This is a genomic window from Mesorhizobium sp. B2-4-12, assembly GCF_006441575.1.
Lineage (GTDB): Bacteria > Pseudomonadota > Alphaproteobacteria > Rhizobiales > Rhizobiaceae > Mesorhizobium.
This window is the reverse complement of record NZ_VFVC01000026.1, coordinates 1-56,797: the sequence shown is the minus strand read 5'-3', so window position 1 is coordinate 56,797 and position 56,797 is coordinate 1. Positions and strand designations below refer to the sequence as shown.

Sequence of the window (56,797 nt, the reverse complement as noted above, 5' to 3'; positions counted from 1 at the left end):
GAATTCCAGCAGTTGCTCGCCATCCCCCTCGCCCGCGATGAGTTGAGAGCGTGCCTTGACGCCGTGAACGCTGAGGAAGGCGATGACATCGTCCAGGCTGTTGCGGATACTGCCGTCATGATCCGTATCCATGTTCGCGACGACCACGTCATCCGCCTTCGCCATCATAGGCAATGCATCCGAAACCGCCCGCCGGGCTTCCCTCGTGTCCTTCCAGGCGAGGAGCACGGCCTTTATCGGCACGACTTCGACATTGTTCGCGCAGACAAGGACGGGCCGGCCGGCACCAAGTGCAAGGCTGCCGAAATCCACGGCCCGATACACATTGCCCTTCTGCTCGCTTCCGACGATGAGCAGATCGGCGGCGCGGGCCGAGACCGTGAGGAAACGCGTCGGGCTGCAGACCGCTTGGCCCCATTCGCTGTTGATCGACGCTGGAACCAGTCTCGCGAACGCGGACTTGAGTTCGCCCAGTCGCCTTTCGATTTCCTCTCGTTGGATCTGCATGATCTCGCCTTCGAAGACCAAACCGTCGCCGGTGGTTACGAGAGGCGGCACATCAGCCGCGGCCAGGCCGATGAGGCGGGCGCCAAATCGATCGGCAAGGTCAACGGCAACCTTCAGGATTGGATCGGGCGCCGTATCCACGGCAAGATTCACGGCGATTGACTTATAGGACATTGTGGCGACCTCGCGAGGGGATTGAGCGCAGCATCCAGTGCATTCATCCGCGCTCGGCGCCTTGATGCGCATCAAACCCGGAATCGGCCTGCGACAGACATTCCGTTGCTGGTTTTGCGTGATTACCAAGCGATTGAATGATAGATCAGCCTCCGAGCTGTTCTGCGCGTCGGGAACTTCATGTGAACACCGAAGGAGTACCAATCTCGTCCGACGGCATGGCAATGCTGAGATCTGCATTGTCACTTGGAGACAGCGAGATCGGCAGGTTGATCATGTCCCATGACTGGTCGAAGTCGCCGATCGGTCCAATCGTGTCATGGTCCCGGACGCTCACAACCACAGTATGCACGATGCTGCCGGCAAAGGTCCCGATCGTACTGTTCTGGGGGCCGGAGTATGTCGCACTGTACAATGACGCCCACATCTCTTCGCTCGGCGAAAAACACCCACGAGCGTACGGCAGGCCCGCGGTGGAAAGCCGCGCGGAGTTGTGGGCGGACCTCGAACCACTGCTTCGCAAGGTCCGCGAAAGCGGAGAAACCGTCGTCGCAAAGGCTCGCCCGTTCCACCTGGAGCGACATGGTTATGGCGAGGAAGCCTATTTCGATATTTCGTATTCGCCGGTCGTCGACGACGATGGCACGATCGGCGGCGTTCTCTGTTTTGTGAATGAGGTCACCGATCGCGTCGGCGCCGATCGGCGGACCCAGGCCGAACTCGAGCAGTTGGCGCTGATGTTCGACCAGGCTCCCGGTTTCATGACGCTGCTGCGCGAGCCAGGTCACATCTTCGAACTGACCAATACAGCCTACCAACGCCTTATCGGGCAACGACAAGTCATCGGCAAATCGGTTCGCGACGCCCTGCCGGAACTGGAGGGGCAAGGCTTCTACGAGCAGCTCGACCAGGTATTTCAGACCGGCGAACCGTTCCGGGGCCGCGGGGTCAAGATCATCTTGCAAAACAAGAATGACGAGGCCGTCGAAGAGCGCATCCTGGATTTCGTTTACCAACCGATCAGGGCCGACAATGGCCGCATCACAGCCATCTTTGTCGAAGGCAATGACGTCAGCGAACTTTCGTTTGCCAATGCCGCCCTGCAGCTTCGCGAAGACCATTTGCGCTCGATCCTGGCAACGGTGCCCGATGCGATGGTCGTCATCGATGAACAAGGCCGCATTCAGTCCTTCAGCACCGCGGCCGAAACATTGTTCGGTTTTCGGGCAAGTGAAGTCATCGGCCAGAACGTCAATATTTTGATGCCGTCTCCCTATCGCGGCGAGCACGACGCCTACCTGCACCGCTACCTCACGACGGGAGAACGCCGGATCATTGGGCTCGGCCGCACCGTCACCGGTATGCGCAAGGATGGCTCCACCTTCCCGATGGAGCTTGCCGTGGGCGAAATGAACCCTGGGACCGGACGGTTCTTTACCGGCTTCTGCCGCGATCTGACGGAGCGTCACCGGGCAGAAGCGAGAATACAGGAACAGCAGATGGAACTGCTCCATATGGCGCGGTTTACCGCGCTTGGAGAGATGGCCTCCACCTTGGCGCACGAGATCAACCAGCCGCTCACCGCCATTACCAATTACCTGAAAGGCAGCCGCAGGCTGCTCGAGAAGAGCACGGAAGAGAACGCCCCGATGTTTCGCGACGCTGTCGAGAAGGCGGCCGAACAAGCTCTTCGGGCCGGTGAAGTCATTCGACACCTTCGCGACTTCGTTGCGAGGGGCGAGAGCGAGCGCCAGGTCGAACGGTTGCCCGCGTTGATCGATGAGGCCTCATCCCTGGCACTCGTGGGCGCGAGGGAAATGGACCTGAAAGTCTCTTTCAAACTTGATCCTGCAGCCGAACTCGTGCTGACCGATCGCATCCAGATCCAGCAGGTCCTGCTGAACCTGATGCGCAACGCGGTGGAGGCCATGCAAAGCACGCCGCGGCGCGAGTTGCACGTTACGACCGTCGCACGAGCGGACGGCATGGCGGAGGTCAGTGTGATCGATACGGGGAGCGGACTTTCGCCGGAGGTTTCCGCCCAACTTTTCCAGCCATTTGTAACGACCAAGAAGCAGGGTATGGGTGTCGGGCTGTCCATTTGCCGCACCATCGTGGAGTCGCACGGTGGGCACATCTGGGCCGAGCCTATGCCCGACGGGGGAACAGCCTTTCGATTCACCTTGCGCATCATCGAAAAAGAAGAGGTCGCCAGTGGCCGCCATTGATCTCGTGCATGTTGTTGACGACGATGTGGATGTTCGCAAGTCGCTCGGTTTTTTGCTGGCGACTGCCCATTTTGCCGTTCGCCTGCATGAATCGGCAACGGCATTCTTGACTGCCGCCACCGAACGCCTGGAAGGCTGCGTCGTGACCGATGTACGCATGCCCGGCATCGATGGGATTGACCTGCTGCGGGAACTCAGGAAGCGAGGTTACAAAGTGCCGGTCATTGTCATGACCGGGCACGCGGATGTGGCGCTTGCGGTTCAGGCAATGAAGGAAGGCGCTGCCGATTTTATCGAAAAACCCTTCGACGACGAAGCCCTGCTCGGCGCGATCCGCTCCGCCTTGGATAACAGCAATCAGCTGAACGCCACGCATCCCCAGTCCGCCGACATACAACGACGTCGGTCGACGCTGTCGGAACGGGAGCGGCAGGTTCTCGATGGGCTTGTCTCCGGCATGCCCAACAAGACCATCGCCTATGATCTGGGCATCAGCCCCCGCACGGTTGAAATTCATCGCGCCAATGTCATGAGCAAAATGGGCGCCGGCAGCCTTTCGCATCTCGTGCGCATGGCCTTGATCGTCGAATCGAAGAACTAGAGCAATTGCAGGAAAAGCGCATAGCGGTTTTCCGTCCGGAATTTCGCGGAGCAGAGAATTGGAACGGATCATCGACCCTATCGAACGCTGAACCGCTCTAAGGCTGGCTCGCCGTCCGGTCGGTCATTGCCCTGTCGGCTCTCTGCCAGTTACGCCAGTGCGTAGGCCGGATTTCGACACGCACGCCGCTTGCGGCGTTCTTCCAGCCCCCAAGGATCTTCTTGCACGGAAAGACAAGCGCATGCTCGCCGTCTTCGTCCAAGACGGCCAGTTCAAGCTCCCGGTCAAACGGAGCGCTTTGGATCGGTTCCCACATTTTCATATGATCCGTACGCGCACCAAGCGCCGCCTTGATCTGAATCATTTTTGTGAGCCACCGCATCATTGTTTGGACGCCACCGGCGCGGCTGAGCCGAAGCCGGTCACCGCCGGCACACCCGACAGCCGCGAGATGCGGCGCGCAGTGGCCAACGGCTTGCCCTATCTCACCAAAGCCGAAGTGGTCGGCGTCGCGGTAGTTTGTCCAGGGTCATTTCATCGGTCATTTCGAACTGATCGCGTTTGTGCAGCCGAGTCCAGGCATCGCCGCCGCGGATAACACGACTTGATCCAACGCAATGCGTGGACAGGGAAGAAATTGAAAACTGGCGGGAGATCTTCGAGGAGCACGCGCGATGACCCATTTGTCCCATTTTTCCTTTGGCGGATTTAGTCACGCTTCGCAGCAGGCGGAGCATTGGGTCAAGGAGCTCGCCAAGGATCTCAACTGGAGCGAGCCGAGTGCCTATCGGTTGATGCGATCTGTCCTGCACACGCTGCGGGACTGGCTGCCGGCGGCAGAAATGGCCGACCTTTCGGCACAACTGCCCATGTTGATCCGCGGCGTTTACTTCGACGGCTGGAAGCCATCCTCGACGCCTGTGTGCGAAAGAAAGAAGCGCGACTTCATCACCAGCGTCAGAGCAAGCTTCGGCTATGATGACGATGTCGATTTCGACGTCGCCCTCAATGCCGTCTTCGCGCTTCTCGAACGCCACATATCGCACGGAGAGATCGTCCAGGTGAGAAACTCCCTGAAGAAGTCGCTTCGTCAACTTTGGCCGGCGGACTGAGCGATGTTTCGTGACCGAAAGGATGCCGGAGAGAAGCTCGGCGCCGAGTTGGCAAAGCTTCAATTGCACAAACCGGTCGTGCTGGCAGTCCCGCTTGGCGGCGTTCCGGTCGCGGTGGAGGTGGCTGGGGCACGTAATGCTCCTCTCGACCTGCTCATCGTCTGCAAGGTTGGCGCACCAGGCATCCCGCAAGTCGCAGTCGCGGCCCTTGTGGATGGCGAGCCGCCAGACGTCGTTCTCAACCGGGAAACCATAGAAACCTACGCACTCGACGATGCGGCTCTCGCTGCCTTGATCAGTGCTGAACGCCCGGAACTGGAACGTCGGCGCCTGGTCTATCGGGGCAATCGAAAGCCCTTGTCGGTTGCCGGAAAGCGCGCGTTTCGGACGAAGGGGCCGTGGCTGGCCTGACCGAGGCAGCCAGCCGGCACGTCATACGATAGGTAGGCGAAAATCTGCCGGCGCCCGCGCCGACGTGACGAATTTCGATAATCATGAAGATAGGAGATCGCACCGATGCTCATTCGAACTCTTTCCGCCCTGGAGTGTACGAAGCTGCTGACCGCCAATCGTGTGGGCCATCTGGCGTGCTCGAAAGATGGGCAACCTTATGTCGTGCCAGTCCACTACGCGCACGCCGACAACCATCTTTATGCGTTTTCCATGCCGGGCAGGAAGATCGTCTACATGCGCGCGAACCCGCTGGTTTGCGTTCAAATCGGCGAACGCGGCGAAGGAAGAAACTGGAAAAGCGTGGTTGTCGAGGGTCGTTTCCAGGAACTGCCGGACCGCCTCGGCCACAAGCTGGAGCGGGATCATGCCTGGACGATGCTGAGCAAGCACACCGACTGGTGGGAGCCTGGCGGCCTTAAGCCGGTCTCGCCGCCGGTATCGGATAGCGCCCCTCACGTATTCTTCAGAATTTCCGTGGAGCGAGTGTCCGGTCGAGAGGCCAAGGACTAAGGCGGGCAGGCGGGAGCAGCGGCACATTGCGGGTATCCTGGTATTTCCGCTCAGGACCGTCAATGCTGCGCCCTTGCCAGCCCATGCGGGAGGCGCGATGCCATCGAAATCGTCCGGGGCGGTCATGGCCCAGGGTTCGAGGCCGCCCGCGCGGCGCACGCGTCGAGGGGAGTGACGCTGCCAACCAGTCTAGGTAATATCCCGTAGGGACATAACCGAATTTCGCGACAGGTGGATTCGCGCGATTGCTGTGACACGGATCAACCGGGAAAACAGCCATGCACGCCTACACCGCCTCCCGAATTGCACCGCCTTCGCAGTCCGCACGGATGAGCCCGCCTGCGGCATTCGACAATGCGCCGCAGCCGGTCAGTTTCCATACCGCCGGCTCGGAAATCTATGCCCAGGGCGAGAAGGCCGGAGCCTTCTACCAGATCGAGTTCGGGGCTGTCCGTATCTATCGTCTGCTTGCCGACGGCCGCCGGCAGATCAGTGCCTTTCACCTTGCCGGCGAGACGTTCGGCTTCGAAGCGGACACGACGCATCATTTCTTTGCCGAAGCCATCAAGGCGACCGGCGTCCGCGCCATCCGGCTCGCGGCTGACGCGGACGTCTCCCGTCAACTGCTCCCCCTTGCGCTGAAGGGTCTGACCCGGGCACAGGAGCATCTGCTGGTTCTCGGGCGCCAGACTGCTGTCGAACGCGTAGCGGCGTTCCTCCTGGACATGGCGGAGCGCCAGGGTGGGCTGCAGCCGGTCGAACTGCCAATGTCGCGGATGGATATCGGCGACTATCTGGGCCTCACCATCGAGACCGTGTCGCGCGTGTTCACCAAGCTGAAGGACAAGGGCATGATCCGACTGCATGGCCTGCGCAATGTCGAGATCGTCAGATACGAGGCCCTGCGCAACATCAGCGAATGACATTTGATCCATCTCACCGCCGACCGCTCAACTGCGCGTGAAAGGCTCTGCCCTTGATGGAAATCAAAGCGGCATGAGAATCGTCGTCTAATTTATAGCCCGGACCAGCCGAAAACTTTGCGATCAGGGGACGAACTCATGAATTACCAGCGGTTCTTCGAAGAAGCGATCGACCAGCTCCATGCCGAGCGTCGCTACCGCGTCTTCGCCGACCTCGAGCGTATCGCGGGCAAGTTTCCGCGCGCCATCTGGCGTTCCAACGGCCGCGCCGAGGAAATCACCGTCTGGTGTTCCAATGACTATCTCGGTATGGGGCAGCACGCCGACGTCATCGCCGCGTTCCAGAACGCGGCCGGCAAGATGGGCTCCGGCGCCGGCGGCACCCGTAACATTTCGGGCACCTCCAACCCGCTGGTCGAGCTCGAGCACGAGCTTGCCGACCTGCACGGCAAGGAAGCGGCCCTGGTATTCACCTCCGGCTTCGTCTCCAACGAAGCGTCGATCTCGACCATCGCGCGGCTCTTGCCCAATTGCCTGATCATCTCGGACGAGTTGAACCATGCCTCGATGATCGAGGGCGTGCGGCGCTCGGGCGCCGAGAAGAAAATCTTCCGCCACAATGACGTCGCGCATCTGGAAAGCCTGCTGCAGGCGGCGGGGCGCGAACGCGCCAAGCTGATCGTTTTCGAAAGCGTCTATTCGATGGATGGCGACATCGCGCCGATCAGAGAGATCGTCGAGCTCGCCGAGCGCTACAACGCCATGACCTATATCGACGAGGTCCATGCTGTCGGCATGTACGGACCGCGCGGCGGCGGCATCACCGAGCGTGAAGGCCTGGCCGACCGCATCGACATCATCGAAGGCACGCTCGCCAAGGCGTTCGGCACGCTGGGCGGCTACATCACCGGCACCAGTGCCGTCATCGACGCCGTGCGCTCCTATGCGCCGGGCTTCATCTTCACCACGGCGCTGCCGCCGGCGATCGCCGCCGCGGCCACCACCTCGATCCGCCATCTCAAGCAATCGCAGGCCGAGCGCGAGGCCCAGCAGCAGCAGGCGAGCCGCACCAAGCAGATCCTGTCGGCTGCCGGCCTGCCGGTGATGGACTCTCCGACCCACATCGTGCCGCTGCTGGTTGGCGATCCGGAGCTGTGCAAGATGGCCAGCGACCGCCTGCTCGGCGTCCACGGCCTCTACATCCAGCCAATCAACTATCCGACCGTGCCGCGCGGCACGGAGCGGCTACGCATCACGCCAACGCCGTTCCATTCGGACGCGCTGATCGCCGAACTGCAGGACGCGCTGGTCGAGACCTGGGATGCACTCGGCATTCCCTACGGCTCGGCCGGACGGCCCTCGGTCGCCAAAAGCGACCGCATCATTCCGCTGCTGGTGCCCAAGTCGGGCGGCTAAGTATCACTGCCGAGACAACCTCCCATGTTCAAAGCTCCCCCAAACCTCCGCGAGAATGGCCAAGACAAATTGGCGCCTGGGTAGGCGCAAGCAGGGCAACCTAGAAATGTTCCCCGGCCCGGAAAGGTCCAACCCTGGTTCCGGCTGCTATCAGATAAGCGGTCGACCAGCCGATCAGCAGAAACCCATTGATCCCTTCAAGGGCAGCCAGCATGCGCCAGCCATTGGCTGGGACGATATCGCCATAGCCAATGGTCGAAAACGTGACTGTTGAAAAGTACAGCGCAGTCTCGAAATCGGGAAGAACGCCTAACAGCCTGTAGCATCCCGCCCACAGCCATATCTCCGCGGTGAGCACCGCAAACAGCCCCATCACGACAGTAATCATGGCGATCACCCGGCCCCGGCTGCCATGCATGCGGAAATGCACGACCAGCTTGGCCATTGCCCTCGTAATCGCCATCAGGCCGAAGGTGTGGATAAGCACGGTCAGACCGATGATGACCGTACCCGTTGCGAGATCCGCAAACATCGGCTCAGGAAGCGCGAGCCGGGTCCGGCCAACGCCAGCCGCTGACCTCAGGCATATCGGCTCCATGTTCGACTATGTATTGCTTGTGTTCGATCAGGCTGTCGCGGAATGCCTGCTTCGCATACGCAGCGGTCGAGCCCAGCGAGCCGACGCGATCGATGACATCCATCGCCAGATGAAAGCGATCGATGTCATTGCGCACGGCCATATCGAATGGCGTCGTGGTGGTGCCCTCCTCCTTGTATCCACGAACATGCATGTTTTCATGGTTGGTACGCTTGTAGGCCAGCCGATGGATCAGCCAGGGGTAGCCGTGATAGGCAAAAATGATCGGGCGGTCCTTGGTGAAGAGTTCGTCGAAGTCGGCATCCGAGAGACCGTGTGGGTGCTCGCTTTTGGGCTGCAGGGTCATCAGGTCGACCACGTTGACGACGCGAACCTTCAGTTTCGGCAGGTGCGTGCGAAGCAGGTCCACCGCGGCCAGTGTCTCCAGGGTCGGCACATCGCCACAGCAGGCCATCACGACATCGGGATCATCGCCACGATCGTTGCTGGCCCATTCCCAGATGCCAACGCCGGCGGTGCAGTGCTTGATTGCCTGGTCCATCTCAAGCCACTGGGGTTGCGGCTGCTTGCCGGCGACAATGACGTTCACGCGGTTCCAACTGCGCAGGCAGTGGTCCGTGACATAAAGCAACGTATTTGCGTCTGGCGGAAAATAGACGCGAACGATATCGGCCTTCTTGTTCACGACATGATCGACGAAGCCCGGATCCTGATGGCTGAAGCCGTTATGGTCCTGGCGCCAGACGTGGGACGTAAGAAGATAGTTTAGAGACGCGATCGGCCGCCGCCAGGCAATCTCCTTCGAGGCTTTGAGCCATTTGGCGTGCTGGTTGAACATGGAATCCACGATGTGGATGAAAGCCTCGTAACACGAAAAGAAGCCGTGCCGCCCGGTCAGCAGATAACCCTCGAGCCAACCCTGGCAGGTGTGCTCGCTCAGGATTTCCATCACCCTGCCTGTCGGCGAAAGGTGATCGTCATAGCTGAGTGTCTCGGCGTCCCAGGCTCGATCCGTCACCTCGAACAAATCCTGAAGTCGATTAGACGCCGTCTCGTCGGGACCAAAGACCCTGAAATTGCGCCACTCCGCATTGGCCTTCATGACATCGCGCAGGAAGGCGCCGGTAAGCCGTGTCGTCTCGGCTTCAGAGCCGCCTGGGCGCGCGACCGTCACCGCATAATTCCTGAAATCCGGCAATTGCAGCGGACGCATCAGCGCGCCGCCATTGGCATGCGGATTGGCGCTCATGCGTCGTTCGCCGGTCGGCGCCAATGCGGCTATCTCGGCACGTAGACGGCCGGCCTCGTCGAAAAGCTCCTCGGCGCGGTAGCTGCGCAGCCATTCCTCGAGCAGGCCGAGATGCTCGGGCTTGCCCATGGTGAACGGCACCTGGTGCGAGCGCCAGAACCCTTCGGCCTTTTTCCCGTCCACGGTCTTTGGTCCTGTCCAGCCTTTCGGCGATCGCAACACGACCATCGGCCAGATCGGCCGCCTCACCTCGCCGCCTTCACGTGCATTTCGCTGGATCTCGCCGATGTCGGCAAAGGCGTCGTCGAGCGCTGCCGCCATCTTCTGGTGCATATCGGCGGGTTCATCGCCTTCGACGAAGATCGGGCGATAGCCATAGCCCTTGAACAGCGCCTCCAATTCGGCAGGACTGATGCGCGCAAGGACGGTCGGGTTGGCGATCTTGTAGCCATTGAGATGCAGGATGGGGAGGACCGCCCCGTCACTGGTCGGATTGAGGAATTTGGTTCCGTGCCAGGAGGTCGCGAGCGGCCCCGTCTCGGCCTCCCCGTCTCCCACCACACATGCGGCAATCAAGTTCGGATTGTCGAAGACGGCGCCGAATGCATGCGACAGGGAATAGCCGAGTTCTCCACCCTCGTGAATCGAGCCTGGAGTATCGGGGGCTGCATGGCTCGGGATGCCGCCCGGGAAGGAGAATTGCCGGAATAGATGGCGCATGCCGGCTTCATCCTGCGAGACGTTGGGATAGAGCTCGCTGTAAGTACCCTCCAGCCAAGTGTTGGCGATCACACCGGGCGCGCCGTGACCCGGTCCCGCAATGAAAAGGACACTCTCGTCGCGCTCCTTGATGATCCTGTTCAGATGGACGTAGATGAAGTTGAGGCCAGGTGTCGTGCCCCAGTGGCCCAGAAGGCGCGGCTTGACGTCCTTCATGCTGAACGGCTCGTGGAGCAGCGGGTTGTCGAGGAGATAAACTTGTCCGACGGCCAGATAATTGGCCGCGCGCCACCAGGCATTCATGAGGTTCATCTGTTCCGGCGACAGAGACTTGGCACGCGCTCGGGTTCTGTTTTCGCTCGTCATTTGCGTTCTCCGTAGACACAATAGCCAGATGAACATGACCGTTGAGAGTCGGTTCCACTAAGGTTCGCCATTTGTGGAACTCCGTCCCGCCGATCGCCTTGATGTCGGTCAAGGATTGCAATTCGCGAGCCGGGCAGGTCGCGCATTAGGAGATCGAGACGATGGCTGACGCGATCCTGACGCTGAATGCCGGTTCATCCAGTCTCAAATTCGCATTGTTTGCTGACGATGGAGATCGCTTGGCCCCGGCGTTTCGCGGCGAGATTGAGGAAATCAACACCAGCCCGCGACTGAAAGTAACGGGCGAGGCTGCGGCCGTGTCGGCCAATCAGACCTGGCCCGACGCCGCCGGCGACTTCCAGTCCCTGTTGGAAAAGGTTATCGATTGGATTGAAGGCCATGCCGCCAACTATCGCGTCGTAGTGGTTGGCCACCGGATCGTGCATGGCGGGCCCGACCATTTGAGACCGGAGCTGGTCACTCCGGATCTTCTGATGGCGCTGGACGATCTGACCCCACTGGCGCCGCTGCACGAGCCGCAGAACATTGCGCCGATCCGAGCCATTGCCATGGTGCGTCCCGCCCTGCCCCAGGTAGTGTGCTTTGACACTGCCTTCCACCACACCATGCCAGCAGTGGCTAAGCGCTTCGCGCTCCCCCGTGAGTTTGAGGCAGCGGGCCTCAGGCGTTACGGCTTTCACGGCCTTTCCTACGAATATATTGCAGGTCGCTTGTCAGAGATTGCTCCGCAATTGGCCAAGGCGCGCGTCATCATCGCGCATTTGGGCAATGGCGCGAGCTTGTGTGCTTTGCGCGGAGGCGCAAGCGTCGACACCACGATGGGGTTCAGCACACTTGACGGCCTGATCATGGGAACGCGACCCGGCAGTCTCGACCCCGGCATTATCCTTCATCTGCTGCAACAACGGGGCATGGGCGTGAGCGATGTCGAGGATCTGCTCTATCGCCGGAGTGGCCTGCTTGGCGTTTCCGGCGGCATCTCCAGCGACATGCGCAAGCTGCTCGCCAGCACCGACGCCGCCGCTGCCGACGCGATCGAACTGTTCTGCTACCGGATTGCGCGTGAATCCGGAGCGCTGGTCAGTTCACTCGGCGGCCTGGACGGCCTGATCTTTACGGCGGGCATTGGTGAGCACGCGCCGCGCGTGCGCGAACTCGTCTGCCGGAGGCTGCAATGGCTGGGCATCGAACTCGATCTGGACGCAAACGCCCGCAATGACGGGAAAATCAGCACGCCGGCAAGTCGTGTCGAGGTTCGCGTGGTCGCGACCGACGAGGAAGCGATGATTGCCCGGCATGCTTTAGAGGCGATCCGGCCCGACTTTCATGCGTAGCCAAAACTTCGACTATAAGGCGGCTTGATTGCCGAGCTGCTTTGTGACCAGCACCAGCGTAGGGTCGTCCGGGTAGGAACGAACGACGAAGCCCATATTTCGCTCAAGCTCGATGGCGTCGTGATTGTCTCGGCTTTCGATCGACTCGATCGCTGCCAGACCGCTCCTCTCCGCCTGCTTGGCGACAAAGGACAGCATCTCCCATCCGATGCCGCAGTCCCTGTAGTCCGCGCGCACCGAGACGGCGACTTCGCCACGGCGGCCGTGCCGGTCGCAGGCCAGCATGGCCGTCGTGACCGCGAGCTTGCTGCCGGCGATAAAGCCGATATAGGTCTCGGTCGTGCGATGATCGACATCGATCATTGCATGGATCTGTTCGGGCCTGACAGCTTTTTGGCCAGACAGGAAACGGAAGTGCAGATCGTCATTGCGAGCTTGATGGAAGAGTTGATCGAGAACGGCCTCGTCGCGTGCACCCGCGGTTCGCACATGCAGTTTGAGGCCAGTGCGCGTGGTGATTTCCCAAGATTGAGCGTCCATTTGAATAGCCTTTCGGTAGCGACAGCGCCCTTTGCAGATGGCGCGATAGAACCTCCCATAAGCCACCGCAGGCTTCGCTGCCTTGAGCTAGCGCAAAAGACAGGACCTTGGGTAGAAAGTTCCCTCTCAAGCCGAAGCCTGCCTCGAAGTCGATGCGCATGCGGCTCTCTTATGGTCTGGCGAACCTACCGACCAGGACGAGGACTAGCGCCATCTCCAACCCGGTTTGTAGACTCTCAGGTTCGGGTTCGCACGCCGCCCGAGCGTCGGCTTGCGATCGTCGTCAGCACCGCGGCCGCTATGATAACGGCACCGGTCGATGCCTGCACGTAAAAGGACGGAACCTGCGCCAACGTCAGCAAGTTGTTGATGACGCCGATCAGGAGCCCTCCGCTAATGACTCCGATGATCGTCCCACGTCGGGCCGGCGATGCAGCTCACTTTTAAGATGCCAGTGATGTAAAGGAGCTCAAGGATTGCTTTGAGGAACTTCCGGGGTGACGGGCGCACACTTGGCCAAAATTGTCTAGCAGAAGGTTGTCGACACGGCCCAAGGTGCCGCGGCCAATATCGATGGCGATGCAAGCGCCCGCTGCATGCCGTCAGTGGCTGAGCTTTGACCCAACATATAGTACCAGACCGGCCGAAGAGAGTCATTCTTAAGACTTGCATGGCATGCTCTTGGGGTGGACGAAGCAACAGAAACTGTCTCGAACGCGTCAAGCGTGACGACCTTCCGGCACGGCAAGGGCGAGGCGCTGCTGCACAATTTCGTAGAAAACGCCACGATCCCGACCTTCCTTTTCAATACTGACGGGAAGATCGTTTACGCCAATCGAGCCGGAAGCCATGTTCTTGGGTACGGGCCCGACGAATGTGTCGGAATCCACTTCACGACAATCGTTCATTCCGACGACCTGGCGACAGCGCGCACGCAGACCGAAGATTTGATTGCCGGAAAGATCCATGGATATCAGGCAGAGCGACGGTATATCCGCAAGGACGGCAAGATCATTTGGGCTTTGACATCCGTGTCACTGATGACTGGCGACGAGGATCAGGCTCGTTACCTCTCTGTACAGGCGGTGAATATCGACGGCCGAAAACGCGCTGAGGCCGCACTGAAGGAAAGCGAACGCCGCCTGCAAGTGGCGCTGGACGCCTCCCAAATAGGGGTGTTCGAGGGCGACCTGGCAACTGGGGAGCTGTTTTGGGACGACAGGGCGCATGACATTTTTGGCATTCCGCGCGAGCGGAAATCCCTTCACGCCGCCGACTGGGAGAATGCCCTACACCCCGAAGATGCAGCAAAGACCCTTGAGGCGATGTCACGCGCCATCAAGGAGAAGGGGACATTCAACGCGAAATTCCGCATCATCAGGGCCGACGGTGAAATCCGCACTCTTATGTCGCGCGCGACTTACTTTCAGGACGATCGCGCAACACCAAAATTCATCGGCGCAAACTGGGACATCACCGACGAAGTCGCCTTGGAACAGAGGCTCAAGACGGCAAAGGCACTTGCCGAGGCTCGCAACGTCGAACTGGAAGCCGCCAAGGTCCGGATCGAAACCCAGGCCCTCCATGATGCGCTGACCGGCCTCCCCAACCGGCGGTACCTTGACCAAATCTTGAACCAGTACCGCAACCGGTCGCGACTCCCAGGCGATGGTTTGGCATTGCTCCACATCGATCTGGATCGCTTCAAGCAGATTAACGATACGCTGGGACACGCGGCCGGCGATGCCGTGCTGGTTCACGTTGCCCGGCTTCTAAATGCCAAGGTCGGAGGGCAGCATTTCGTCGCGCGCGTCGGTGGCGACGAATTCGTCATAGTCTGTTTCAATGATGCAGACGCCCATCGCCTCGCCGGTCTTGCCGATCAGATCATCACCGAGATCCGACAGCCGGTGCCATACGAGGGGCACTTCTGCCGCTTGGGCGCAAGCATAGGAATTGCCCTTGAGACGGGCGCGGACTTCGATGCGCTTCGCGTGCTGATAAACGCCGACATCGCGCTCTATCGGGCTAAGGGTCGCGGCCGCAACCGCCATGAATTCTTTTCAAAGGCACTGCAAAGTGAAATTGAATCGACCAAGCATATGGCCGACGAAATTCTCAGCGGTATCGAGCGGGGCGAATTCCACCCCTATTATCAGCCGCTCCTCAACGCGACTTCCCTCGACATCATTGGGGTCGAAGCGCTTGTGCGCTGGCATCATCCTACGGAGGGCATCTTAGCTCCGATCCGGTTCCTCAGGATCGCCGAGGATCTCAATGTCTTGGCTGCGATTGATCGCAGCATCCTGCAGCAAGCAATGCTCGATCTCGACCAATGGCAATCCCAAGGCATTGCAGTGCCGACCGTATCGGTCAATGTCTCGTTCCGACGCCTGAGCGATGATCGCCTAATTCCAGGCCTTCGCGAACTCAATATTAGGCCGGGCGCAATTTCGTTTGAATTCCTCGAGTCAATTTTCCTCGACGAATTTGACGATGGGGTCGCATGGAATATCGATGCAATCAGGGATATGGGCATTGGCATCGACATAGACGATTTTGGCACCGGCCATACATCGATCGTCAGCCTGCTCAAGCTCAAGCCGCGCCACTTCAAGATCGATCGTCAGCTTATCAACCCCATCGCGCACATGCCGGAACAGCGGCGCCTGGTTGCCTCCATCATCGACATAGGACGGTCTCTTGGCATTAAAGTCGTCGCCGAGGGCGTCGAGACGATCGAGCAAGCCCGGATTCTGAGAGAATTGGGCTGCGACATCCTGCAGGGATACGCCTTCGCCCGGCCGATGCCCGCTGACCAACTGGTGAGCTGGATCGCCGGGGAAGGATGGCGAAAGGCCTCGTAGGCCCGGTACGCAGACGCTAGGTGGGTTGGCCTTCCTAGGCTGCAAGTCGCACGGGGTCGGTTGTTGGATGTCAGCCCTGGAAACGGATGGATGTCCGCTTTATCGGCACCAAGGAGACGTCTTTGCGACCTGATCGTGGTTCTGGATGGTTCACCAACCATGTGAGGTTCATAGAAAGTCGAGACTGCCTAAACGGGTCTTCATCAATACTTCACCATGGGGAAAACCTGTACGGAACCTTTCTGATTGCTGCGGACTTCTGGGATTCACTGTAAATTCGAATGAAGAGGTCCCCGCATGAAAGTCACCGCAGCAGGCATCGACCGCATTAAGATTGGCAATGCGGACGCGAGCGGCCAAGGCGCGCATTTCGTCGTTTGGCTTTATCTTCAGGTCGACGAGGGCGGTACACAGACCGGTCAGGAACTGGTGGTGTCGGTGCCGTACGATGCGCAGATGACGTTCGACGATCTCGCTACCCAGGCTTTCGAGAAGGCGCACGCGATGCTGCGCGCCTGCTGCGAAATAGATGAGGCCATGTGGTGGAAGCAGTTCAACCGCAGCCTGGCGCCGCTGCCCGAATGGACGCCCGGCGCCCAGTGATTGGCAGACGCCCGAACCAAGCACGGGATTGCCCGAACGCTGACCAATGCGAATCGCGGGGTTCGACTTCGCATCGTTAGCTTCTGGCGCACGAGGACCTTCAGCATTGTCACCTGAGATGTTGGTTCCGGCGGAGGCAAAGCTTGCCTCAATGGCCGACATGCATCGCGAAGCAGCCGTTCGCTTACGCTCGATTTCAAATCAAGCCCCGTCCAGATTGGATGTCTGAAATGGGGCCGACGAACGAACCCGCTGCGCGGGATGGGCGCGTGGGGGTGAGGTAGAGATCACGAGCCGGACGTCGCGCTCGCATTGAGGGTGGTTCGGCAGCGGCAGAGCATCACGGGCTTCTTCAACAAGGAGCCTGACTATGCCCTATCCTGTTCTTGATGCACCTATCAGTCCACTGCGTCAGCGGCTGATCGCCCACATGAACATGCGGCGTTTCTCACGGGAGACGCAGCGCAACTATCTCCGCGACATCGGACGCCTGGCGACCTTCCTCGGCCGGTCGCCGGATACAGCGACAACCGACGACCTGCGCCGGTTCCAGGTCGAGCAGCAGGATGACGGTGTTCCCGTGCCGACGATGAACAGCATCGTGTCGGCGCTGCGCTTCTTCTTCACGCATACGGTCGATCGTCCCGATCTGGCACGCAAGCTCGTTCGTCTGGCGCACCCGCGCAAGCTGCCGGTGGTACTGAGCCGCGACGAGGTCTCCCGGCTGCTCAATGCCACCACGTGTCTCAAGCACCAGGCCCCGCTGTCGGTCGCCTATGGCGCGGGCCTGCGCGTGGCGGAGGTGTCGACGCTGAAGGTCGCCGACATCGACAGCGAGCGCATGCTGATCCGGGTGGAGCGCGGCAAGGGCGGGCGATACCGCAACGCCATGTTGTCGCAAGACCTGCTCTTGTTGCTGCGCCAATGGTGGAAGGTCGGACGCCAGCAGGGCGTGATGCATCGCGACGGCTGGCTGTTTCCGGGGCAGCATGCGATGAAGCCGATCAGCACCCGGCAGCCCTATCGCATCGTCGTCGAGGCAGCGCAGGCCGCCGACATCGCCAAGCGGGTCGGGCCGCACACGCTGCGTCACAGCTTCGCCACCCACCTGCTGGAGGACGGCACCGACATCCGGATCATCCAGGTCCTGCTCGGGCACGCCAAGCTCAATAGCACCGCCTTCTACACCAAGGTTGCAACCCGCACGGTGCGCACCGTCACGAGCCCGCTCGACAAGCTTGGCCTCTTCAAGCCGGAAGCGATCTCACCCGACGGCTGAGCGTGCGCGCCTCGATCGAGGTCGCCGACATCTTCCGCACTGTAGGGCCCGCCTACCGGGCCGCCCATGCAGGGCATCTGACACTGCAGCAGCTCAAGGTCATGTCGGCGATCGAGCACTGCCGCACCGCGGCCCTTGGCGGTCACGTCGAGGCCTGCGAGGACTGCGGCCAGTGGCGCATCGCCTATAACTCCTGCCGCAACCGGCACTGCCCGAAGTGCCAGGGCGCGGCGGCGCGGACATGGCTTGCCGATCGCGAGGCCGACCTCTTGCCGGTCGGCTACTTCCACGTCGTGTTCACGCTGCCCGCCGAGGTCGCCGACATCGCCTTCCACAACAAGGCGCTCGTCTACGACCTGCTGTTCAAGGCGGCGTCGGAGACGATGCTGACGATCGCGGCCGATCCGAAGCATCTCGGCGCGCGCATCGGCATCACCGCAGTGCTCCACACCTCGGGCTCGGCGATGACACACCATCCGCACGTGCACATGATCGTGCCGGGCGGTGGCATCGCGCCGGGCGGAAGCCGGTGGATATCGTCGCGTCCGGACTTCCTGTTGCCGGTGCGCGTGCTCGGCAAGCTGTTCCGCCGCCTGTTCCTCTCCCGGTTGGTCGCGCTGCACGACGCTGGCCGGTTCGCCTTCTTCGGCGCAATTGCTCATCTCGCGGAACGGCGGGCATTCCTGCGCCACCTTGCTCCCGTCCGAAAGAAGCGCTGGGTGGTCTACGCCAAGGCGCCCTTCGCCGGCCCGGAAGCGGTGCTCGCCTACCTGTCGCGCTACACGCACCGGGTCGCGATCTCGAACAGCCGCCTCATCCGCCTCGACGAGAGTGGCGTCACCTTCCGCTACAAGGACTATCGTCGCGAAAGCGCCGACCGGCAGCAACTCATGACGCTCGCGACCGACGAGTTCATCCGCCGCTTCCTGCTCCACGTGTTGCCAAAGGGGTTCCACCGCATCCGGCACTGCGGCCTGCTTGCCGGCTCTGCTCGCCAAGGCCAGCCTCGCGCTTGCTCGTGAACTCCTCAACGTAGCCGTACCGTCCGACGATAACACCACGGACGAACCGGACAACTTCCGCCCGCCATGCCCCTGCTGTGGCGGCCGCATGATCGTCATCGAGGTGTTCGAACGATGGAGGCAGCCGCGCGGACCGCCACACGGCTCCCGGTCGACCGGGAGCAGCACGCCATGACCCGGCATGGAATGGTTCAGCCTTCAGCTGCGGGCACTCAGCCTCTGGCAACGGATCGACATACGTCTACGGTGATGATCGACTCCGACAGAGCCGCGCCCAGCCGCCCACCGTTCCGGCAACACCGCACGGAGGCGCAACGAAGCGGTCTGTCCGCACTCACCCCAGAGCTCCCCGACGGCGGTCGCGCCATCGCCGACATCGGCCGAAATCCGAAATCCCCATAGCCATCACCTGTGGCCCGCGGGTTCCTTCTTCGGGGACTTTCGTACGCCTGCCGGCGCCCGAAACTCTTCACGTTTGCGGACCGGCAGCTTCTGGCGCTGGGAAGTGAGAGCGGACGTTAAGGTCACAGGGTGAGATGGCCGGAGTTGACCCAAAGACGACCTTAGCATCCAGCAAAACGAACAGCGGTTCAGTCGCATTTTAGACACTCTGGTGGCTCGGATTTGGCCGTCGGTAGTTCGGCCGTCATGGCGGAGGGAATCGAACTGGCGCCCCAAAGCGCGTCGAAGCAACGTCAGTTCGCTCCTTGGCAGTCAGCCCATGTAGCGGCCGATGGCCATCATCGTGATCGTGACGGCCAGCATTGCGGCGATGACACGGCTGACGACCGTCACCCGGTTCAGCAGGCGCTCCAGACGTAACGTCCTCTCCTCATCGTGCTGCTCTTGTGCAAACCGAGCCAGCTGGCGGGTTGTCGGGGCAATTGCAAGAACGGCTAGGATGATACTTGCCTCGGCCAAATGACCACCCACCGAGTACCAGACCGCCGGTCCGGTGAAATCTGTGCCGGCCCAAAGCTCGGCGTAGAGAGCCAGCCCGGCAATCACCGAAATAAAGCCTCCGACGAGCGATGCTGTCATAAACCAGGACTTGGCCAGAAAGCGGGCGGCAATGGCGGCGCCGTCGGTGCTGCCCTTTCTCAGGGCAGGTAGGAGAAAGAAGCCCAACGTGACGGTTCCACCCATCCAGAATGCGCCGAAGACGATGTGGATGGCCCGCAGAAGGGCGATCATAGAGTTGCTCAAGGAAGCTTCCTGTACAAGTATTGGATTTGATACCATTCGCGATCAGGCGGACCTGGCGGGAAACCAGATCCGCCTCCAGACCGGTCGGTCAGAGTAGCTTGCGGCCATCGTAGGGCTGATCGGGCATAAACTCGCCAGCCACGGCCCGTTCATGCAGCTCCCAGGCCGATGCACCAGCCTTGCGCGCGGCCACCAACTTCTCGGGATCCACGAACGCAAGGTTGGACTGCGCATTGCGCAGGTGCTCGGTCGCGATCCACTCATCGCTGTAGTTGTTGACGTTGAGCTCGACGCTGTTCTGGTCCGGGTCGCAGTAGTAGAGCACCATCTGGATGCCTTGGTCGGCCGCCATCACCGGCAGGATGCCTTCTCCCTTCAGGCGGATGTAGGTGCCGAGGAGGTCGTCAAGCGTGTTGTAGGCAAAGGCCACATGCTGGATTCTGGCATGGCGCTTCTTGTCAGGGTCCACCTCCAGGTCCGGCATCTCGAACATCGCAATGCGGTGGTTGCAATCATCATTGCTGACGAACGCGGCCGAAAACCACGGGCTGTTCTGCGGGCCGTCGATTCGCGCGCGGTGGTTGACCGTCATGCCCACCACCTTGCGATACCAGTTGATCATTTCGTTGAGATTGGAGGTGGTGAGGCCAAAGTGCTGGAGCTTCGGGTGGGCGATCTGTTCGGTGTTCATGGTCGTTTCCTTGGTTGTTAAAGATACGCTATCGTTGCATTTTAGGATGCAGGTCGCCCATCGGCAGGAGGCCCGGCGTGTTGTGCTCTGCATTCCCGGCCGGCAATCGCCGGCAGGGCCGCAGTCCTTGTCAGAGTGTCCGGAGCGCCTCCACGACCGGCAGCCGCGCGGCCCTTAGGGCGGGAAGCAGCCCGCCCAGAAAACCGATGGCGAGAGCCCAGCTGATACCCTGCAGCATCAGTCCTGGTGTCACTGTGAGACGGAACACCAACTGGGTGAAGTTCCCACCCAGGGCGTTGACGCCATGCCCGTTAAAGAGCAGCCAGGCCGTAACCGCTCCCGTCACGCCGCCGAGCAGCGAGAGCGCCATCGCCTCGGTCATGACGGAGGCGACGATCGGCACGCTACCGAAGCCAATGGCCCGCAACGTGGCGATTTCCCGGCTTCGCGCGCTCACCGCCGAATACATGGTGTTGAGCGACCCGAACACGGCGCCGATCGCCATGATGCTGCCCACCATGGTCGCGATCAGCGTCATCATTTTGGTCAGGTTCGCCGAGAGCTTGGCCAGGTATTCGGTCTCGCGGTGCACTTCGACCGAAAGCTGCGGATTGGCGATCAGGACGGCCTCGAGTTGCGGCATCGACCCCGGCGACTCGAGCTGGACCGTCACGCTCTGAAAGAGCGTGTGCTGGTAGGCTTCGAGCGCGGTCTCGGCGTCGGTGATGATCTCGGATTCATGGGCGTCACCGTCGCTTTCGAACGTGCCGACGACGGTCCACTCTTTGTCGCGCAAGGTAATCTGGCTGCCGACGTCGAGCCCTGCAAACTGGCGCTGGGCGCTCTTGCCGACCACCAACTCGTGCAGCCCCGGCTTGAACCAGCGGCCTTGCACAAGCTTGAGCTCCGGCCGCAGGGCGAGCCCCTGTGAACCAACGCCGCGCAGCGTGACGTTGGCGTCGGTGCCGCCGTTCCGCATGGGGCGGGTCAGGATCAGCACCACTTCCGGGGAGCCGAGGGTCAGTCCCGAGGCGCCACGACGGATGCCCGGCGCGTCGAGGATCATATTGACCGCATCGCGCGACAATGTGCTGGACAGCTCCGTGTCAGACCCGCCACGGAGGATGATGGCGCGGTCCTCACGGCCGGCATGGGCCATGGTCGAGCTCAGGCCGGTCACCATGGCAAGGACGGAGACAACCACGCCGACGACCCCCGCCACCCCGAGGATGATCACCAACGAGCTCCAGAAGCGCGTGGGCAGCGTCTTGAGGTTCAGGATAGTTACAGCAATTGCTTGTCTGAGCATGATCAGCGTCCTCCCAGGGCATCGACGAGATTGAGTCGCGCGACCCGCAGGCCGGGCAGCAATGTGGTCACCAAGGCGAGCAGAACGGCATAGAATAGCCCGAGCGCGAGTACGCTGGCCGGAAGGTGGGCAACGCCCACGACGCCTTCCAGGAGCGGAAATGCCGCGACTGAAGCTGCAAGCCCCAAGCCGGCCGCGACGAGCGAGAGCAGCAGGCCTTCAGCTACGACCAAGGCGAGGACCGTAAGGTTCGGGAAGCCGATGGTCTTGAGGATCGCGAATTCCGGGATCCGCTCGCGCACCGACTGCATCATCGTGTTGCCGGTCAGGAACAGGAGGGCAAAGAACACCGCCCCGATGATGGCGCTAACGATGAAGTTGATGTCGCCGAGCTGTTTCAGGAACGACTGGGTGAACTCCTTCTCCGTGACGGTCTTCGTCTCGTGGTCGGAGTTGGCGAACAGGTCATCGATGGCTTTGGACACCGCGCCGGCGTGCGCGGGATTGTCGATGTGGACGCTGTACCAGCCGATCAGGCCCTTATCGAAACCCCGGGCCTCGTCGAAATAGTCGTTGTTGAAAAACAGCCGCTGCTCCTGCGAGGTATCCTGAGGGTTTTCGAAGATGCCGACGACCTGGAATTCCCAGTTGGACGTGCCGTCCGCCTTGGTCCAGATCGTCGACTTGATGGGGATGGTGTCGCCGACCTTCCAGTTGTAGGTCTCAGCCAGCTTACGGCCGATGACCGCCCCGGTGCGTGTCTTTTGCAGCGCCTCGAGCTGCGCCTTCGGCAGGACGATCTCGGGGAACAGGTCGAAGTAGGTGGCTGCGTCGACCGGGAACGAGAAGATGCTGTTCTTGGTGTCCTGGTAGTAGCCGCCAAACCAGCTCGCGACGGTGATGCCAGTGACGCCCGGCACCGATGCGATGCGCTCGCGGTAAGCCAGCGGCAGCTGGTCGGCCATGTTGACCTTGCCCTGGACGATCAGGCGATCGAGGTGCGCGCCCTCCACACCACGGCTGAAGGAGGCGTTGACGCCCTGCAGCATGCCGAAGAGCAGGAACGCGACAAGGATGGAGAGCAGCGTGAACAGGGTGCGCAGCCTCTTGCGCATCAGGCCCGCCCAGATGAGGGGAAGGTATTTCATCGAGCCAACTCCGTCTTGGCCAGCTGGCCCTTGTCGACATGCAACTGGCGGGTCGCCGTGTCAGCCGCCCGCTGGTCGTGGGTCACCATGATGATGGTCTTTCCTCGGCGGAAGGTGAGCGCGCGCAGAAGTTCGAGCACCTCGGTCGCGGTGTCGCGGTCGAGGTCACCCGTGGGCTCGTCGCAAACCAGGATCGGCGGGTCGGAGACAAGCGCGCGCGCGATTGCGACGCGCTGTTGTTGGCCGCCGGAGAGCTCCGACGGCTTGTGGCGGGCGCGCTCTGAGAGTCCGACGGCCTCAAGGGCTGCAGCGACCCTTGCGCGGCGCTCTGCCTTTGTGAGCGACAGCAGCAACAACGGCAGCTCGACGTTGGCCTCCGCGCTCAAGGCCGGCATCAGGTTGTAGAACTGGAAGATGAACCCGATGTTGGCCGACCGCCAGCGGGTCAGTTCGCTACCGGACATCTGGTCGATTCTGTGCCCCGCCACCGTCACGGCGCCGGAGTTCGCGTGGTCTATTCCGGCGATGATGTTCAACAGCGTCGATTTGCCGGAGCCCGAGGGTCCCATGATGGCAACGAATTCGCCTTCCGGAATGGACAAATTGAGGTCGTGGAGGACCTCAACCGTCTCCCCGCCGCGGCGGTATGCCTTGACGACATTGACCAGTGCTATGGCTTCAGTCACTTGGTGATCTCCTGATTTCATTGTTCGGTTTTGACTTTGAGTCCGTTCGACAGCTTGTCGAGATTGGTAACGGCCACGGTTTCGCCGGCCGTGAGCCCGGACTGCACGATCTGGTTGCCGGCTGCCTGCGCCCCCAGCTTCACTGTGCGCCGTTCGGCGTGATCGTCGCGCACGACAAAGAGGACATTCTCGCCGCCGCTGGACAGGATGGCTTCGGAAGGAACTGCCACGCCGGACGGCGGAGCCTCTTCGGGTTGGGACTTGGCGTCGGCCAGAAAAGCCACCTTGGCGCCTATTTCCGGCAGGATCCGCGGGTCCTTGATGTTGAACCCGACCCGCACCCGCACCGTCGCCTTGGTGCGGTCGGCCGTTGGCACGACCGCGATGACATGGCCCGGGATCTGCCAGTCCGGATAGGCGTTGAGGGTGACCTTGCAGCCCTGGTCCGGACGAACACGGTTGATGAAGCTCTCGTTGACGTCGACCTCGACCTCGAGGGAGTCCATGTCGACAATCGTGGCGACGCCGGTACGTGTGAAGCCGGAGCCTGCCGACATCGGCGAGATAATCTCGCCGGCCTGGGCGGCCTTGACGGTCACCACGCCTGAAAACAGCGCACTGATTACCGTGTCGTCGAGGTTCTGCTGGGCAACCGCTACTGCCGACTGCGCCACAGCTACCGCTGTTGTGGCGTGATTGTAGGTTGCCTTCGCGGTCTCGAACGCCTCCTGGCTAGTCAGTCCCTTCGCAAGCAGGGCCCTGCTACGCTCGAATGCCGGTCGCCCGTCAGTTGCCGCGATAGTGGCCTGATCGAGTGTCGCCTTGGCCTGGTTGAGATCGGCAATGGCGTTGGAATCGTCCAGGTGAGCGATCACCTGTCCGGCCTCGACATGCATGCCTTCATCCACGAGCACATCCCGCAACCTGCCGGCGACCTTCGGTCCGACCGTGGCCGCCCTGCGGGCAACCACGTAGCCGGTGGCATTGAGGAGCGCCGTCCCTGCGGCCACGCCGCTCTGTTGCGCAAGTGGCTGCGCGGTGGCGACGCGGACGGAGGTTGTCTGCTCGAGCAGCGACGCGCCGGGCAGTTGCTTGCCCAGAAGCACGGACCAGCCCGTGCCCGCCGCCACCGCCAGAATGGCCGCGCCAAGAGCAATGGCGGTCCAACGGACAGCCTGACGCGGTGGCGTTGGCGGCGTCGGCGCCGCGCGATCGATGCGCAGCGCGTCGAGGAGATCAATCTTATCGTGTTTCATCGTTCGGACTCCTTCACCGGATGCCCGGCAGCTTGATTTCTTGGACCTGGCGGCAGAGCGAAAGCGAACCGAACTGCCGTTGCTCTCAGGGGCGACGTTGGTGCGGTTCCACCAGCCCCGCCGAGCGCCTGGAGCAGTGCCGCCGTGTCGCTGTAGCGGCGCCTTGGGCCTTCAGGGTGTCGACATCGGCTTCCAGGCCCGCAGGGCATTTCAGCATTGCGTCAGGTCCTATTTTTCGAGGCATCGCCATAATGAAACGGTTCCGTTGCATTATGGCTAACACGCATTCGGAGGGCCGTCAACAAAAATGCACGGTACCGTTCCTTTTCATTTACAACGCTTCTCCAGCGGGCTACAAAGGGCGTTAGGACACGGCGGCGACGTGCCGGCGTCAAAATGAAGATTTTGAGAGGTGATGATGGCGCAGGGGGTAGAAGGGGCAACAACGGCTTACGACGTGCGTCTGGGGCGACCACCACGTGATCTTGCGCACGAGGTCGACGAACGCATCCTCGATGCCGCCAAAACCGCCTTCCTTCAGTACGGGCTCGCCGGTGCGAGCATCGATGAAATTTCCCGGCTCTCGCGTGCCGGCAAGCGGACGATATACGCGCGTTTTCACTCCAAAGAGGAATTGTTCGCCGCGGTCGGGATGCGCAACGCGGCAACCGTGGTCGCGCGGTTCCAGGACTTTACACCATCCGGGTCCACTCTCCAGGAACGGCTTGTGAGCGTAGGGCTCGCCGTTCTTGAGCGCCTGCTCGATGATGACAATATCGCTTTCATGCAATTGTCCGCGGCCGAGGCCCGCCGGTTGCCGCAACTCTCAAACTTCGGACGCCAGGCCCGCACCCAAGGCGTAAAGACGATCATGGATGCGCTCGGGACTGTGGCTCGCTCCGACGAGGTTCACGAATTTCCTCGTCTTGCCGCGGCCCTTCTTCCCTCAAGCGGTCGGTTCTTTGCGGATCTCGTTGTGGCCCGCCCGCTGATGCGCGCGCTCTTGGGCGAGCCGCTGGAAAAGCTGCGTGCGGAGCTACCCGCTCACGTCAGGGACGGCGTCGCTTTTTTCCTGGCAGCCTGCCGCCAACCGTTGGGCCGCGATGAACGGACGGCCACCTAAGATCAACCTATAAAGATGACGAGGCGACTCTAAGCGGCAATCTTCTTAGGGCGCGATTTCCATGAGCTCGAACCGACAGGCGTCCGTGAACTCCCGGAGAAAATCGTAGCGGGAGCCGTTCGGGTTATTGGGGTCGGGGGCATCCAGAGACGGGCTGCGATAGGCCAGCCCTATGGTTCCCATGACCCGGTCTGCCGCCTTCAGCGTCGTGTCTGATGCAAATAGCCGCAATTTTCCCAGTATGGCGTAAAGCTCGAACAGCGGGACAAATGTCTTGGGTTCGCCGACGACTGCATCGGCGTATCTCTTGGCGGCTTCTTCGATGAACTCCCCAAAGAGCTTCTCCCGCCGCGCATGCTCCTGCAGGAAGCGCTGGCTTCGGTTCTGCGAGGCCTGCGTTAGCCAAGTGGCGGCGATCGAGGCCATGGCACCAATGGAGGAGCCAGCCAGCGCAGAGACGGCGGATATATAAGCAGGGTTCATTCGGGGCTTCAGCATAATGGAACGATATCGTTCCATTATCTAGTTCGCATCTGGGCGACAGTCAAATAAAATGCAGGGACATCAATTCTTTTCAGCAGTAACTATCCGAATGCAGATCTGGGGCGACCCCAACGAGGCGCAATCGGGGCCTTCACCGTGATCGCCGGCAATGTCCGCTTTCAGGCTGTGGCAAATCCGCTCTCTACGGCCGGCATCAGGCGCAAAACTGCCACATCGCGTGTCGAATTGCCCGCAAGTCTCATAATTCAAGGCTGAGCGTCTTAATCCATTTCAAGCCATGGTCGGTTGCGGCCCTGGGCTTGTATTCGCATCCAACCCAGTTCCGATAGCCAAGCCGTTCAAGCGCTGCAAACACGGCGAGATAGCTGATCTCGCCTTCATCGGGCTCGGCACGGCTCGGCACCGCCGCAATCTGGACGTGGCCGATCTTCGGCAAGTGACGGGAAAGTCGAGTCAGCACATCGCCTTGGCTAATCCCGACATGGTATATGTCAAACATGATCTTTAGGTTCGGCGCTCCGACTTGATCAAGCATGTCAGCGGCTTCCTCGATCGTGGAGTAAAAGTAGTTCGGTTTGTCGCGCTGGTTGATTGGCTCCAGCAGGATCGTCAGGTCTGGGGCAGCATTGGTGGCGAAGACAAGATTCTCGATGAACACTTGCTTTCCTCGCGCTCGTTGGTCCAGCGGAACGACGCCAGCCATCGCGTGGATCGAGTTCGCGCCGGCTTGGCGCGCATAGCCGGCGGACATCGCGAATCCCGTGCGAAATTCGCTCTGGCGTCCATCGATGGCGCCCAGTCCGAAATCGCCCTTATCGGTATCGCCCAGCGGCGTGTTGATCCCGAGAAGAGTTAGGCCGTGATTGATGCAACGCTGCTTCACCAATCCCGCTGGCGTCTCGTAGGGCCAATGCAATTCGATGGCTTTGAATCCAGCCGCCGCTGCCGCGTCGATGCGATCCACGAGCGGGCGGTCGGGCCACAAGAATCCTAGGTTTGCGGAGAAGCGGAGCATAGTCGATCCATCATTGGACGAAGTGTCCTGGGTTTTTGAATCCGAACGCTGTCTTGTTGATCAGGGTTTCATGGTCGCTGATTAGGATGGCGTTCGTGGCGGCCACCGGATCCGCCATCATCAGGCATCTTGCGTCGACCAATTGGAAGCGCGGTTTCCCGTGGACCACGCCCCAACGCTTCCCCCGTTGTCTTCACGAATGAGGTCGCTGCCCTTGGCACCGATCATAATCGATGCAGCATTGGTATTACCGCCAATCAGCTTCGGCATGATGGACGAGTCGATAACCCGCAATCCCTCGAGGCCACGAACCTTGAGCCTCGGATCGACTGTCGCGAGCTCGTCAACTCCCATCCTGCAACTGCCAACCGGATGGTAGTCGGTCTCAGCAGTCTGCCGGACGAAGTCGAGGATCTGCGCGTCGGTCTTGACGTCGGCTAAGGGGGCGTAGGGGCGAGACACATAGGGCCTGAATGCCTTGGACTCCATGATTTCCCTTCCAATCCTAACGCAAGCGATCATCTTGTTGGCGTCAATAGGGTCGGCCATGAAGTTTGGGTCGATCAGGGGAGCATCTAACGGGTTCGACGAGGTAAGTCTGACCTCGCCGCGGCTGACCGGCCGCATGTTATTATTGTGCAGCGTGATGCCATTGCCGGGCAATTTGGTGAACCCGTGGTCGATGACCCACGCCGGCAGGAAGTGAACAGAGATATCTGGCTCCTCGAGCCCAGCTTCGCTCTTGGTATAAGCGACAGCCTCGCATCCCGACGATGTGACCGGTCCTGACCTGAAGAGGAGATAGCGGGCGCCGTGAATATATTTGTAGGGGAAACGCGCCGCGTCATCGTAGGTGAGTTTAGTGGTCGCGTGCCAGATGGCCGCCGCGTCGAGATGGTCCTGCAGGCCTTTGCCGACACCGGGCAGGTCGTGCACTACTGTCACGCCGGCTTGCTTAAGCTCACTTGCCGGACCGATGCCGGAAAGAAGGAGGAGCTTGGGAGAATTAAAAGCTCCCGAGCTGACGATAACCTCGCGCGTCGCGCTCACCCTTGTGGTGCGGTTGTCATTCCCGACCAGTTCGATTCCCACGGCACGCCCTTTCTCAATGATGATCCGCGAAACGAGGGTGTTCGCGTAAACGTCGAGATTCGAGCGGGACTTGCGCGCCGGATGTAGGAACGCGCGGGCGGAGCTCATGCGCCGTCCGTCTTTCACGGTGTATTGGAAGTGACCGACACCGTGCTGGGTAGCACCGTTGAAATCCTTGCTGCGCGGTATGCCGACCTCCGTACAGGCTTCGATAAAGGTCGCGGTCAGAGGATTAAGGTAGGTGAAGTCGGTGACGTTTAGCGGGCCGTCGTTGCCGTGATATTCGTCGTGCAAACGGGTATTGGCTTCAAGGCGTTTATAGACCGGCAGAACGTCTTGGTAGCTCCAACCTATGCAGCCATCCTCTGCCCAACGGTCATAGTCCTGATGGCTGCCGCGTATATAAATCATGCCGTTGATTGAACTGCTACCCCCGATCGCTTTGCCCTGTGGGATGAACATTTCCCGATTGTTCAGGTGCTTCTGAGGGGCCGTACGAAACGCCCAGTTGTACTTGGTGCCTTCGATCAGGCTTTGGATGCCGGCAGGCATGTGGATCATCGGCGACAAGTCTCGGCGACCGGCCTCCAGGATCAGGACCCGGACATCTGGATCCTGGCTTAACTCGCTTGCGAGCACACAGCCTGCGGAGCCTGCGCCGATGATGATGTAGTCATAGTCTTTACGCATCTTGCGCACCAATCGTTCGGGCGAGGAGGTGGCAATGGCTTAGCGCCATTGCGCGATGAAGAGATGAACGGCCAACCCCGTTTGGAGCTGGCCTGGAGAGTGTGGTCGCTTCAGGCTGTTACCAGCCGAGGCCGCGCTGTATCCGCACCTGGGATCGGACGTAGGTCGGCGATCTGGGCTGCACGCCAGAGGCGATCCAGTTCAGCCGCCTGCATGCGCAGTTGCGGCGAACGCACCACCGGGCGGGAAATCGCGCCCACCATGTAGGCCACTTCCTTGTAACGGGTGTGCAGGTCCGCATATGGGAAGCCATAGATCGCATGGTTGAGCGGCGCGAGACGACGATGAAGGGCCTGCGCATTTAGCAGGTCGCCCTTTTCAACAAGACGCAGCATTTCCACGCACTCGTAAGGAGCGAGTGCCGCGAGCCCGGACAGGATGCCATCGGCGCCTGTCGAGAGGTTGTGGAAGAAGGTGGACCCGACCGAAGGCAGGCAGATGATCTTCTTCTTGAGAGATTTCAAGGCGTAGTAGTCACGATCATAACGTACGCAGTCCGCGGCCTGCGCCATCTTCACTCCGACCACTTGGTCGATCTCAGACGCCATCTTGATCAATGCTTCATGGGGATAGGAAAGCTGGTCGCCGGAGGCCAGCTGGAACAGCAGAATGGGCATGTCCAAGCCTTCCGCGACCTCCTTGTGGAAGTGGAAGGCGTATTCGGGGCTATGGTTAGCGTTGTAAGCCGAGAGGTAGGGTGAGCAGACCATGACTGCGTCGGCGCCCGCTTCCCGTGCCTCCTCGCCTCGACGTATCGTTGCCGGTGGCGCCCAATCGAATATCGCCGCGACGACCGCCTGACCGGGGCGGATGTTCTCCTTGTGCATGGCGACTGCGCGCTTACGCTCCTCTGTGGTCAGCGCAGGGGACTCCGCGGCAAATGCGTTGACGACAAAACCCTGGATCCCGGGCACCGATGCCAGGTCACGCGTGCGCTTGGCCATTTCGTCCCAGTCGACGTCAAGGTTGTCATTGAAAGGCGTTATATTGGCGATCAGCACGCCACCATCAAGCTTCATGGTTTCCTCCTATTCCGTGTGGGCGCCGACAACTTCGGCCGGACCCGAGACGATCTTCTTGGCAAAAAGGCGTTCTACATCGGCGTCCGACAAACCCATTTCATGCAGGATTTCGGAGGTATGTGAGCCGACTTCGGTCGAGAGCGTATGAAGTTCCGGCACCTGGCCATCGTAGCGTAGGGGATGGTTGACGAGCGTTGCCGTTTTCCCGTTGACCTCGACCTCGCGGAAGACGTTGTTAGCGGCGATCTGCGGATCGGCGGCAACAGCCTCATAGTCCTGGACGATCCCGTACCATACGCCGCGCGCATCGAAGGCTTTTGACAGATCGTCATACGTCCAGCTGCGAACGGCTTCGGCAACCGCCGCCGCCAGCACGTCACGGTCGTCGTAGCGATCTAAGTGTTGCAGCGCCCGCAGGGCATCGCTGTCTAGCGCCTCGGCGACGTTAGAAATGTCATTGGTCGGGATCACGACCTGGGCGTCGGCGATACGATAAACGCCGGTCGGAGCTTCGTGGAACCAGGTGATCAGATTTTCCTGGCGGTCGAATGCCTCTGTTCCGGGCCGGCTGGACATGTAGTTCGTGAGTGGCTCTGTTTGGAGGTCCAGGCCAGAATTCAAGAGGCTGCCTTGAACGTGGGTGCCCTTGCCCGTCTGCAGCTTCTTGATGTAGGCGGCCAGAACGCCCATGGCGAGCAAAGCGCCCCCGTGCTGATCGACGATAGCGCACCCTGCCGCCGTCGGACGATCGTGTGGGCCAGTGGCGGAAATGAAACCTGAACGGGCCTGGATGATCAGATCTTGCGCCGTTCGGCCGACCATGGGTCCATTCAGGCCCCAGCCCGTGCCGCTTGCGAAGATGATATCCGGCTTGCGCTTCTTCAGGTCCTCATAGGACAGGCCGAGTTTGTCCATGACGCCGGTGCGGAAATTCTCTACCACGGCGTCCGCCTGATCGATGAGCTTGAGAACCAGCTCCTTGCCCTCGGCCGACTTCAGGTCAACGGAAAAGCTTCGCTTGTTGCGGTTGGCCGCCAGGAAGAACCCGCTGACGCCGCCGACGAACACCTTGGCGCCGGACCAGCTCCTCTCGAATGGGCCCTTAGCAGGTTCGATCTTGATGACGTCGGCCCCCATGTCCGCCAGGTACTGGGTCGCAGCCGGCCCCTGCAGAAAGTGGCAGAAACTGACGATTTTCATTCCTTGCAGAAGCATTTGTGCATTTCCTTGTGCAGTAAACGGTAGTTCTAGGCCGCAATGACAGGGGTCGCAGCGCGTCGATCTTGATGGTCGGCGATGTTCTGTTGGGTCGCGGGGTCAAACACGTGGATCTCTTCAGTAGCGATCGACAGGTTGACGGCTTGAGCCGGTGACAGGCGCCGGAATGGGTCGACACGGGTCACTGTCACCTGCTTCTCGCCGAGACGTACCTGAACGAGTTGTTCCGAGCCAAGAAGCTCGGTGATATCGACGTTGCCGGATGCGAAACTGCTCGAGCCGGCGCCATCGATAACGATATGTTCAGGACGCAGGCCGAGAAGCGCGTTGCCACGTAGTGACAGAACTGCCGCTTTCAAACGATCCGGCACAGGCATCTTAAGGTCACCGGCCGTGAAGAACGAGCGGTCGCCGATCGAGGTAATTCCTACCTCGATGATGTTCATAGGTGGCGAACCGATAAAGGTAGCGACAAAAATGTTCCTTGGGCGGTGGTAAATGTCTTCGGGTGTTCCGGCCTGCTGGACCTCGCCGTTGGCCATCACAACGACGCGATCGCCGAGCGTCATGGCCTCGATCTGGTCGTGGGTGACGTAGATAGACGTCGCGGTGATACGGCTTTTGAGCCTTTTCAGCTCCTGCCTCATTTCCAAACGCAGCTTCGCGTCCAAATTTGAAAGCGGTTCGTCGAACAAAAAGAGTTTCGGATTCCGGACAAGGCAGCGGCCGAGCGCAACGCGCTGTTGCTGTCCACCTGATAACTGGCGGGGTTTGCGGTCCAGCAATTTTCCGAGGGCCAGTACATCGGCGGCGCGTCTGATCTCGCTGTCCACCTGCGCTTTCGGCATGCCGCGGTTTCGCAGTCCGAAGGCCATGTTGTCGTACACGTTCATGTTCGGATACAGGGCGTAGTTCTGGAACACCATGGCAACGTCCCGCTGGGCGGGACTGAGGTGGTTGGCATGCTGCCCCCTAATAGACAGCTTGCCGGACGTGATGGTCTCGAGGCCCGCGACCATGCGAAGGGTAGTCGTTTTGCCGCAACCAGACGGCCCGACCAACACGACGAATTCGTCGTGCCCAAGCGAGAGGTCGACATCCTTCACGACTTGAACGGCGCCGTACGATTTGTTTATTCCGACGAGTTCCACGCCCTGCATCGGCTTCCTCCTTCGCGAACTCAATTGCGCTTGACTACATAGGGCGGGGGTTGTAATCGATTACAAGCTGATTGTCTAGAGGCCGTCCATTGCCATTTCTCGATCGTATTTCTTTCAACCACGCAACATTCGGACCAGAGGCGTCGTTCCGTACGTTTTTGGAGACCGTTGCTGAGACAGGTGCACGAGGTGTCGGTATATGGACTGAACGGCTTGACGGCCTGTCGCCTACTGCGGCGGGTGAGCTCATCCGAGACCACGGGCTCGCGATCAGCGGCGTGAACCGCGGAGGCTTCTTTACAGGTTCGACAAAGGAACAACGCGACGCCACCATTGAGCGAACTCTGCGCCAGATCGAGGCGACGGCGGAATTGCACGCCGACACTCTGGTCATAGTTCCCGGCGGTCTGCAGCCCGATCTGAAGGATATTCGGGTCGCGAGGGATCAGGTGAAGGATGGAATAGCCCGCGTCGCGCCATTCGCGCGGGATCATGGCGTCCGTCTAGCAATCGAGCCATTCCATCCAGCTTTGTCGGCGCTGCGCGGCGTAGTGAACACACTCGACCTAGCTATGAACCTGTGTGAGGTTCACGGCGGCCACGTCGGGGTCGTCACCGACATTTTCCACCTGTGGTGGGATCCTGGTGTCTATCAAGCCATTAGCCGTGCCGGCACGCGCATATTCGGGCATCATCTCTGTGACTGGAAACTGGACGCCGTCGATCCGGTCGCCGACCGAGCGGTGATGGGCGACGGAGTTGCTGACATCCCGGGGATCACGGCCGCAGTAATGGATGCGGGCTACTCCGGCTGGATGGAAATCGAGATATTTTCCAAGAATGACCTATGGACCATGGCGCCGTCAGCTATTGCCTCGCGATGCCTCGAACGGGCGCGGGAGTGTCTTGATGAGGCGGAGAAGATGCGAAAAATTTGACCTTTCGGGCGCTGTCGCCTTTGAGTGGGCGATCGTTCGAAACGTGATGAGGTCGCTATGAGCGGGAGTGTCGCAGGGAAAATGGTGCGCAAGAGGGCGCCAAGGAACAACGGGGGGCAACAGCAACCTCGTTTGGCCGACGTCGCTAAGGCGGCGCGGGTAAGCACGGCCACGGTTTCGCGCGTCATGAATACGCCTGAGATCGTGACCGAAGAGATTAGGGAGCGGGTGCACAGCGCGATTCAGAAGCTCAAATGGGTGCCGAACGCGACAGCCAAATCGCTCAGGACGAGCCGCACACACACGGTTGGGGCAATTATGCCCACCCTGGATCACCAGAACTTCGCCCGGATCGTCCAGTCCCTCCAGACAACCATGGCGGTCGAGAAATATGAGCTGCTGGTGGGCGTCACCTACTACAACCGAGAGGTCGCGACACAGCAGGCCCGCGCGATGGTCGACAAGGGGGTGGAGGCTCTCGTCCTTGTCGGCGCCGATCATCCTGATGAACTGATGCAGCTGCTCGAGGAGAAAGGCATCCCGTTCGTGCTGTTGTATGTGGCGCCGGGCAGCGCGCCAGGCCGCAATGTCATCGGCTACAACAACTACCAAGCCTTTGTGACTATGACCGAGCACCTGCTGTCACTGGGCCACCGCACCTTCGGACTTATAGCCCAAGATACCTCTTTCAACGATCGAGCGCGCGCCCGTCAGGAAGGTGTTCGAACGACGCTTGCTGAGCAGGGCATTGCCATCCGTCCACGCCATTTCATTGAGGGCGAATGGAAATTCGAGGACGGCATGAAGGCCTTCGAGAAGATAATGCGCACTGATGATCCGCCCTCGGCCATCATCTGCGGCAACGACTATCTCGCTATTGGATGCATGCTCAAGGCGCGCGAGATGGGTATCGACATCCCTGGCGATGTCTCGATCACCGGATTTGACGATATCGATTTGGCGCGCCTGCTGCAGCCTGGCATCACGACCATGAAGGTTCCTGACGAACTGGTCGGTGAAATGGCTGGCCGATTTTTCATCGACGTTCTGCGTGGCAAGGGCGGGCAGCTGGGAGAGGTGCCGGCACCGGAACTCATCATGCGCGGGTCCACCTCTCGCCCGAAACCGAATTAATCAGGAGCACTACAGATGGTCTATAAACTTGCCTCGGATTTGGACCTGGGACCGCGCTTGCCGATCGGAATGGTCGGCGGCGGCCGGGGATCGTTTTTTGCACCCTATCACCGTGCGGCGCTTCGCCTCAGCGGCCGCTGGGAGCTTGTCGCCGGGGTGTTCTCGTCTGAGCGTTCTAGGTCGCTCGAAGCAGGCACCGCGCTCGGCGTGGCTGCCGATCGCAACTATGAGACAGTCGCGGATCTCGCCCGAGCCGAAGCGGCGCGCAGCGATGGCATCCGGGCGGCGTGCGTCGTCACGCCTAACCATCTGCATTTTGATGCCTGCAAGACCCTGATGGAAAACGGCATCGGCGTGATCTGCGATAAGCCGTTAGTAAATTCTTTGGAGGAAGCACGCGAATTGCAGCGGCTCGCCGCGCAGACCGGCGTCTTTTTCGGCATGACATACACCTATTGCGGCTACCCGATGGTGCGTGAGGCTCGCCAACTCGTCGCGGAGGGCGGGATTGGGCGCGTTAGGTTCGTGTACGTCGAGTATCTGCAGGAGTGGCTCGCCGACAAGCCGGAGAAACTCGGCGCAAAGGCCGGCGGCTGGCGAACGGATCCACAAAAAGCTGGACCGACAGGCACGCTCGGCGATGTTGGCACCCACGCCTTCAACCTCGCGGAATTTGTCTGCGGCGCGAAGGTCAACCAGCTGTCGGCCAATATGACGAGGATCGTCGAAGGTCGTGCGCTCGACGATAACGACATTGTGCAGCTGCGTTTCGACGCTGGCTTTTCGGGGCTCCTATGGGCGACCCAAGCTGCGCCCGGACATCGCAACGGTCTTCGTATTAAGGTCGTAGGGTCCACAGGGTCGGTCGAGTGGCGACAGGAAGCTCCGGAAACGCTTCGTATCGGCGAACTCGGCCAAGCAGACCGTACACTTCACAGGGGTCAGCGGATCATGACTGCAGCCGGGGCGACGCAAACCACACTCCCCGCCGGCAATCCTGAAGGCTACCATGAGGCACTCGCCATCCTTTACAGCGACTTTGCGGATGCCATCGAGGCACCTGTCTCAGTCCCTCTATTTCCGGCACCAGGGTTGGAGGAAGGTGTGCGTGGGGTGGCGCTGTGCGACGTCGCCATCCGCTCAAGTTCCACCAACGGAAGCTGGCTTCCATTAGACAATCAAGATTCTCATTGACAATGCTATGTAATCGATTACAGATACCGCCGACGAAACGGGTGATCCTGGTCCATGAATGCACATCCTTCCACGCTATACGCTCTTCCCGACTCGCCCCGCGATTTCAGCCTGCTGATAGACGGATCGCTGATACCCGTATCCGACCGCGAGCCGATTGACCGGACCAGTCCGGCGCATCGTCGTCTGGTCAGCCGGTATCCCAGAGCAACCACTGCCGACACTGATCGTGCTGTAGAGGCTGCCAAAACGGCCTTCCAGAAGACCGACTGGGCGACCATGCCGGGCGCCGCACGCGCAAGATTTATCCTCGAGGTCGCAGAACTGATCCGCGAGCACAAAGCTGAGCTCGCTCAGATCGAGGCTTTGGAGGGCGGCAAGCCCGTGTCTGCGATCGAAGGCGAAATCGACGTCTCGGTCGATCTTTGGGAGTATGCCGCGACCTTGGCGCGCCATGCCTATGGCGACACTTACGATACCCTCGGAAAGGACACGATGGGGTTGGTTTTGCGCCAGCCGATTGGCGTCGTGGCCATGATCACTCCGTGGAACTTCCCGCTTCTTATCCTAAGCCAGAAGCTGCCTTTCGCGCTGGCTCTCGGATGCACCGCTGTGGTCAAGCCGAGCGAGCTGACATCGGGCACGGCCCTGCTGTTGGGCGAGCTTCTTCAAAAAGCCGGCCTGCCTGCCGGGGTCGTCAACATCCTCGCCGGCGCCGGCTCTACGATTGGCATGCAGCTGTGCTCGCATCCCGACGTTGCGATGGTCTCGTTCACCGGTTCTACAGAGGTCGGGAAGACAATCAGCAAGGCCGCAGCGGACACGCTCAAGCGCGTCTCGCTCGAGCTCGGTGGGAAAGCCGCACACATCGTCTTTGCTGACGCTGATCTTGAGGCGGCTGCCGACAAGGTCGCGTTCGGCATCCTTCACAACGCGGGCCAGTGCTGTGTGAGCGGCACTCGGCTGCTCGTGCAGCGCTCCGTAGCAGAGCAGTTCAGCCAAGCCGTGGCTGCTCAGATCAAGTCCGTTCGTGTCGGCGATCCGCTGGACCCGGCCGTGAAGGTCGGCCCGGTCATTTCCAAGCAGCAATACGAAACTATCGGCAGCTACATCGCGATCGGCAAGGAAGAAAACGCGACCTTGATGTTGGGCGGCACTCAGAGCCTGCATTACGGCGGCGTAGATGGCTATTTCGTCGAGCCCACGATCTTTGCTGATGTCAGCCCAGATATGCGCATCGCGCAGGAAGAGATCTTCGGGCCGGTCCTTTCCATCATCCCGTTCGACACCGTCGACGAGGCGCTCGATATCGCAAACAGCACGATCTACGGCCTTGCGTCCGGCGTGTGGACCTCGAACCTCGACACGGCTTTCAGATGCGCGCGGGGACTGCGATCGGGGACCGTCGAGGTCAACACGTACATCGCCGGTGCACCTGAGCTACCCCTGGTGGGCCACCGTCAGAGCGGCGTGGGGCACGAGAAGGGTCGCTTCGCGATCGAAGAGTTCACCGAACTCAAGACGGTCCAACTGCAATTCGGCCCGCTGACCGATCGTTGGGTCTCCAAGGCTAACTCAATATGAAGAGCGCTGCGGCGCGAAAAAAGGAGGAGTGAACATGCACTGGAATGTCAACAGACGTTCGTTATTGAAGACAAGCGCCGCACTAGCGGCCACGGCCGCATTCTCAGGACTTGCCGGGCGGTCTGCGATGGCCGCCGACAAGCTCGAAATCTTCTCTTGGTGGACGTCGGGTGGCGAGTCAGCGGCTCTCCAGGCCCTGATCGACGGCTTCAAGGAGCACTATCCTTCCACGGAAATCACGAACGCTGCCGTGGCCGGCGGCGGTGGCACAAATGCACTGCCGGTGCTCCAGGCGCGCTTGGCTGGCGGTACCCCACCCGACACTTGGCAGGGCAACAGCGGCACAGCCTTCTTCAACTCCTATGCCGATCCCGGCTACATCGACGACGTTACGGACCTTTATAAGTCCGAGGGATGGGAAAAGACCATGTCGCCGGGCGTCCTCGACCTCGTCCGAAAAAATGGAAAATACTATGCCGTGATGGTCGGCGCTCATCGCTGTAACGAAGTGTGGTTCAACAAGCCTTTGCTGGCCAAGAACGGCGTCGAGATCGGCGACTCCCTGTCGTTCGACCAGTTCTTTGCCGCGGCCGAGAAACTGAAGGCGGCCGGCGTGAATGCCCTCGCGGTCGGCGACAACGGCATCTGGGCCAACATGCGGATGCTCGAGAACACATTCAACGGCGTGCTCGGCTATGACCAGACCGTGCAGCTTTGGGATGGGAAGCTGGCCTTCAACTCGCCGCAGATGAAGGAGGCCTACAAGACCCACCTTCGCATGCTCGATTACCAGAACCCGGACCACTCCGCACTGAGCTGGGACCAGGCCGTCAAGAAGGTGATCGAAGGCAGTTCCGCCTTCACCATGATGGGCGACTGGTCATACGGCGAGTTCGCCAAGGCTGGCGCCAAGGACGGTGTGGACTTCGGCTGGGTCAGCCATCCCGGCACGGAAGACATCTTCATCATCGTCACCGACGGTTTCCCGATTGCCAAGGACGCGCCGAATCCGGAGTCGGCCCGCAATTGGCTGAAGGTCATGGGTGACCCAAAGGTCCAGCTGGCCTTCAGCCTGAAGAAGGGCTCTGTCGCCACGCGCCTTGACGTCGACAAATCCACCCTGCCTGCGTATCTCCAGTGGTCGTTCGAGAAATTCGCGAAGAATAAGTTCACGGGCTCCAGCGTCAACGGCGAGCAGGTGCCGTCATCGTTCAACCAGAGCTCCTTTGATGCTTTGACTACCTTCGTGGTGGACAAGAACATCGATGCCTTCGCTGATAATATGCAGGCAGCGTTCGACGCTATTCCCAAGACGTAATGTCGCCGGGCCGAGTCCCTGTCTCCACCGGGACTCGGCCCCCCGCATTCCAGCAGCAACGACGCGAACAGTGCGGAACCCTACATATGAGCACGTTTGATACTTTCACGTCCGAATTCCAGGTTGCGCCGGGAAGACCCGCGCACCGGTGGACCGCCGTTGGCGAGAAGCTGCAGACTGCACTGCTGATCGCTCCGGTCATCGTGTCGACGCTGGTCTTCGTTTACCTCTTTATTATTCTGACCGTCCTGATCTCACTGTCGGACTGGTCCGTGGTGAATTTGGGCGGCGGCTTCAGCACGCCGTTGCTCAAGAACTATCATGCGCTTTTCGCCAATCCGCGTTTTCAGATTGATCTGCGCAACACCGTCATCTTCACCGTGCTGTTCCTAACGGGCTCTGTCGGCCTGGGGCTCATCTTGGCGCTCCTCATCAACCGCAACTTGCCCGGCAAAGGTTTCTTCCGCTCGGTCTTCCTGTTCCCGTATGCCATCTCGTTCATTGTCACGGGGGTGGCGTGGCGCTGGATCTTCAATCCGGAGACAGGCGTGAACGTCCTGATCAACCTGACGGGCATCAACTCGGTGCTGGCTGCGGCGGGCATCGGTCCCTTCAAGCCTGGCTGGCTGACCGACCCCACTGTCCTTGCCCCCCTGAACGACACACTGGGCGGCATCTTTCCTTTTCTTGGGACCATCCAGCTTAAGCTCGGCATCCCCGTGGCCTTGATCGCAGTCGCGATCGCCGCATCATGGCAACTCGCTGGCTTTGCCATGGCGACATTTCTTGCGGGGCTTGCGACCATCCCTTCGCATATCAAGGAGGCTGCGGCGATCGATAATGCTAGTGGATGGACCTACTTCCGGAAGATAACCTGGCCCATGCTGGCGCCATTCACCGTGATCAATCTGGTGATCCTCGGCCACGTTTCCCTCAAAATATTCGATCTGGTGTACGTCATGTCCGGTCCTGGGCCGGGCTTTGCGACGGACGTGCCAGGCATCTTTGTTTTCGAAACCACTTTCCGTTCCTTGAGATATGGCGTCGGAGCCGCCGGCTCGGTGGTCATGCTCGCAATGGTGGCGGTGATTGTTGTCCCGTACCTGATCCGCACAATGCCGGAGGACAAGTGATGTCAGCGCACGCACTTCAGACAGGGCAAGACAGCAACATTGCGCAGGTAGTCCGCCGTGGGCTCACGTATGCCCTCCTCATTGCGCTCTCGGCGTTCTTCCTAATGCCGGTCTACATGTTGTTCGTGAACGGCCTTAAATCTGCCCGCGATGTGTCCGTGTCCGACATGTGGTCGCTGCCCCGCACCATAGGCATCGGGGGATTTGCCGAGGCATGGGAGAAGCTCGGGCCGTCGTTCCAAAATAGCTTGATGATGACCGGGACCGCGACGATCGTCTCCTGCCTGATTGGCTCGCTTACCGCTTACATCCTGACCCTGTGGGGCGTGAGGTTCTCGCGCTGGATCACGGTGCTCATCATCTTTGGTATGTTTATCCCGTACCAAAGCATCATCATCCCGCTGACTTTCTTGGCGCAGAAGCTCGGCCTTTACGGGACCATTGCCGGACTGATCGTCGTCCACGTCATCTACGGGCAATCCGTCAATATCCTCGTGTTCGGAAACTACTACAGGACCATCCCGAAAGCCCTTATCGAGGCTGCAAAGGTCGACGGCGCCGGCGTCTTGAAGACCTACTTCAAGATCATTCTTCCACTTTCGGCACCTGGCTTCGTCGTGGCCGGCATCTTCCAATTCACGAACATCTGGAATGACTTCCTGTTCGGCGTGATTCTGGTACCGAACCCAGCGGCCCAACCCGTGACCGTCGCCCTGTCGAACCTGTCCGGTAACTATTCGGTCGACTGGAACGTGGTCATGGCGGGTGCGATCGTCGCGGCTCTGCCCACGATCCTGATCTACCTGGTGCTTGGCCGCTACTTTGTGCAGGGCCTGACGTCCGGCTCGGTAAAATCGTGAAGGATGCCGACATGCCAGGAATCGCAATTGTAACGGGCGGCCGGCGCGGGATCGGCCGTGCGATCGCTCAGTGTCTTGCGCGACGCGGACAGGGCGTACTCGTGGTCGATCTTGAGAACGACGCGTCCGCCGAAGACACGGTGTCACTGCTCAAGGAAAGCGGCGTCCCGGCCGCGTTCATGGCCGCCGACGTTGGCGACGAAGCGCGCCACGAGGCCATCCTGAACGCGGCCGGTGAACTGGGGACGCTCACGACCCTAGTGAACAATGCGGGAGTATCTTCCACGGTACGGGGAGACATGCTCGACCTTCCCGTCGAAAGTCTCGACCGTGCGCTGCGCATCAACCTTCGGGCACCTTTTCTGCTCAGTCAGGCGTTCAGTAAGCGGCTGATCCGGACCAGGGCCGCCGACACACACTTTTGCTCCATCGTGAACATCACGTCGGTCAACGTCGAGATCCTCGGCGTCAACCGGCCCGACTACTGTATCACCAAGACTGGCCTCTCCATGGCGACCCGCCTCTTCGCGGCGCGCCTCGCGGAGGAAAAGATCCATGCATACGAGGTAAGGCCCGGGATCACGACGACGGAAATGACCCAACCTTCACGCGAGAAATATGATCGCGTGATTGAGGAGGGCTTGGTTCCCATGCGCAGATGGGGCGAGCCGGAGGATGTAGGTGAAGCGGTGGCGAGCCTCGCGTCCGGCGCATTCAGGTTTTCAACTGGCGACGCGGTCTGGGTGGACGGCGGCCTCCACCTGTACAGGCTCTGACATGGACCAGCATCTGCTCGAAGAGACACCAACCGATGGAGTATTGCTCCTGCGGCTCAACCGGCCGCAGCGCCGGAACGCGCTCACGAAGCAACTCGTGGTTGATATCGCCCAGGCGCTTGCGAAGGCCGCGTCCTCCGGCACCATACGCGCGGTAATTATCACCGGCGACGAGCGTGCATTCTCGGCCGGAGCCGACATCCTTGAGGTGAACGACAGAGGCATTGCTGCCATTCTCGATGAAGAGAGGTTGGCGGCGTGGCGGGCGATCGAGACTTTTCCGAAGCCCTTGATCGCGGCGGTTCGTGGTTTTGCCTACGGCGCCGGCAACGAACTCGCGATGATCTGTGACCTTGTGGTCGCGGGAACCAGTGCGCAGTTCAGCCAACCGGAAGTCAAGATCGGGGGTATGGCTGGTGACGGGGGTACGCAGCGGTTACCTCGCCTCGTGGGCCGGCAGGTCGCCACCAAGATGCTACTGACCGGCGCCCCACTTTCAGCCCAAGAGGCCAAACAAGCAGGATTGGTCTGTGACGTAGTCGGGGACGACCTTGTCGTGCAGACGGCGATCGAGCTGGCAAATGTTATTGCTGCCAACGCGCCGCTCTCAGTCACCGTGACCAAGTCGCTGATCCGACGTGTTGATGAGGGGGGATTGTCTGACGGTCTTCGCTGGGAGCGCGATGGCCTGCTTAGGGTCTTTCAGTCGGAAGACCGGGTCGAAGGCATGACGGCATTTGCTGAAAAGCGCCGTCCGACCTGGTCCGGGCGCTAATCATACGGGACGATGCCATGCATGTTTTGATCATCGGGGCGGCCGGCATGATCGGTCGCAAGTTGAGCGATCGGTTAGTCAAAGAAGGAGGGCTGGGCGGAGCCGCAATCACCCAGCTCTCCTTGGTTGACCTGGTGCCGCCGGTGAGCGTGGCACTCACCGGCGCAGCGGTAGATTGCATCACTTCGGATCTTTCGCAGGCTGGCGCGGCCGCAAGCTTGGCTGCGTCACGCCCGGATGTAATCTTCCATCTGGCAGCGATCGTCTCTAGCGATGCGGAAGCGAATTTCGAGAAGGGCTATCGCATCAACCTTGATGGCACCCGGTTCCTTTTCGAAGCGATCCGACTCGAAGGCGAGAAGCGTGCATACCGTCCCCGGGTCGTCTTCACATCTTCGCTCGCCGTCTTTGGCCAACCGTTGCCTGACGAGATTCCGGATGACTTTGTCCTTGCGCCGCTTTCCAGCTACGGGACACAGAAGGCGATCTGTGAGCTGCTTTTGGCGGATTATTCCCGGCGCGGCTTCTTCGACGGTATCGCGCTTCGTCTCCCGACCATTTGCGTCCGGCCCGGCAAGCCGAACAAGGCGGCATCAGGCTTCTACTCGGGAATCATCCGCGAGCCGTTGGCTGGCCACCCTTCAGTGCTGCCTGTGCCGAGAACGTTGCGGCACTGGTTCGCAAGCCCGCGTTCCGCTATCACCGCCTTGGTCCATGCCGCAGCGATCGACCTCAAGACGCTCGGAGCACGTCGAAGCATAAATCTCCCCGGCGTATCGGCGACAGTGGGCGACCAGATCGACGCGTTGCGCCGCGTCGCGGGGGACGGCGCGGTGGACCTGATCCGAGAAGAGCCAGACCCCACCGTCTTCGAGATCGTGTCGTCATGGCCTCGGGGTTTCACTGCAACCCGCGCGAAGGATCTGGGCTTCGCCGCCGAAACCTCGATGGACGAGATCATCCACGTTCATATCGAGGACGAGCTCGGCGGCACCTTAAACTGAACAGACTTCACTTCGGATATCTGGGAAATTTCATGCTTCTCGGCTGTATAGCAGACGATTTCACCGGTGCGACCGACCTGGCGAGCATGCTCGTCGAGGAAGGGATTAAGACCATCCAGTTCATCGGCGTGCCCACCAAAGCGCACCTGGACGCCGCGCGAGGCTATGATGCAGTTGTTGTCGCCCTGAAGTCGCGCACCACGCCGGTCGCCGAAGCGGTCGCCCTCTCTCGGCAGGCCCTGGATTGGCTGCGCGAAGCAGGTGCAGAGCAGATATTCTTCAAATACTGCTCGACCTTCGACTCTACGCCGGACGGCAATATCGGCCCGGTCGCGGACATGCTGGCCACGGAAATCGGCGCGTCGATTACCGTGGTCAGCCCGGCTCTGCCCGCAAACGGCCGGACAGTTTACAAGGGTCATCTGTTCGTCGGGGATCAGCCCCTTGACGAGTCGGGGATGCGCGATCACCCACTCACGCCTATGACCGATAGTAGCCTGATACGGCTCCTGGCGGCGCAAACGCCTGCGAGAGTTGACCTCGTCGATCACGGAACGGTGCGGCAGGGGAGAGGGGCCATCCGCGCTCGCCTCGACGCCATGGCCGACATCGGCGTTCGGTACGCGGTCATCGATGTGATTGTCGACGCCGACTTGGTTGAAATTGGAGCCGCCTGTACTGGATTGAAGTTCGTCAGCGGCGGTTCCGGTCTTGGCCTCGGTATCGCTCGCAACCTGTCGTCCAAGGGTTCTGGCGCGTTGAGGGTGTCGATCACCGGACCAGCTGCCGTGATATCCGGCAGTTGCTCGCTGGCGACCAATCGGCAGGTGGCCCTCATGCAAGCCAATGGCCTGCCGACGTACCGGATCGACCCCATGGCCTTGGCGAACGACCCGGATGCAGTGGTCTCCCATTTTCTGGACTGGGCTGCGCCGCAGTTGGGTGACGCGCCCATATTGGTCTACGCAACTGCTACGCCGGATAAGGTACGCCAAGTCCAGCAGAAGTTGGGAGTTGCTGCCTCAGGGCAGCTGGTCGAGTCTACACTGGCGCGCATCGCGAAAGAGCTTGTGGAACGTGGTGTGCGCCGGTTGATCGTCGCGGGTGGCGAAACGTCTGGCGCTGTTGTAGGGGCGCTCGGGATCGACGCCTTGGCGATCGGCGCGACGATTGCCCCGGGCGTGCCGTGGACAATCGCAGATGTTAACGGTTCAAAAGTGGCGCTGGCGCTTAAGTCCGGAAATTTCGGCCCGGTTGATTTCTTCTTATCAGCTTGGGAGAAACTGTCATGAGCAGTGTTGTGCCATCTCGCGAACGGGCTCTCAGTAACGCCCGCGACGGCATCATGAGCCATGCCCAGAGCCTGTTCACACGCGGCCTGACTGCGGGCAGCAGTGGCAATCTCAGCGTTCGCGTCGAGGGCGGCTACGTCGTAACGCCTACCAATGCTTCTCTTGGAGCTTTGGACCCGGCACGGCTCAGTGTCGTCGACTTCGAAGGTAAGCTGGTGGAGGGCGACGCTCCTTCCAAAGAGACCGTGCTCCATCTGGCCATGTACGGCGCGCGGCCGCAATCTGTGGCGATCGTTCACCTTCATGCGACACACTCCGCGGCGGTGTCGTGCATGTGCGGTCTACCGGAAGATGACTGCTTACCGCCGCTAACACCGTACTTTGTTATGAAAATCGGCAAGCTGCCATTGCTCAGGTATCGCAGACCTGGTGATCCCGCACTAGCCCCTGACATCCGGGCAGCCGCCACGCGCGGCCCGGCCGTTCTCCTCGCAAACCATGGTCCGCTGGTCTCCGGTAAAAGTCTTGAAGCGGCGGTTTATGCGATCGAGGACCTCGAAGAGACCGCCAAGCTTTTTTTGCTTTTGCGAGGGTCAGAGACTCGACCCCTCAATGCTGACCAGATCGGGGAACTCCGGGCGACTTTCGGCGAGCCCTGAAGGTGTTTGGTCCCGGCATTTGCTGGAGCGGAGTTTGAAACGTTCCGGTTGTGAGACCCACGCCTTGCAGATGAACTCGTAGGGTGTGAGACCTTTGAGGGTCTTGAGCCTGCGGGCGAAGTTGTAGGCGGCAACGAAGTCGGCGAGATGGGTCCGGAGTTGTCGTGGCTCTCGTAGGAAACCGGAAGAACGCTGAGTATTGCAAGACACTCGAAGCACAGCTGGTGGATACTGCGAATTGGCGATTATTCGTGCCATGATTCGAGCCGGAAAGACGGGCTGAATCCGCCCTTAGGCGTTTGGTCGTGGGCCAGAGCCGCTTTAGGTCGTCGAAGGCATCATCCCGGACCGGCTAAACGCCACGGCGCCCTGCCGCCCATAAGGTTCATTAGAATTAACTAATTGTAGACCGCGCTGTCTCAGAATAGGACAGCGCGGTCCTGTTGCCGTACCGCGCCGGCGGCTCTGGCTTTCAGGCAACCCTACCCCAGGGCCGGAGCCGCCACGTTCTATTTAGCAGTAAATCGCTGAAGCAAGCCCTACCAAACATCGTTTCCGAAGTGCTTCTTCGATTCATCGACTTTTAACATTCGTCCTTCGATGGGTCACCGAGCGAGCCGCTTCTCAGTGTGACAGCAAGCAAACCTATTTCGGCTTCGGTGAACGCTATCTCATAGCGTTGTTTGGAGTTTCTTGTGTAGATATCATCGGCGATGATGGAAATCGTGACGGTATTTTCGCAAACCTGCAATTCTGCAGTTTGCAGCGGCTCAGAGTATATTCTCTTTGGGGAACCTGGCTTTCGCCCAGGTCGAACGTTCAGTCGCATCGCCGAATCCCAATCGTTGCTACATGCAGTCCTTATGCAAGAGGGATGCCAGCACCCTTGTGTTGAAATCCGGTCATGGGCGCACGCGCTCCTTGCTTGCTGTTGCAGTTGCTGTTGCTTAGGTGGACCGGGCGGTGGCGCGGGCGAGGATCTCGGCTACCATCTCGGGGCGGTAGTATTCCTTGAGCTGGTCCTCGCTGGTGCCAGCCTCGGCCTCCATCTCGATCTCTTCGAGTTCTTGGTCGGTGAACTGGCTCGCGCTCCGGTCGCGGGGGTCGCGCCATGGTGAGTTGGGCGCGTCGTCAAACTTGTACCGACGCTCCCTGATCACCCTGAAGTGCTCGGGCTCGATGCAGTTCGGTTCTTGGCACAGGCTGGTGTTGCGCCTTATCTGGTAGTCGGGGTGCTCGGTCAGTCCAAGCAGAACACGGGCCGGGTTACCGACACGGCAGAGGTGTGGTCGACCGCCTCGCATCTGACCATTCCAGAGCAGGTGGTCGCCCTTGCGGGTTGACCGCGTGGCGATACGATCACGAAGTGCCGTTTTAGGCCGTGCCATGGGTGCTCCGATGAGTTTTGAGGGTATGAAAAGTTGTCAATTCAAAATGTAAAATAAAAAAAATACTATAGGACAAGTTTTTCACAGTCAGAACTTAATTAGAAAATTTTTGATGCCTCATTACTCTTCCTCGCATTGGGGAATGGAGAGAGAAGAGAGTAATTAATATAGGAGGAAGCCAAACGTTTTGAACGGGCTTGCCCCGACTTTCTCGATCGATGTGTCAACACGATCGGTTCGAGCACTCTACCGGCCGGCCGACGAAGCTTGGCCTCTTCAAGGTAGCGAACGGCCTCAAGCCGGTTCCGTTCGATGGCTTCGAGCCGCTGCTCAAGCTTGGCCGGCCGGTAGTATGGGTGGACATCGTCCTTCCTCCGTGAGATTGGGCGCCCCTGGTGGGAAAATCGAGGGGCGCGTAACCTAAAATTTCCGTGGCGCGCTGATTTACCCGCGCCAGCGCCGGCGCCTAAGTCCACCGCAATGTACAGTTGCAGCCACCCGCGCCAGACCACTACTTACAGTCGATCTGGCGCAGGCGCTTGTCCGGGGCATCGGAGCCCTTTTAGTCCGGGGCATGGGAGCCGGTGCTTATGACGCACACCAGCCTGGCGGCAGGGCTCTTCGTCCGCGCCTTGCATGAGCGGGATCTGGCTTTGGCCGAGCGATGCGTCGTGCTGCATACTGTGCCCTGACCGCCGTGAGGTGAACTGAGCATCGAGGCTAAGGAGGAGGCGCTGCCTCACTGCTTCACTAATGCCCGAATTAGGCACGCCTCGTTGGTCAGGGGCAAAGTGGTGGAGGTGGCAACCACTTCGGAGTCCAACAGGACGGCATGTCCACGCGAGCCAAGCACTCTGCCACCCCACAAGGGGGCCCAAGGGTTTTCCGGGCCTAATGCTTTACGGTCGGAGCTATAGCCACGTCTCCCAGATCGTATTGCCCCACCCACCGGTATCCCCACACGATTGAAGCTGGCTCGGGCAGATCTTCCAACCTGACCTCCGGGACATTTTCGTTCTGACACGAAAGCAGAATGTCCTGGTGATCGGGAAGATCGTCAACCATGTGGGTGAGCCAAGGGCGGATGTGAAGGCTTCCGTCCCAGAGCGTGAAGGCAGCGAATGGCCAATTCTTGTAAATTACCATGTGGCTGGCCTCCACCACCTTGTAGTAGAAAAAGTCCTCTCCCGCAGAGAGGTAAACGCCTGCAGAAGGGACAGCCTCATCCTCTTCCTCGCGTCGAAGCAAGATCGGCTCCTTTGGGAAGTGCGGCTTCCCATCAATGGTAACCGGCTGAGGCAGCAGGCCGTGCTGAGCCATTCGCAGAACATCTTCTTCGCGCATGCCAAGCAATTCGGCGACTTCTGTTACCCTCAAATATTCGTCGGACATGTGGTTCCTTTCATTACGTTGGTCCGACCGGGATGTGGCCCCGTCGCGCTTCACGCGCTAGGTACGTTCTTCGCAATACTATAGGGGAAGGCAATTCCTTCCCTCGCGATCGGCTCCGGATCGAGTGCGACCCCGCCAGCGCCAAAACCAGTGCCAAGCCCAAGGCAAAACCCGGAGTGTTCAACCGGAGCTGCAGTTACTGCGGCTACCCACAACACGCGCGAGGCGCAAGCGCCCCCTCCAGGTCAGTCGAGCTTCAGCCTCTGCGAGCCGATGGCCGTGAGGCACTGGGCTAGCCAAACGGCGGTGAAGCTTCCTCGGGAGAGCTTGTTGGCGATATTCACCTCTTTCTCGTGAACGCCGATGTCTGCCAGCTTTTCAACCAGGTCGGCGTAGCTGAGCCCCCGCAGCTTCAGTTCGGCCTTCACGAGCCCGCTGAGCAGCCGCTGCCATTCGGTCTCGGTCACCGGGACATTCTCCACGGAAAAAATATTGCTCGACCTATTGCGCGGCGCAGCTTCATATTTATATATCTCAAACCTCCAGTTTTATACTCAAAACGATATATTGCAGATCACTCAAGCCTGACTAGGAACCCACGACATGACCATCGACCAGACAACCGCAAAAGTGCTGACCGACCTCCTGCGCGAACTCTCCTCAGAACTGGACCTCCATTATGACGACGACAATTTCCACGCCCTTGAGCCGACGATCGAAACGTTGCGGCAGGCCGCTACCCTGATGATGGACGCCGGCCACGAGGCGCCCGAAGTCTACCACCATGTCATGGGCCGCTTCGAGCGGATGACTCGCTCCTAACATAGCGATGAAACGGCCGTATTTCACGGCACCCAGCCCCGCTCCTCCACAGGACTTTAAAAATGCTTGAACCCTTCGACCCCTCAATCTCTAGCTCCGGCTATCTGGCGCTTGCGCGAAAGCGTCATCAGACCGGGACATCCAGGCTGAGCGAGGATCTGGCCTGGATGCTGGACGACGAGGCCTACAACTGCGGCCTTAACAAGGAGCACGTCGACATGCTGACAGACCCGGCCAACTGGAGCGCCACCTTGCGCGATGAGAACCGGAAACCCCGGGTGTTCCTCGACGCCCGCATTAACCAGAGGGGCTATGCGGAGATTAACTGGGCGCGCGGTGATTTGGAGATCCTGTATGACGAGGACTTTCTGGCGAATTACGCGGCCACAGCCCGCTCCCCCAACGCGGTTTCGGGGCGAGGACTAGGGGAGCTGATGTGGTGGAGGCGGTATGAACTGCTTGTCAGCAATGTCACGATCAACAGATCTCCCACGGCCCAAGCTCTGTTGTATGCCCATGGCGCCCGTCTCAACGAACTCACTTCCTTCCTCGCCTCGCGGGTAAACCTGGTCGGAGCAATGGCGCTGACCTTCACCTATCGGGCTGGCGCGATAGTCACTGCGGACTTTGTACCGACCATCTCATTTGACCAACTGCATGACTTCGTCCAGGAGCGAGGCCAGCGGAAAGTGGTTAGGATGCGGGAGGCCGTCGAACGTATCGTGCCGAAAGAATGATCCTGGATCATCGTCCGGCGTTCCGCCTCACGTGGGTCACGCCCCCTCCTCAAGAAATCGATGATCGTTCCATTATGCTTCTCAGCGCCAACATTCACCGACCGATCTCGCCACCATTGCCGATCGCCAGCGGCTCCCTGCCGACGCCTACAAGGGCTCAGCGGGCGCCGTCTGCTCGAAAGGAATTCATGGCACGCTCCAGCGCAGCCCGATGGATTTTCCGGCGGCATTTCTGTCCTGCAACCTGCATGTTGGCCCGAGCATTTTGGAACAAGCTCAGCGCCCGGATCTTTCGATGGCTCGCGCGCCTGGGGGCAGCGTCGGAAGGAGTATACCTTTTTTCGAGAGAAAGGACTGGGTAGCGGCGGGAATAGTGCCGACCAAGGCACGAGTAAAAATTTGGATTTTTGACTAATAGCACTCGCGCTCGTAGTGCATCGGGCCGAAAAAGGGCTCTTGCCCTATAGTATCGTACAGATTGCCCATCGGCACCCCGCGCCCGCCCCCTTAGATGCGGCCTACAAACGCGTTTAGGCACCAGGCGATCTGCATGACGTATGACACGATTTCTTACCCGCCCCGGGGGCTCTCGAGACATGAAGCTGCACGATATGTTGGTGTCGGATCAACACTCTTCGACGAGATGGTCGCTGATGGACGAATGCCTACGCCAAAGCACGTTAACAGCCGCACGATCTGGGACCGCGTTGCGCTTGACATCGCATTCACGTCCTTGCCCGACAAGAAGAGTGATCTACGGGCCCTTCTTGAACGGAGCAGCCGCGCGGCAAGGAAGACCTGAGGGCATAGAGCATCGGCTGCCGGCGCATAGTCAGAGACAAGGCCCTCGATCGACCGGAACGTCCGGTCGAAACACCGCGGCAACTGGAAGGATAATTGATGGCTAGGCCGTTCAAGAACGACCGATACCCCGGCGTTTCGTCGCGGGTCAAAAATGGAAAGGTCGTCTACCGCTACCGCGCCAAGAGCATGCCCGAGATTCGTCTTCCCGGGAAGCCCGGAGATCCGGAGTTCGAAGCCGAATACCAAAAGGCGGTCCAGGGCCTGGGTAGAAAAGCTGCGATCATCGACTTGCCAGGTCGAGCGCTGCCGAAGACCTTTGGTCATGCCGCAAGACGGCTTGAGGGCACGATGGAATGGCTGGACTTTGACAGTGCGACCCAGCAGAAGAACGCACGACTGATCGAACGCTTTCTGAACCTGAAGGTCGAGCCCGAATACCCTCTGACCTGGCGCGACACTCCGGTGGAGCATCTCGACGCAGATCGGCTCCGCGCTGTCATCGAAGCCATTTTCGCGACCAATCGCACCGTTGCAAAGCACATGTTGGTGGCGATCAAGAAGCTGCTGTGGGTCGCGACGGAAGTTGAAAAATGGATCAAGGCGCAGGATGACCCGTCGCTGTCGATCCGAGTGCGCGTGCCCAAGTCCACGAGGAACCCAGCCTGGCCAGTCGCCGTCCGGGAGAAATTTGAGGCGCGACATCCGATCGGCACCCCTGCGCGCACATGCTACGCGTTGGGCTTTTGGCTCGGAAACCGGCGCGGCGACATCGCAGCGCTGGAGTGGAACGATCTTATGACCGAAGAGATCGAGCTGTTCGATGGCTCATTGGAATTGATCGAAGCCTTCGACTTCCGCCAGAAAAAGAACCGCAATCGACACGGCGGTCGAGAAATGTTCATTCCGGTCGTCGACAAGCTGGCAGAGGCGCTGGAGCCGCTCGACCGTTCCCAAGGCGGTACCGTCTTGAAGAATGCCTACAAAACGTCGTTCTCGGAAAAGAGCCTGACCGGGATGATGCAGCACTGGACCCGGCAGGCAGGAATTCCAGACGGCTACACCCTCCATGGCTTGCGCCGCACCTTCGGAACCTACCTCGCCGAATGCAACATCCAGGCGCGCGCCATTATGGAGGCTATGGGCCATTCCTCAATGACGGTGACTGATGACTATGTCCGCGAGGCTAACAAGAAGCGGATCGCGGTGGATATCGCTCGTGCCGTCAACGAACGGGAGGCTAAACGCGATGCGATGAAGCGCCGCACAGCCATTCAGGTCGTCAGGCAGCCATTAGACGGCTCACGCTGAGCGTTTGGGCTTAGCCAGCCAGCTGCATGGCTTTGGGCGCGACGCGAGGTCACGCTGACGTCCGTCTTCACATTAAATTAGGCGCAAGTTAGCGCGGCTATCGTCCCGATCTGGTCGGACTACTGGCCCGGCCAGTCCCCAAATCAGCCCTTCAAGCTCATCTGGTGGGAGATGCAGAAGGGCCGCAATTTCGTGCTTTGTAACTTTCTCGCTCCACAGGTGAGCGAGAATTTTCCTCCAAACCGCTGATGTCTCGCGCTCGATACCGTTTGGCTCGCCACTTCGATAGCCCCGGCGGCCTAGCTCAATGCAGGCAGATTTGTATTGCCACTCGCTAAGCAAATCTAACGAACGAAGCCTGTAGGCCATCGCCATCGCCGAGACCCGCCAGCGGGCCTTTGCGCGAATAATAAGATCGACGGTGATGAACCGTGGCATACGTGAACGCACATCGTTTTCCGGCATCAAAAATGCCGAAGCGAATTGGTTCGCCTCGCGTTCGGCGGTTCTTGATAGCTGAGAGCCGGCGTGGCGGTGCATCACCAAGTGGCATAGCTCATGGGCAGCATCAAAGATGCTGTGTTCCGCAGTTTTGTAGTTGTTCAAAAAAACAAATGGACGTTCGTCGCGCCAGAATGAGAAGGCGTCCACCGAACTAGTCGCTTCCGAAAGGGAGAACACTCTAACCCCTTGGACTTCCAAAAGACCAAGCATGTTGCCAACAGGCTTTTCTCCTAGGCTCCAATAGGCGCGCAGAGTGCGTGCAGCTGCTTCTGGGTCTGTTTCGTAGCTGAGGTCCACCACGTTGGCGTCAGGCAGGCTAAACTGCCCCTCAAGCCAATCGCTCAATTGTAAGCCAAGGCGGCCGGCATTGATGGCGGCATCGCGTTCCTTTGAGCTCATTTTCGAGAGGCTTCGAAAACTGACAGCCGTAGTATCGAGTTCGTCAGGGTCATCAAGATAGAAGAAGGCCGTCGGATAGGCGAGCGCTTCCGCAAACCTATCCACTGTAGCCTCGTCGGGCTCATTCTCTCCATTCTCGACGCGCGACACAGTGATCGGCGACAAGCCGGCCGCCTCAGCGAGTCCCTTGCCGGTCACCCGCCGCCGTTTCCGGGCGAGGATGAGTCTTTTCGGATTGAATGCCATGACACTTTATTTCTTACGAGCAACCTGCGGATCAAAATCGGCGGCGTCATCGTCGTCAAGCGACAACTTCGGCTCTTTGTGGAGGTCGCTGCCGTCAGAGAGGTAAAGGCGCTCCACAAAGTGTTGGAAAGTGCCGTTCTTAAGGAGCGGGCAGCTGAGTTCCACTACCCCGTTAGGGGCCACCATCAAGTAGTAGACGGTCCAGCCGGCCTCGGCGACGGCGGGGGCATAGTGCGGGAGACCGCCGAACAGATCGTTGCCGACGCACAGACGCTCGGCGCCGGCACCTTTGGTAGAACGCGGCTTGGGCGGGTGGTCGTCGTTGCAAGCAATGTCCACATTGGCGAAGACTATTTTGATGCGCTTGGCCTCGTTCTTAATGGTCTCGACGCCGTTGGTGCGATCAAGCACCCAGACCTTGCCGACAAACTCATTCCTGAGAGCGAAAGTGCCGAAGTGATAGGACAGAGTGCCGGCCGTGTTCGCGGGATGGTAAGGCGTGGTATCGGCTGCCGCGCCGACTGCCGTAGCGCGTATGTTCAAGAGCTTGGCCTTATCAAGCTGAAGCTCTTCAAGGCGGGGCAGAACTTGCCAGTCCTCCCTAAGGATACGGGTCGGAACCATTTTGGGCATTTCAGGCACAACGGTTCTCCGTGTTAACGAATCTTCCCCTACGGTATGGTAAAAATTCTTAACACGCAAGCGCTATGCAACTTTTCCCCAAAGCTTGGCGCCGCCTTCTCAGCGCGCCGGTGACATATTGGCGGCGCGCTTCCTGCCGCCCTTCGGACCAAATTCTCTGGCGGCGGCGTTCTTACCGTTGTCGGCTTCGTCGCCGGTGTCGCAATGCGCATGACGCGGACGGTGTTCCGATCACGTCGGTCGGATACGTCTGGCATTTGGGTCCGGTCGGCAGCTTGCAGGCTGGTCGGTACCCGGCTTCTCATCCGCGCCACATGGTCAGGTGCCAATGCGAGGGTATTCGTTCTGATCGCTGGCATCGCCCTCTCGTACAGTTTTGCAGGAACAAAGCGAGTTTGCCCCGTTGTGCGGGCCCATAATGGGCCCACAACGTTATGGGCCAACGGCAATTTTCAAGAAAGAAATCAATAGTTATGGTGGGCCCGGAGGGACTCGAACCCCCAACCAAGCGGTTATGAGCCGCCGGCTCTAACCATTGAGCTACAGGCCCCACGCGGGCTGGATTAATGTTTTTCCTTCGACGGCACAAGGCTTTCCCTGCGGGCTTTCACAGATCGCCCAAATCAGCCCATATTCGCGCCCTAGTTGAGCATCCGCGACAGGATCGCGGACCAGGGAGATTTTCATGACCAGACACCTTTTGCCTCTCGCGCTCGCCGCTGCAATCGCTTTTCCGGCGATGGCTGGAGCCGCCGATTTGCCGACGCCGCCCCGCATCATCGTGTCCGGCGAAGGCGAGGCAACCGTCGCTCCCGATCTGGCGGTGCTGACGCTCAGCGTGATGCGCGAAGCCAAGACCGCGCGTGCGGCGCTCGATGCCAACAACGACGCCATGGCTGCGGTGATCGCGGCGATGAAGGCGGCCGATATCAAGGATCGCGACCTGCAGACCGCCGGCATCCAGATCAATCCGCGCTACAACTACACCAACAAGCCGGACGGCAGCCAGGAGGCCGAGCTCGTCGCCTACCAGGTGACCAACACGCTTTCGGTGCGCGTGCGCGACGTCGACAAGACGGGCGAGATCCTCGACAAGGCGGTTTCGCTCGGCGTCAACCAGGGCGGCGGCATCGCCTTCACCAACGACAATCCGTCGGCCACCGTGAGCGAGGCCCGCAAGAAAGCGGTCGCCGACGCCATCGCCAAGGCCAAGACGCTTGCCGTGGCCGCCGGCGTCAGCCTCGGCCGGGTGCTCGAAATCACCGATCAGAACATCAGGCCGATGCCGATGCCGATCAACGCCAAGGCTTTCGATGCCGCGGCAGGCGCGGCTCCGGTGCAGGCCGGCGAGAATTCCTACAACGTCCAGGTCACCGTCACCTTTGAACTGAAGTAACGGCGACGGAAGCAACGGTCTCCATCGCCGGCGCTGACCACGACGGATGATCCACAGCCGATGCGAAAAAACCCCGCGGGATCGCTCCCGCGGGGTTTGTCGAGCCACACCCGTCCGATGGGAAAGGGGCTCTGCTACCAGAGGCTTCAGCGATCGATGACGGGGCAACCGCGCTCATTGGCGAACACGATGACAACGCGGTCGCCGTACTGACGGCCCATGACCTTGACCGTGCGGCGGTTGACGTCGACGATGCGGGCACGGCGCAGTCCCATGCGGTCGGCCTTGTCGAGGGCACGTTCGGGCGAACAGCCGCGGCGCCAATCGTCGCGGCGCTCGTCGCGACGGTAGCGATACCCATCATCACCGGCATAGACGCCGAAGCGCGGATCCTGGTTGTTGCCGAAGCCCAGATAGAGGCTGCCGGCATGGGCGGGGATGGCGGTCAGCGTGCCGAGCCCGACCAGCGCCGAAAGGGCCGCCGTCTTGATCGTGGTGTACATGGTTCTCTCTCCTTGTTGCGGGCTAACGCCCGTCCTCGTGAAACCGATGGTGGGAGAATGCACTCGCCTGTCTGAACTATTTACGAACCCGCCGTTCATCTGCGGTTCATGTGGCGGGAAAGGAAACCTCCGCCGGTTTTCGAACAATGCGTCTCAAACGGCCTGCCCTGCGCGCCTTGCCGACACCAGCCTCAGGGCTCGTCGTCGAGCATATAGTCAAAATAATCCTCCGGCTCGGCGAGGTCGGTTTCGCTCGCCTTGACCCGTCCGCGCATCGAGATGCCGGCCTCATGCACGGTCTCGGCACTGCCCGACACCAGCCGGTGCCACCAGTAGAGATCGCGGCCCTCGGCAACCAGCCTGTAGGCGCATGTGCTGGGCAGCCAGCTGATGGTACCCACGTTCTGCGGCGTCAGGCCGACGCAATCGGGAACGCGCGCCAGCCGGTTGGCGTAGTCGGCGCAGCGGCAAGTCTGCGCATCGAACAGCCGGCAGCCGACGCTGGTCCAGTAGATTTCGCCCGTATCCTCGTCCTCGAGCTTCGACAGGCAGCATTTGCCGCAACCGTCGCAGAGCGATTCCCACTCGGCCGGGCTCATCGCCTCCAGCGTCTTTGTTTTCCAGAACGGTGTTTCCATCCCGGGGATGTGGCCCCAGCAATCGCCAAGGTCAAGCATCGCAATGGCCGCAATGGGCTACCCCCAGCCGAATGACACGAAGTTGCCTTCAAAAGGCCGGCCAATCGCCCTGTACGGCCCCTACCCATGGGCAGCTGGAACCAATTTCGTTAAAATCGGTTTTCGACAAGGATGGGACCCCACAAGGAGAATTTTCAATGAAACGCCAACCACGGATTCTGGCAGGCACCGCACTTGGCCTGTTGATGGCATCCGCGCCGTTAGGCGCATCCCCGCTTCAGGGAAGCGCCGCGTTCGGCTCCCTGCAACGCGGTCCCGTGCAAATCATCCTCGCTCAGGCGGCTTGCGCCGAGGGCGAATCAGCCGAAGCCTGCGCGCAGAAGCAGCAAGGCGAGCAGAAGCCCGAGCGCAAGAAGCGCGAGCAGCAACAGACCCAGCAGGCTCCCGCCGCTGAGACCGCTCCCGCAACCGAGGAGCAGCAGCCACGCAGGAAGAAGCGGGACCAGCAGCAACAGACCGAGCAGGCGCCCGCCGGCGAGGCCGCTCCCGCCACCGACGAGCAGCAGCCGCGCAGGAAGAAGCGCGACCAGCAGCAGCAACAGACCGAGCAGGCGCCCGCCGCTGAAACCGCTCCCGCAACCGAGGAGC

53 protein-coding genes, 1 tRNA gene and 3 pseudogenes (1 of these 57 cut by a window edge) are annotated in these 56,797 nt (G+C 60.3%); 31 read left to right on the top strand and 26 right to left on the bottom strand.

The window, feature by feature from the left end; all coding sequences use genetic code 11:
- On the bottom strand, positions 1–681 hold the 5' portion of the coding sequence (locus FJ934_RS16780) for a universal stress protein (RefSeq protein ID WP_140610721.1). It extends 132 nt beyond the left edge of the window; 681 of the gene's 813 nt are visible here — the first part of the coding sequence; the start codon lies at positions 679–681; its stop codon lies beyond the left edge, outside the window.
- A 182-nt stretch (positions 682–863) separates the two neighbouring features.
- Between FJ934_RS16780 and FJ934_RS16775 the strand changes: the two genes are divergently transcribed.
- Both FJ934_RS16775 and fixJ read left to right on the top strand, forming a co-directional pair.
- Positions 864–2,909, top strand: a complete 2,046-nt coding sequence (locus FJ934_RS16775; RefSeq protein ID WP_181165649.1) for a PAS domain S-box protein — start codon at positions 864–866, stop codon at positions 2,907–2,909.
- Positions 2,896–3,510: a response regulator FixJ gene (gene fixJ, locus FJ934_RS16770; protein ID WP_140610700.1), complete on the top strand. Its 615-nt coding sequence runs from the start codon at positions 2,896–2,898 to the stop codon at positions 3,508–3,510. Before FJ934_RS16775 ends, fixJ begins: the two co-directional genes overlap by 14 nt.
- Positions 3,511–3,607: 97 nt before the next feature.
- On the opposite strand, the gene FJ934_RS16765 is transcribed toward fixJ, so the two are convergent.
- Positions 3,608–3,874 (bottom strand): hypothetical protein, encoded by a 267-nt coding sequence (locus tag FJ934_RS16765; protein WP_246671534.1) that lies wholly within the window; start codon positions 3,872–3,874, stop codon positions 3,608–3,610.
- Positions 3,875–4,184: 310 nt separating this feature from the next.
- Here FJ934_RS16765 and FJ934_RS16760 point away from each other — a divergent pair, with 310 nt between their 5' ends.
- The 5 genes from FJ934_RS16760 (at position 4,185) to hemA (ending at position 7,924) form a co-directional block, all read left to right on the top strand.
- Positions 4,185–4,622, top strand: a complete 438-nt coding sequence (locus FJ934_RS16760) for a DUF2267 domain-containing protein (protein WP_140610699.1) — start codon at positions 4,185–4,187, stop codon at positions 4,620–4,622.
- A gap of 3 nt (positions 4,623–4,625) precedes the next feature.
- Positions 4,626–5,033 carry a hypothetical protein gene (locus tag FJ934_RS16755; protein WP_181165648.1) on the top strand — a complete coding sequence of 136 codons (408 nt, stop codon included), beginning with the start codon at positions 4,626–4,628 and terminating at the stop codon, positions 5,031–5,033.
- Between the two features lie 105 nt (positions 5,034–5,138).
- Complete coding sequence (locus tag FJ934_RS16750) at positions 5,139–5,585, top strand: pyridoxamine 5'-phosphate oxidase family protein (RefSeq protein ID WP_140610698.1); 447 nt, start codon at positions 5,139–5,141, stop codon at positions 5,583–5,585.
- A gap of 278 nt (positions 5,586–5,863) precedes the next feature.
- Positions 5,864–6,508: a helix-turn-helix domain-containing protein gene (locus FJ934_RS16745; protein WP_140610697.1), complete on the top strand. Its 645-nt coding sequence runs from the start codon at positions 5,864–5,866 to the stop codon at positions 6,506–6,508.
- Between the two features lie 138 nt (positions 6,509–6,646).
- Positions 6,647–7,924 carry a 5-aminolevulinate synthase gene (gene hemA, locus FJ934_RS16740; RefSeq protein ID WP_140610696.1) on the top strand — a complete coding sequence of 426 codons (1,278 nt, stop codon included), beginning with the start codon at positions 6,647–6,649 and terminating at the stop codon, positions 7,922–7,924.
- A gap of 100 nt (positions 7,925–8,024) precedes the next feature.
- On the opposite strand, the gene FJ934_RS16735 is transcribed toward hemA, so the two are convergent.
- Positions 8,025–8,456, bottom strand: a complete 432-nt coding sequence (locus FJ934_RS16735) for a potassium channel family protein (RefSeq protein ID WP_140610695.1) — start codon at positions 8,454–8,456, stop codon at positions 8,025–8,027.
- 4 nt (positions 8,457–8,460) lie between these two features.
- The gene (locus tag FJ934_RS16730) at positions 8,461–10,857 is read right to left on the bottom strand and encodes a phosphoketolase family protein (RefSeq protein WP_140610694.1); all 2,397 of its coding nucleotides are present in this window, start codon (positions 10,855–10,857) and stop codon (positions 8,461–8,463) included.
- A gap of 161 nt (positions 10,858–11,018) precedes the next feature.
- On the opposite strand from FJ934_RS16730, the gene FJ934_RS16725 reads away from it, so the two are divergent.
- A complete protein-coding gene (locus tag FJ934_RS16725) occupies positions 11,019–12,212 on the top strand; it encodes an acetate/propionate family kinase (protein ID WP_140610693.1) in 1,194 nt (397 codons plus the stop codon).
- A gap of 12 nt (positions 12,213–12,224) precedes the next feature.
- Here FJ934_RS16725 and FJ934_RS16720 read toward each other — a convergent pair whose 3' ends face one another.
- Entirely contained in the window at positions 12,225–12,818 is a 594-nt protein-coding gene (locus FJ934_RS16720; protein WP_140610692.1) for a GNAT family N-acetyltransferase, read from the bottom strand.
- Positions 12,819–13,438: 620 nt separating this feature from the next.
- Between FJ934_RS16720 and FJ934_RS16715 the strand changes: the two genes are divergently transcribed.
- The 4 genes and pseudogenes from FJ934_RS16715 to FJ934_RS16700 all read left to right on the top strand — a co-directional run bounded on the left by FJ934_RS16715 (position 13,439) and on the right by FJ934_RS16700 (position 18,698).
- Complete coding sequence (locus tag FJ934_RS16715) at positions 13,439–15,619, top strand: EAL domain-containing protein (protein WP_246671533.1); 2,181 nt, start codon at positions 13,439–13,441, stop codon at positions 15,617–15,619.
- Between the two features lie 297 nt (positions 15,620–15,916).
- Positions 15,917–16,222 (top strand): hypothetical protein, encoded by a 306-nt coding sequence (locus FJ934_RS16710; RefSeq protein WP_140610691.1) that lies wholly within the window; start codon positions 15,917–15,919, stop codon positions 16,220–16,222.
- Between the two features lie 370 nt (positions 16,223–16,592).
- Positions 16,593–17,501 carry a tyrosine-type recombinase/integrase gene (locus tag FJ934_RS16705; protein WP_140610690.1) on the top strand — a complete coding sequence of 303 codons (909 nt, stop codon included), beginning with the start codon at positions 16,593–16,595 and terminating at the stop codon, positions 17,499–17,501.
- Between the two features lie 2 nt (positions 17,502–17,503).
- A pseudogene (locus FJ934_RS16700) lies at positions 17,504–18,698 on the top strand (IS91 family transposase).
- Positions 18,699–19,237: 539 nt separating this feature from the next.
- On the opposite strand, the gene FJ934_RS16690 reads toward FJ934_RS16700, so the two are convergent.
- The 6 genes from FJ934_RS16690 to FJ934_RS16665 all read right to left on the bottom strand — a co-directional run bounded on the left by FJ934_RS16690 (position 19,238) and on the right by FJ934_RS16665 (position 24,819).
- Positions 19,238–19,717, bottom strand: coding sequence for a DUF2269 family protein (locus tag FJ934_RS16690; RefSeq protein WP_181165647.1), 480 nt, complete (start codon positions 19,715–19,717; stop codon positions 19,238–19,240).
- Positions 19,718–19,817: 100 nt separating this feature from the next.
- The gene (locus FJ934_RS16685) at positions 19,818–20,420 is read right to left on the bottom strand and encodes a VOC family protein (protein WP_181165646.1); all 603 of its coding nucleotides are present in this window, start codon (positions 20,418–20,420) and stop codon (positions 19,818–19,820) included.
- A gap of 130 nt (positions 20,421–20,550) precedes the next feature.
- Complete coding sequence (locus tag FJ934_RS16680; RefSeq protein WP_140610686.1) at positions 20,551–21,729, bottom strand: ABC transporter permease; 1,179 nt, start codon at positions 21,727–21,729, stop codon at positions 20,551–20,553.
- A gap of 2 nt (positions 21,730–21,731) precedes the next feature.
- Positions 21,732–22,877 (bottom strand): FtsX-like permease family protein, encoded by a 1,146-nt coding sequence (locus tag FJ934_RS16675; RefSeq protein ID WP_140610685.1) that lies wholly within the window; start codon positions 22,875–22,877, stop codon positions 21,732–21,734.
- Positions 22,874–23,563 (bottom strand): ABC transporter ATP-binding protein, encoded by a 690-nt coding sequence (locus FJ934_RS16670; RefSeq protein ID WP_140610684.1) that lies wholly within the window; start codon positions 23,561–23,563, stop codon positions 22,874–22,876. The genes FJ934_RS16675 and FJ934_RS16670 overlap by 4 nt, the downstream gene beginning before the upstream one ends.
- 17 nt (positions 23,564–23,580) lie before the next feature.
- Positions 23,581–24,819, bottom strand: a complete 1,239-nt coding sequence (locus tag FJ934_RS16665) for an efflux RND transporter periplasmic adaptor subunit (protein ID WP_140610683.1) — start codon at positions 24,817–24,819, stop codon at positions 23,581–23,583.
- A 415-nt stretch (positions 24,820–25,234) separates the two neighbouring features.
- On the opposite strand from FJ934_RS16665, the gene FJ934_RS16660 reads away from it, so the two are divergent.
- Positions 25,235–25,942, top strand: coding sequence for a TetR/AcrR family transcriptional regulator (locus FJ934_RS16660; protein WP_140610682.1), 708 nt, complete (start codon positions 25,235–25,237; stop codon positions 25,940–25,942).
- Positions 25,943–25,987: 45 nt separating this feature from the next.
- On the opposite strand, the gene FJ934_RS16655 is transcribed toward FJ934_RS16660, so the two are convergent.
- The 6 genes from FJ934_RS16655 to ugpC form a co-directional block, all read right to left on the bottom strand.
- A complete protein-coding gene (locus FJ934_RS16655) occupies positions 25,988–26,425 on the bottom strand; it encodes a hypothetical protein (RefSeq protein ID WP_140610681.1) in 438 nt (145 codons plus the stop codon).
- A 259-nt stretch (positions 26,426–26,684) separates the two neighbouring features.
- A complete protein-coding gene (locus FJ934_RS16650) occupies positions 26,685–27,410 on the bottom strand; it encodes a TIM barrel protein (RefSeq protein WP_246671532.1) in 726 nt (241 codons plus the stop codon).
- A 171-nt stretch (positions 27,411–27,581) separates the two neighbouring features.
- Positions 27,582–29,243, bottom strand: a complete 1,662-nt coding sequence (locus FJ934_RS16645; protein WP_140610679.1) for a choline dehydrogenase — start codon at positions 29,241–29,243, stop codon at positions 27,582–27,584.
- Positions 29,244–29,353: 110 nt separating this feature from the next.
- A complete protein-coding gene (locus tag FJ934_RS16640) occupies positions 29,354–30,322 on the bottom strand; it encodes a dihydrodipicolinate synthase family protein (RefSeq protein WP_140610678.1) in 969 nt (322 codons plus the stop codon).
- Positions 30,323–30,331: 9 nt separating this feature from the next.
- A complete protein-coding gene (locus FJ934_RS16635; RefSeq protein WP_140610677.1) occupies positions 30,332–31,540 on the bottom strand; it encodes a CaiB/BaiF CoA-transferase family protein in 1,209 nt (402 codons plus the stop codon).
- A 32-nt stretch (positions 31,541–31,572) separates the two neighbouring features.
- Entirely contained in the window at positions 31,573–32,703 is a 1,131-nt protein-coding gene (gene ugpC, locus FJ934_RS16630) for a sn-glycerol-3-phosphate ABC transporter ATP-binding protein UgpC (protein ID WP_140610676.1), read from the bottom strand.
- Between the two features lie 89 nt (positions 32,704–32,792).
- Here ugpC and FJ934_RS16625 point away from each other — a divergent pair, with 89 nt between their 5' ends.
- The 12 genes from FJ934_RS16625 to otnC all read left to right on the top strand — a co-directional run bounded on the left by FJ934_RS16625 (position 32,793) and on the right by otnC (position 45,370).
- On the top strand, positions 32,793–33,641 hold the full coding sequence (locus FJ934_RS16625; RefSeq protein ID WP_181165645.1) for a sugar phosphate isomerase/epimerase family protein: 849 nt from the start codon (positions 32,793–32,795) through the stop codon (positions 33,639–33,641).
- Positions 33,642–33,773: 132 nt separating this feature from the next.
- The gene (locus FJ934_RS16620; protein ID WP_181165644.1) at positions 33,774–34,775 is read left to right on the top strand and encodes a LacI family DNA-binding transcriptional regulator; all 1,002 of its coding nucleotides are present in this window, start codon (positions 33,774–33,776) and stop codon (positions 34,773–34,775) included.
- 15 nt (positions 34,776–34,790) lie between these two features.
- Positions 34,791–35,969, top strand: a complete 1,179-nt coding sequence (locus FJ934_RS16615) for a Gfo/Idh/MocA family oxidoreductase (protein ID WP_140610673.1) — start codon at positions 34,791–34,793, stop codon at positions 35,967–35,969.
- Positions 35,970–36,023: 54 nt separating this feature from the next.
- Positions 36,024–37,553, top strand: coding sequence for an aldehyde dehydrogenase family protein (locus FJ934_RS16610; protein ID WP_140610672.1), 1,530 nt, complete (start codon positions 36,024–36,026; stop codon positions 37,551–37,553).
- A 34-nt stretch (positions 37,554–37,587) separates the two neighbouring features.
- Positions 37,588–38,871: an ABC transporter substrate-binding protein gene (locus FJ934_RS16605; protein ID WP_140610671.1), complete on the top strand. Its 1,284-nt coding sequence runs from the start codon at positions 37,588–37,590 to the stop codon at positions 38,869–38,871.
- 86 nt (positions 38,872–38,957) lie between these two features.
- Entirely contained in the window at positions 38,958–40,004 is a 1,047-nt protein-coding gene (locus FJ934_RS16600) for a sugar ABC transporter permease (RefSeq protein ID WP_140610670.1), read from the top strand.
- Positions 40,004–40,864: a carbohydrate ABC transporter permease gene (locus tag FJ934_RS16595; protein WP_140610669.1), complete on the top strand. Its 861-nt coding sequence runs from the start codon at positions 40,004–40,006 to the stop codon at positions 40,862–40,864. Before FJ934_RS16600 ends, FJ934_RS16595 begins: the two co-directional genes overlap by 1 nt.
- An 11-nt stretch (positions 40,865–40,875) precedes the next feature.
- Positions 40,876–41,640, top strand: coding sequence for a 3-ketoacyl-ACP reductase (locus tag FJ934_RS16590; protein WP_140610668.1), 765 nt, complete (start codon positions 40,876–40,878; stop codon positions 41,638–41,640).
- Between the two features lies 1 nt (position 41,641).
- Positions 41,642–42,415, top strand: coding sequence for an enoyl-CoA hydratase-related protein (locus tag FJ934_RS16585; protein ID WP_140610667.1), 774 nt, complete (start codon positions 41,642–41,644; stop codon positions 42,413–42,415).
- A gap of 17 nt (positions 42,416–42,432) precedes the next feature.
- Positions 42,433–43,419: a D-erythronate dehydrogenase gene (gene denD, locus FJ934_RS16580; RefSeq protein WP_140610666.1), complete on the top strand. Its 987-nt coding sequence runs from the start codon at positions 42,433–42,435 to the stop codon at positions 43,417–43,419.
- 32 nt (positions 43,420–43,451) lie between these two features.
- Positions 43,452–44,711 (top strand): 3-oxo-tetronate kinase, encoded by a 1,260-nt coding sequence (gene otnK, locus FJ934_RS16575; RefSeq protein WP_140610665.1) that lies wholly within the window; start codon positions 43,452–43,454, stop codon positions 44,709–44,711.
- Positions 44,708–45,370, top strand: coding sequence for a 3-oxo-tetronate 4-phosphate decarboxylase (gene otnC, locus FJ934_RS16570; protein ID WP_140610664.1), 663 nt, complete (start codon positions 44,708–44,710; stop codon positions 45,368–45,370). Before otnK ends, otnC begins: the two co-directional genes overlap by 4 nt.
- Here otnC and FJ934_RS16565 read toward each other — a convergent pair.
- The 4 genes and pseudogenes from FJ934_RS16565 to FJ934_RS16550 all read right to left on the bottom strand — a co-directional run.
- Positions 45,321–45,532, bottom strand: a pseudogene (locus FJ934_RS16565) (hypothetical protein); the annotation flags it as partial. The gene otnC and the pseudogene FJ934_RS16565 overlap by 50 nt on opposite strands.
- 785 nt (positions 45,533–46,317) lie before the next feature.
- The gene (locus tag FJ934_RS16560) at positions 46,318–46,758 is read right to left on the bottom strand and encodes a hypothetical protein (protein ID WP_140610663.1); all 441 of its coding nucleotides are present in this window, start codon (positions 46,756–46,758) and stop codon (positions 46,318–46,320) included.
- 891 nt (positions 46,759–47,649) lie between these two features.
- The gene (locus tag FJ934_RS16555) at positions 47,650–48,150 is read right to left on the bottom strand and encodes a helix-turn-helix domain-containing protein (RefSeq protein WP_140610662.1); all 501 of its coding nucleotides are present in this window, start codon (positions 48,148–48,150) and stop codon (positions 47,650–47,652) included.
- Between the two features lie 245 nt (positions 48,151–48,395).
- Positions 48,396–48,617 carry a DUF6471 domain-containing protein gene (locus FJ934_RS16550; RefSeq protein WP_140610661.1) on the bottom strand — a complete coding sequence of 74 codons (222 nt, stop codon included), beginning with the start codon at positions 48,615–48,617 and terminating at the stop codon, positions 48,396–48,398.
- A 136-nt stretch (positions 48,618–48,753) separates the two neighbouring features.
- On the opposite strand from FJ934_RS16550, the gene FJ934_RS16545 reads away from it, so the two are divergent.
- The 4 genes from FJ934_RS16545 to FJ934_RS16530 all read left to right on the top strand — a co-directional run bounded on the left by FJ934_RS16545 (position 48,754) and on the right by FJ934_RS16530 (position 51,821).
- Positions 48,754–48,972 (top strand): hypothetical protein, encoded by a 219-nt coding sequence (locus tag FJ934_RS16545; RefSeq protein WP_140610660.1) that lies wholly within the window; start codon positions 48,754–48,756, stop codon positions 48,970–48,972.
- 62 nt (positions 48,973–49,034) lie between these two features.
- The gene (locus FJ934_RS16540; protein WP_140610659.1) at positions 49,035–49,709 is read left to right on the top strand and encodes a hypothetical protein; all 675 of its coding nucleotides are present in this window, start codon (positions 49,035–49,037) and stop codon (positions 49,707–49,709) included.
- A gap of 550 nt (positions 49,710–50,259) precedes the next feature.
- Positions 50,260–50,511 (top strand): hypothetical protein, encoded by a 252-nt coding sequence (locus tag FJ934_RS28430; protein WP_140610658.1) that lies wholly within the window; start codon positions 50,260–50,262, stop codon positions 50,509–50,511.
- 98 nt (positions 50,512–50,609) lie between these two features.
- Positions 50,610–51,821 (top strand): site-specific integrase, encoded by a 1,212-nt coding sequence (locus tag FJ934_RS16530; protein WP_140610657.1) that lies wholly within the window; start codon positions 50,610–50,612, stop codon positions 51,819–51,821.
- Positions 51,822–51,893: 72 nt separating this feature from the next.
- Here FJ934_RS16530 and FJ934_RS16525 read toward each other — a convergent pair whose 3' ends face one another.
- The 3 genes from FJ934_RS16525 to FJ934_RS16515 all read right to left on the bottom strand — a co-directional run bounded on the left by FJ934_RS16525 (position 51,894) and on the right by FJ934_RS16515 (position 54,162).
- On the bottom strand, positions 51,894–52,970 hold the full coding sequence (locus tag FJ934_RS16525; protein WP_140610656.1) for an XRE family transcriptional regulator: 1,077 nt from the start codon (positions 52,968–52,970) through the stop codon (positions 51,894–51,896).
- Positions 52,971–52,976: 6 nt separating this feature from the next.
- On the bottom strand, positions 52,977–53,603 hold the full coding sequence (locus FJ934_RS16520; protein ID WP_140610718.1) for a hypothetical protein: 627 nt from the start codon (positions 53,601–53,603) through the stop codon (positions 52,977–52,979).
- A 483-nt stretch (positions 53,604–54,086) separates the two neighbouring features.
- Positions 54,087–54,162 (bottom strand) — tRNA-Ile (locus FJ934_RS16515).
- A 135-nt stretch (positions 54,163–54,297) separates the two neighbouring features.
- Between FJ934_RS16515 and FJ934_RS16510 the strand changes: the two genes are divergently transcribed.
- Positions 54,298–55,008, top strand: a complete 711-nt coding sequence (locus FJ934_RS16510; protein ID WP_140610655.1) for an SIMPL domain-containing protein — start codon at positions 54,298–54,300, stop codon at positions 55,006–55,008.
- A 146-nt stretch (positions 55,009–55,154) separates the two neighbouring features.
- Here the strand turns inward: FJ934_RS16510 and FJ934_RS16505 are convergent, their stop codons facing one another.
- Both FJ934_RS16505 and FJ934_RS16500 read right to left on the bottom strand, forming a co-directional pair.
- A complete protein-coding gene (locus tag FJ934_RS16505; RefSeq protein WP_140610654.1) occupies positions 55,155–55,511 on the bottom strand; it encodes a hypothetical protein in 357 nt (118 codons plus the stop codon).
- Between the two features lie 191 nt (positions 55,512–55,702).
- Entirely contained in the window at positions 55,703–56,149 is a 447-nt protein-coding gene (locus tag FJ934_RS16500) for a YcgN family cysteine cluster protein (RefSeq protein ID WP_140610717.1), read from the bottom strand.
- Between the two features lie 197 nt (positions 56,150–56,346).
- Between FJ934_RS16500 and FJ934_RS16495 the strand changes: the two are divergent.
- A pseudogene (locus tag FJ934_RS16495) lies at positions 56,347–56,797 on the top strand (flagellar motor protein MotB); the annotation flags it as partial.

Bases quoted from the DNA above. Each gene is read 5' to 3' on its own strand.
- FJ934_RS16765 (WP_246671534.1), bottom strand. From the start codon at position 3,874: ATGATTCAGATCAAGGCGGCGCTTGGTGCGCGTACGGATCATATGAAA.
- FJ934_RS16760 (WP_140610699.1), top strand. From the start codon at position 4,185: ATGACCCATTTGTCCCATTTTTCCTTTGGCGGATTTAGTCACGCTTCG.
- FJ934_RS16755 (WP_181165648.1), top strand. From the start codon at position 4,626: ATGTTTCGTGACCGAAAGGATGCCGGAGAGAAGCTCGGCGCCGAGTTG.
- FJ934_RS16750 (WP_140610698.1), top strand. From the start codon at position 5,139: ATGCTCATTCGAACTCTTTCCGCCCTGGAGTGTACGAAGCTGCTGACC.
- FJ934_RS16745 (WP_140610697.1), top strand. From the start codon at position 5,864: ATGCACGCCTACACCGCCTCCCGAATTGCACCGCCTTCGCAGTCCGCA.
- hemA (WP_140610696.1), top strand. From the start codon at position 6,647: ATGAATTACCAGCGGTTCTTCGAAGAAGCGATCGACCAGCTCCATGCC.
- FJ934_RS16735 (WP_140610695.1), bottom strand. From the start codon at position 8,456: ATGTTTGCGGATCTCGCAACGGGTACGGTCATCATCGGTCTGACCGTG.
- FJ934_RS16730 (WP_140610694.1), bottom strand. From the start codon at position 10,857: ATGACGAGCGAAAACAGAACCCGAGCGCGTGCCAAGTCTCTGTCGCCG.
- FJ934_RS16725 (WP_140610693.1), top strand. From the start codon at position 11,019: ATGGCTGACGCGATCCTGACGCTGAATGCCGGTTCATCCAGTCTCAAA.
- FJ934_RS16710 (WP_140610691.1), top strand. From the start codon at position 15,917: ATGAAAGTCACCGCAGCAGGCATCGACCGCATTAAGATTGGCAATGCG.
- FJ934_RS16705 (WP_140610690.1), top strand. From the start codon at position 16,593: ATGCCCTATCCTGTTCTTGATGCACCTATCAGTCCACTGCGTCAGCGG.
- FJ934_RS16690 (WP_181165647.1), bottom strand. From the start codon at position 19,717: ATGATCGCCCTTCTGCGGGCCATCCACATCGTCTTCGGCGCATTCTGG.
- FJ934_RS16685 (WP_181165646.1), bottom strand. From the start codon at position 20,420: ATGAACACCGAACAGATCGCCCACCCGAAGCTCCAGCACTTTGGCCTC.
- FJ934_RS16680 (WP_140610686.1), bottom strand. From the start codon at position 21,729: ATGCTCAGACAAGCAATTGCTGTAACTATCCTGAACCTCAAGACGCTG.
- FJ934_RS16675 (WP_140610685.1), bottom strand. From the start codon at position 22,877: ATGAAATACCTTCCCCTCATCTGGGCGGGCCTGATGCGCAAGAGGCTG.
- FJ934_RS16665 (WP_140610683.1), bottom strand. From the start codon at position 24,819: ATGAAACACGATAAGATTGATCTCCTCGACGCGCTGCGCATCGATCGC.
- FJ934_RS16660 (WP_140610682.1), top strand. From the start codon at position 25,235: ATGATGGCGCAGGGGGTAGAAGGGGCAACAACGGCTTACGACGTGCGT.
- FJ934_RS16655 (WP_140610681.1), bottom strand. From the start codon at position 26,425: ATGAACCCTGCTTATATATCCGCCGTCTCTGCGCTGGCTGGCTCCTCC.
- FJ934_RS16645 (WP_140610679.1), bottom strand. From the start codon at position 29,243: ATGCGTAAAGACTATGACTACATCATCATCGGCGCAGGCTCCGCAGGC.
- FJ934_RS16640 (WP_140610678.1), bottom strand. From the start codon at position 30,322: ATGAAGCTTGATGGTGGCGTGCTGATCGCCAATATAACGCCTTTCAAT.
- FJ934_RS16635 (WP_140610677.1), bottom strand. From the start codon at position 31,540: ATGCTTCTGCAAGGAATGAAAATCGTCAGTTTCTGCCACTTTCTGCAG.
- ugpC (WP_140610676.1), bottom strand. From the start codon at position 32,703: ATGCAGGGCGTGGAACTCGTCGGAATAAACAAATCGTACGGCGCCGTT.
- FJ934_RS16615 (WP_140610673.1), top strand. From the start codon at position 34,791: ATGGTCTATAAACTTGCCTCGGATTTGGACCTGGGACCGCGCTTGCCG.
- FJ934_RS16610 (WP_140610672.1), top strand. From the start codon at position 36,024: ATGAATGCACATCCTTCCACGCTATACGCTCTTCCCGACTCGCCCCGC.
- FJ934_RS16605 (WP_140610671.1), top strand. From the start codon at position 37,588: ATGCACTGGAATGTCAACAGACGTTCGTTATTGAAGACAAGCGCCGCA.
- FJ934_RS16600 (WP_140610670.1), top strand. From the start codon at position 38,958: ATGAGCACGTTTGATACTTTCACGTCCGAATTCCAGGTTGCGCCGGGA.
- FJ934_RS16595 (WP_140610669.1), top strand. From the start codon at position 40,004: ATGTCAGCGCACGCACTTCAGACAGGGCAAGACAGCAACATTGCGCAG.
- FJ934_RS16590 (WP_140610668.1), top strand. From the start codon at position 40,876: ATGCCAGGAATCGCAATTGTAACGGGCGGCCGGCGCGGGATCGGCCGT.
- FJ934_RS16585 (WP_140610667.1), top strand. From the start codon at position 41,642: ATGGACCAGCATCTGCTCGAAGAGACACCAACCGATGGAGTATTGCTC.
- denD (WP_140610666.1), top strand. From the start codon at position 42,433: ATGCATGTTTTGATCATCGGGGCGGCCGGCATGATCGGTCGCAAGTTG.
- otnK (WP_140610665.1), top strand. From the start codon at position 43,452: ATGCTTCTCGGCTGTATAGCAGACGATTTCACCGGTGCGACCGACCTG.
- otnC (WP_140610664.1), top strand. From the start codon at position 44,708: ATGAGCAGTGTTGTGCCATCTCGCGAACGGGCTCTCAGTAACGCCCGC.
- FJ934_RS16560 (WP_140610663.1), bottom strand. From the start codon at position 46,758: ATGGCACGGCCTAAAACGGCACTTCGTGATCGTATCGCCACGCGGTCA.
- FJ934_RS16555 (WP_140610662.1), bottom strand. From the start codon at position 48,150: ATGTCCGACGAATATTTGAGGGTAACAGAAGTCGCCGAATTGCTTGGC.
- FJ934_RS16545 (WP_140610660.1), top strand. From the start codon at position 48,754: ATGACCATCGACCAGACAACCGCAAAAGTGCTGACCGACCTCCTGCGC.
- FJ934_RS16540 (WP_140610659.1), top strand. From the start codon at position 49,035: ATGCTTGAACCCTTCGACCCCTCAATCTCTAGCTCCGGCTATCTGGCG.
- FJ934_RS28430 (WP_140610658.1), top strand. From the start codon at position 50,260: ATGACGTATGACACGATTTCTTACCCGCCCCGGGGGCTCTCGAGACAT.
- FJ934_RS16530 (WP_140610657.1), top strand. From the start codon at position 50,610: ATGGCTAGGCCGTTCAAGAACGACCGATACCCCGGCGTTTCGTCGCGG.
- FJ934_RS16525 (WP_140610656.1), bottom strand. From the start codon at position 52,970: ATGGCATTCAATCCGAAAAGACTCATCCTCGCCCGGAAACGGCGGCGG.
- FJ934_RS16520 (WP_140610718.1), bottom strand. From the start codon at position 53,603: ATGCCCAAAATGGTTCCGACCCGTATCCTTAGGGAGGACTGGCAAGTT.
- FJ934_RS16510 (WP_140610655.1), top strand. From the start codon at position 54,298: ATGACCAGACACCTTTTGCCTCTCGCGCTCGCCGCTGCAATCGCTTTT.
- FJ934_RS16505 (WP_140610654.1), bottom strand. From the start codon at position 55,511: ATGTACACCACGATCAAGACGGCGGCCCTTTCGGCGCTGGTCGGGCTC.
- FJ934_RS16500 (WP_140610717.1), bottom strand. From the start codon at position 56,149: ATGGAAACACCGTTCTGGAAAACAAAGACGCTGGAGGCGATGAGCCCG.